The organism is Caulobacter sp. GW821-FHT11A05, from assembly GCF_058809015.1.
This window is the reverse complement of sequence record NZ_JBXASF010000001.1, coordinates 391,419-447,138: the sequence shown is the minus strand read 5'-3', so window position 1 is coordinate 447,138 and position 55,720 is coordinate 391,419. Positions and strand designations below refer to the sequence as shown.

At 69.8% G+C, this 55,720-nt stretch carries 52 protein-coding genes and 1 tRNA gene (1 of these 53 running past the window's edge); 33 read left to right on the top strand and 20 right to left on the bottom strand.

Annotated elements, in window-relative coordinates:
- Positions 1-178: 178 nt before the first annotated feature.
- Positions 179-652: a hypothetical protein gene (locus AC1RSK_RS02030; RefSeq protein WP_492905061.1), complete on the bottom strand. Its 474-nt coding sequence runs from the start codon at positions 650-652 to the stop codon at positions 179-181.
- Positions 653-886: 234 nt separating this feature from the next.
- Positions 887-2,023, bottom strand: coding sequence for a flavodoxin-dependent (E)-4-hydroxy-3-methylbut-2-enyl-diphosphate synthase (ispG, locus tag AC1RSK_RS02025; RefSeq protein WP_492905059.1), 1,137 nt, complete (start codon positions 2,021-2,023; stop codon positions 887-889).
- Positions 2,024-2,152: 129 nt separating this feature from the next.
- Between ispG and AC1RSK_RS02020 the strand changes: the two genes are divergently transcribed.
- The 4 genes from AC1RSK_RS02020 to rnhB all read left to right on the top strand — a co-directional run bounded on the left by AC1RSK_RS02020 (position 2,153) and on the right by rnhB (position 5,046).
- A complete protein-coding gene (locus AC1RSK_RS02020; RefSeq protein ID WP_492905057.1) occupies positions 2,153-2,929 on the top strand; it encodes a sulfite exporter TauE/SafE family protein in 777 nt (258 codons plus the stop codon).
- 56 nt (positions 2,930-2,985) lie between these two features.
- Positions 2,986-3,672 (top strand): TorF family putative porin, encoded by a 687-nt coding sequence (locus AC1RSK_RS02015; protein WP_492905055.1) that lies wholly within the window; start codon positions 2,986-2,988, stop codon positions 3,670-3,672.
- 134 nt (positions 3,673-3,806) lie between these two features.
- Positions 3,807-4,406 (top strand): DNA-3-methyladenine glycosylase I, encoded by a 600-nt coding sequence (locus AC1RSK_RS02010; protein ID WP_492905053.1) that lies wholly within the window; start codon positions 3,807-3,809, stop codon positions 4,404-4,406.
- On the top strand, positions 4,390-5,046 hold the full coding sequence (gene rnhB / locus AC1RSK_RS02005) for a ribonuclease HII (protein WP_492905051.1): 657 nt from the start codon (positions 4,390-4,392) through the stop codon (positions 5,044-5,046). Before AC1RSK_RS02010 ends, rnhB begins: the two co-directional genes overlap by 17 nt.
- Before the next feature lie 218 nt (positions 5,047-5,264).
- On the opposite strand, the gene AC1RSK_RS02000 is transcribed toward rnhB, so the two are convergent.
- Complete coding sequence (locus AC1RSK_RS02000; RefSeq protein WP_492905049.1) at positions 5,265-6,431, bottom strand: acyl-CoA dehydrogenase family protein; 1,167 nt, start codon at positions 6,429-6,431, stop codon at positions 5,265-5,267.
- Between the two features lie 129 nt (positions 6,432-6,560).
- On the opposite strand from AC1RSK_RS02000, the gene AC1RSK_RS01995 reads away from it, so the two are divergent.
- The 3 genes from AC1RSK_RS01995 (at position 6,561) to AC1RSK_RS01985 (ending at position 8,383) form a co-directional block, all read left to right on the top strand.
- Entirely contained in the window at positions 6,561-6,806 is a 246-nt protein-coding gene (locus tag AC1RSK_RS01995; RefSeq protein ID WP_492905047.1) for a type II toxin-antitoxin system VapB family antitoxin, read from the top strand.
- Positions 6,806-7,213: a type II toxin-antitoxin system VapC family toxin gene (locus AC1RSK_RS01990; RefSeq protein ID WP_492905045.1), complete on the top strand. Its 408-nt coding sequence runs from the start codon at positions 6,806-6,808 to the stop codon at positions 7,211-7,213. The genes AC1RSK_RS01995 and AC1RSK_RS01990 overlap by 1 nt, the downstream gene beginning before the upstream one ends.
- A gap of 90 nt (positions 7,214-7,303) precedes the next feature.
- Positions 7,304-8,383: a site-specific DNA-methyltransferase gene (locus AC1RSK_RS01985; protein ID WP_492905043.1), complete on the top strand. Its 1,080-nt coding sequence runs from the start codon at positions 7,304-7,306 to the stop codon at positions 8,381-8,383.
- On the opposite strand, the gene mutY is transcribed toward AC1RSK_RS01985, so the two are convergent.
- Positions 8,380-9,408 (bottom strand): A/G-specific adenine glycosylase, encoded by a 1,029-nt coding sequence (mutY, locus tag AC1RSK_RS01980; protein WP_492905041.1) that lies wholly within the window; start codon positions 9,406-9,408, stop codon positions 8,380-8,382. The two genes, AC1RSK_RS01985 and mutY, sit on opposite strands and share 4 nt — an antisense overlap.
- Before the next feature lie 106 nt (positions 9,409-9,514).
- Between mutY and AC1RSK_RS01975 the strand changes: the two genes are divergently transcribed.
- From AC1RSK_RS01975 to smc, 4 genes are all read left to right on the top strand, one after another.
- A complete protein-coding gene (locus AC1RSK_RS01975) occupies positions 9,515-10,207 on the top strand; it encodes a YceI family protein (protein ID WP_492905040.1) in 693 nt (230 codons plus the stop codon).
- 157 nt (positions 10,208-10,364) lie between these two features.
- Entirely contained in the window at positions 10,365-10,910 is a 546-nt protein-coding gene (locus AC1RSK_RS01970; protein ID WP_492905038.1) for a DUF721 domain-containing protein, read from the top strand.
- Between the two features lie 104 nt (positions 10,911-11,014).
- Positions 11,015-11,638 (top strand): DsbA family protein, encoded by a 624-nt coding sequence (locus tag AC1RSK_RS01965; RefSeq protein WP_492905037.1) that lies wholly within the window; start codon positions 11,015-11,017, stop codon positions 11,636-11,638.
- 21 nt (positions 11,639-11,659) lie between these two features.
- Complete coding sequence (gene smc / locus AC1RSK_RS01960) at positions 11,660-15,103, top strand: chromosome segregation protein SMC (RefSeq protein WP_492905035.1); 3,444 nt, start codon at positions 11,660-11,662, stop codon at positions 15,101-15,103.
- A gap of 152 nt (positions 15,104-15,255) precedes the next feature.
- On the opposite strand, the gene AC1RSK_RS01955 is transcribed toward smc, so the two are convergent.
- A complete protein-coding gene (locus AC1RSK_RS01955; RefSeq protein WP_492905033.1) occupies positions 15,256-16,245 on the bottom strand; it encodes a MerR family transcriptional regulator in 990 nt (329 codons plus the stop codon).
- A 138-nt stretch (positions 16,246-16,383) separates the two neighbouring features.
- Here AC1RSK_RS01955 and AC1RSK_RS01950 point away from each other — a divergent pair, with 138 nt between their 5' ends.
- The 4 genes from AC1RSK_RS01950 (at position 16,384) to AC1RSK_RS01935 (ending at position 20,187) form a co-directional block, all read left to right on the top strand.
- Entirely contained in the window at positions 16,384-16,827 is a 444-nt protein-coding gene (locus AC1RSK_RS01950) for a c-type cytochrome (protein ID WP_492905031.1), read from the top strand.
- Positions 16,828-16,988: 161 nt separating this feature from the next.
- Positions 16,989-17,636 carry a cytochrome b/b6 domain-containing protein gene (locus tag AC1RSK_RS01945; RefSeq protein WP_492905029.1) on the top strand — a complete coding sequence of 216 codons (648 nt, stop codon included), beginning with the start codon at positions 16,989-16,991 and terminating at the stop codon, positions 17,634-17,636.
- Positions 17,637-17,671: 35 nt separating this feature from the next.
- A complete protein-coding gene (locus tag AC1RSK_RS01940) occupies positions 17,672-18,835 on the top strand; it encodes a DUF3089 domain-containing protein (protein ID WP_492905028.1) in 1,164 nt (387 codons plus the stop codon).
- 200 nt (positions 18,836-19,035) lie between these two features.
- The gene (locus tag AC1RSK_RS01935) at positions 19,036-20,187 is read left to right on the top strand and encodes a DUF3089 domain-containing protein (RefSeq protein ID WP_492905026.1); all 1,152 of its coding nucleotides are present in this window, start codon (positions 19,036-19,038) and stop codon (positions 20,185-20,187) included.
- Between the two features lie 354 nt (positions 20,188-20,541).
- Here AC1RSK_RS01935 and AC1RSK_RS01930 read toward each other — a convergent pair whose 3' ends face one another.
- Positions 20,542-20,760, bottom strand: a complete 219-nt coding sequence (locus AC1RSK_RS01930; RefSeq protein WP_492905025.1) for a flagellar basal body rod C-terminal domain-containing protein — start codon at positions 20,758-20,760, stop codon at positions 20,542-20,544.
- A 102-nt stretch (positions 20,761-20,862) separates the two neighbouring features.
- Between AC1RSK_RS01930 and cobT the strand changes: the two genes are divergently transcribed.
- Genes cobT through AC1RSK_RS01915 form a run of 3 tightly spaced genes read left to right on the top strand, consistent with a single transcriptional unit; the run spans position 20,863 to position 24,916 of the window.
- A complete protein-coding gene (gene cobT, locus AC1RSK_RS01925) occupies positions 20,863-22,794 on the top strand; it encodes a cobaltochelatase subunit CobT (RefSeq protein WP_492905023.1) in 1,932 nt (643 codons plus the stop codon).
- Positions 22,791-23,777, top strand: a complete 987-nt coding sequence (locus tag AC1RSK_RS01920; RefSeq protein WP_492905022.1) for an esterase-like activity of phytase family protein — start codon at positions 22,791-22,793, stop codon at positions 23,775-23,777. Before cobT ends, AC1RSK_RS01920 begins: the two co-directional genes overlap by 4 nt.
- Positions 23,774-24,916 (top strand): L-lactate dehydrogenase, encoded by a 1,143-nt coding sequence (locus tag AC1RSK_RS01915; RefSeq protein WP_492905020.1) that lies wholly within the window; start codon positions 23,774-23,776, stop codon positions 24,914-24,916. Before AC1RSK_RS01920 ends, AC1RSK_RS01915 begins: the two co-directional genes overlap by 4 nt.
- A gap of 59 nt (positions 24,917-24,975) precedes the next feature.
- Here AC1RSK_RS01915 and rpmB read toward each other — a convergent pair whose 3' ends face one another.
- Positions 24,976-25,275 carry a 50S ribosomal protein L28 gene (gene rpmB, locus AC1RSK_RS01910; RefSeq protein WP_492905019.1) on the bottom strand — a complete coding sequence of 100 codons (300 nt, stop codon included), beginning with the start codon at positions 25,273-25,275 and terminating at the stop codon, positions 24,976-24,978.
- 207 nt (positions 25,276-25,482) lie between these two features.
- Between rpmB and AC1RSK_RS01905 the strand changes: the two genes are divergently transcribed.
- Together AC1RSK_RS01905 and AC1RSK_RS01900 are read left to right on the top strand one after the other, a co-directional pair.
- Entirely contained in the window at positions 25,483-25,944 is a 462-nt protein-coding gene (locus AC1RSK_RS01905; RefSeq protein WP_492905017.1) for a DUF3617 domain-containing protein, read from the top strand.
- Positions 25,945-26,301: 357 nt separating this feature from the next.
- Positions 26,302-28,014 carry an amidohydrolase gene (locus AC1RSK_RS01900; protein WP_492905015.1) on the top strand — a complete coding sequence of 571 codons (1,713 nt, stop codon included), beginning with the start codon at positions 26,302-26,304 and terminating at the stop codon, positions 28,012-28,014.
- On the opposite strand, the gene AC1RSK_RS01895 is transcribed toward AC1RSK_RS01900, so the two are convergent.
- Complete coding sequence (locus AC1RSK_RS01895; RefSeq protein WP_492905013.1) at positions 28,011-29,855, bottom strand: calcium-binding protein; 1,845 nt, start codon at positions 29,853-29,855, stop codon at positions 28,011-28,013. The genes AC1RSK_RS01900 and AC1RSK_RS01895 overlap by 4 nt on opposite strands.
- A 222-nt stretch (positions 29,856-30,077) precedes the next feature.
- Between AC1RSK_RS01895 and AC1RSK_RS01890 the strand changes: the two genes are divergently transcribed.
- The 6 genes from AC1RSK_RS01890 (at position 30,078) to AC1RSK_RS01865 (ending at position 35,572) form a co-directional block, all read left to right on the top strand.
- Positions 30,078-32,591: a helicase-related protein gene (locus tag AC1RSK_RS01890; RefSeq protein ID WP_492905011.1), complete on the top strand. Its 2,514-nt coding sequence runs from the start codon at positions 30,078-30,080 to the stop codon at positions 32,589-32,591.
- Entirely contained in the window at positions 32,588-32,875 is a 288-nt protein-coding gene (locus tag AC1RSK_RS01885; protein ID WP_492905009.1) for a S4 domain-containing protein, read from the top strand. Before AC1RSK_RS01890 ends, AC1RSK_RS01885 begins: the two co-directional genes overlap by 4 nt.
- A 111-nt stretch (positions 32,876-32,986) precedes the next feature.
- Positions 32,987-33,328, top strand: coding sequence for a ferredoxin FdxA (fdxA, locus tag AC1RSK_RS01880; RefSeq protein ID WP_492905007.1), 342 nt, complete (start codon positions 32,987-32,989; stop codon positions 33,326-33,328).
- Between the two features lie 344 nt (positions 33,329-33,672).
- A complete protein-coding gene (locus AC1RSK_RS01875) occupies positions 33,673-34,176 on the top strand; it encodes a CarD family transcriptional regulator (RefSeq protein WP_271065969.1) in 504 nt (167 codons plus the stop codon).
- 313 nt (positions 34,177-34,489) lie between these two features.
- A complete protein-coding gene (locus AC1RSK_RS01870; protein ID WP_492905005.1) occupies positions 34,490-34,657 on the top strand; it encodes a hypothetical protein in 168 nt (55 codons plus the stop codon).
- 36 nt (positions 34,658-34,693) lie between these two features.
- On the top strand, positions 34,694-35,572 hold the full coding sequence (locus tag AC1RSK_RS01865; RefSeq protein ID WP_492905003.1) for an RNA polymerase factor sigma-32: 879 nt from the start codon (positions 34,694-34,696) through the stop codon (positions 35,570-35,572).
- Here the strand turns inward: AC1RSK_RS01865 and AC1RSK_RS01860 are convergent, their stop codons facing one another.
- The 3 genes from AC1RSK_RS01860 to AC1RSK_RS01850 form a co-directional block, all read right to left on the bottom strand.
- On the bottom strand, positions 35,573-36,316 hold the full coding sequence (locus AC1RSK_RS01860; protein ID WP_492905002.1) for a thermonuclease family protein: 744 nt from the start codon (positions 36,314-36,316) through the stop codon (positions 35,573-35,575).
- The gene (gene dctA / locus AC1RSK_RS01855; RefSeq protein WP_492905000.1) at positions 36,313-37,620 is read right to left on the bottom strand and encodes a C4-dicarboxylate transporter DctA; all 1,308 of its coding nucleotides are present in this window, start codon (positions 37,618-37,620) and stop codon (positions 36,313-36,315) included. Before dctA ends, AC1RSK_RS01860 begins: the two co-directional genes overlap by 4 nt.
- 362 nt (positions 37,621-37,982) lie before the next feature.
- Positions 37,983-38,372, bottom strand: a complete 390-nt coding sequence (locus AC1RSK_RS01850) for a response regulator (protein WP_492904998.1) — start codon at positions 38,370-38,372, stop codon at positions 37,983-37,985.
- Between the two features lie 159 nt (positions 38,373-38,531).
- Here AC1RSK_RS01850 and AC1RSK_RS01845 point away from each other — a divergent pair.
- Positions 38,532-38,608: transfer RNA gene (locus AC1RSK_RS01845), tRNA-Arg, on the top strand.
- Between the two features lie 20 nt (positions 38,609-38,628).
- Entirely contained in the window at positions 38,629-39,852 is a 1,224-nt protein-coding gene (locus AC1RSK_RS01840) for a hypothetical protein (RefSeq protein WP_492904996.1), read from the top strand.
- On the opposite strand, the gene AC1RSK_RS01835 is transcribed toward AC1RSK_RS01840, so the two are convergent.
- The 8 genes from AC1RSK_RS01835 to AC1RSK_RS01800 all read right to left on the bottom strand — a co-directional run bounded on the left by AC1RSK_RS01835 (position 39,809) and on the right by AC1RSK_RS01800 (position 49,847).
- Complete coding sequence (locus tag AC1RSK_RS01835) at positions 39,809-40,411, bottom strand: pyridoxamine 5'-phosphate oxidase family protein (protein ID WP_492904994.1); 603 nt, start codon at positions 40,409-40,411, stop codon at positions 39,809-39,811. The two genes, AC1RSK_RS01840 and AC1RSK_RS01835, sit on opposite strands and share 44 nt — an antisense overlap.
- A gap of 110 nt (positions 40,412-40,521) precedes the next feature.
- Positions 40,522-41,316, bottom strand: coding sequence for a uroporphyrinogen-III C-methyltransferase (gene cobA, locus AC1RSK_RS01830; protein ID WP_492904992.1), 795 nt, complete (start codon positions 41,314-41,316; stop codon positions 40,522-40,524).
- The gene (locus AC1RSK_RS01825; RefSeq protein ID WP_492904990.1) at positions 41,306-43,990 is read right to left on the bottom strand and encodes a nitrate reductase; all 2,685 of its coding nucleotides are present in this window, start codon (positions 43,988-43,990) and stop codon (positions 41,306-41,308) included. Before AC1RSK_RS01825 ends, cobA begins: the two co-directional genes overlap by 11 nt.
- Complete coding sequence (gene nirD / locus AC1RSK_RS01820; protein ID WP_492904989.1) at positions 43,983-44,342, bottom strand: nitrite reductase small subunit NirD; 360 nt, start codon at positions 44,340-44,342, stop codon at positions 43,983-43,985. The genes AC1RSK_RS01825 and nirD overlap by 8 nt, the downstream gene beginning before the upstream one ends.
- Positions 44,339-46,795: a nitrite reductase large subunit NirB gene (gene nirB, locus AC1RSK_RS01815; protein WP_492904987.1), complete on the bottom strand. Its 2,457-nt coding sequence runs from the start codon at positions 46,793-46,795 to the stop codon at positions 44,339-44,341. The genes nirD and nirB overlap by 4 nt, the downstream gene beginning before the upstream one ends.
- Before the next feature lie 11 nt (positions 46,796-46,806).
- Positions 46,807-48,033, bottom strand: coding sequence for a nitrate/nitrite transporter (locus tag AC1RSK_RS01810; protein ID WP_492904986.1), 1,227 nt, complete (start codon positions 48,031-48,033; stop codon positions 46,807-46,809).
- Between the two features lie 231 nt (positions 48,034-48,264).
- Complete coding sequence (locus AC1RSK_RS01805) at positions 48,265-49,242, bottom strand: CmpA/NrtA family ABC transporter substrate-binding protein (RefSeq protein ID WP_492904984.1); 978 nt, start codon at positions 49,240-49,242, stop codon at positions 48,265-48,267.
- Positions 49,239-49,847, bottom strand: coding sequence for an ANTAR domain-containing response regulator (locus tag AC1RSK_RS01800; RefSeq protein WP_492904983.1), 609 nt, complete (start codon positions 49,845-49,847; stop codon positions 49,239-49,241). Before AC1RSK_RS01800 ends, AC1RSK_RS01805 begins: the two co-directional genes overlap by 4 nt.
- 176 nt (positions 49,848-50,023) lie before the next feature.
- Here AC1RSK_RS01800 and AC1RSK_RS01795 point away from each other — a divergent pair, with 176 nt between their 5' ends.
- The 3 genes from AC1RSK_RS01795 to AC1RSK_RS01785 all read left to right on the top strand — a co-directional run bounded on the left by AC1RSK_RS01795 (position 50,024) and on the right by AC1RSK_RS01785 (position 53,899).
- The gene (locus AC1RSK_RS01795; RefSeq protein WP_492904981.1) at positions 50,024-52,126 is read left to right on the top strand and encodes a response regulator; all 2,103 of its coding nucleotides are present in this window, start codon (positions 50,024-50,026) and stop codon (positions 52,124-52,126) included.
- A gap of 87 nt (positions 52,127-52,213) precedes the next feature.
- Positions 52,214-53,434 (top strand): FecR domain-containing protein, encoded by a 1,221-nt coding sequence (locus AC1RSK_RS01790; RefSeq protein ID WP_492904979.1) that lies wholly within the window; start codon positions 52,214-52,216, stop codon positions 53,432-53,434.
- Between the two features lie 69 nt (positions 53,435-53,503).
- Positions 53,504-53,899 carry a hypothetical protein gene (locus tag AC1RSK_RS01785; RefSeq protein ID WP_492904978.1) on the top strand — a complete coding sequence of 132 codons (396 nt, stop codon included), beginning with the start codon at positions 53,504-53,506 and terminating at the stop codon, positions 53,897-53,899.
- 1 nt (position 53,900) lies between these two features.
- Here AC1RSK_RS01785 and AC1RSK_RS01780 read toward each other — a convergent pair whose 3' ends face one another.
- Complete coding sequence (locus AC1RSK_RS01780; protein ID WP_110118570.1) at positions 53,901-54,083, bottom strand: DUF3606 domain-containing protein; 183 nt, start codon at positions 54,081-54,083, stop codon at positions 53,901-53,903.
- A 117-nt stretch (positions 54,084-54,200) separates the two neighbouring features.
- On the opposite strand from AC1RSK_RS01780, the gene AC1RSK_RS01775 reads away from it, so the two are divergent.
- Positions 54,201-54,638: a PaaI family thioesterase gene (locus AC1RSK_RS01775; RefSeq protein ID WP_492904977.1), complete on the top strand. Its 438-nt coding sequence runs from the start codon at positions 54,201-54,203 to the stop codon at positions 54,636-54,638.
- 92 nt (positions 54,639-54,730) lie between these two features.
- Positions 54,731-55,720: the 5' portion of a class I adenylate-forming enzyme family protein gene (locus AC1RSK_RS01770; protein WP_492904975.1), read on the top strand. Its footprint extends 708 nt past the window's final position; the window shows 990 of its 1,698 coding nt (coding positions 1-990); the start codon lies at positions 54,731-54,733; its stop codon lies off the right edge, out of view.

The following is a 55,720-nucleotide window of genomic DNA, read 5'->3' as shown; positions in this document are numbered from 1 at the left end:
TGGGTGGCAACAACCTCGTTCCCTCCCCTTCCGATCTCCCCGGCGAAAGCCGGGGCCCAGTGTCCGCTGTCCCAAAAGGGTCGGCTCTGACTTGAGCCTGCCCGTCATCTGGTTTGCCAGCTGGGTCCCGACTTTCGTCGGGATAATCGGAGTTTGGGGTCAGGCCCCTCCCCGAGGGTCAGGCCACGTCCAGCTCGATGCCGCCGCGGCGCAGCTGGCCGACCAGGCGCAGGGTGTCCTGGTATTGCTGCTCGACCATGCGTTTCTGGACCGGGTCGGCCATCCGTTCGGCGCAGGTGAGGATGCCGCTGCGGCTGACCCGCTTGACGTAGCCCTTGTCGATCAGCCGGCCGACACAGCGGCGGGTGGTCTCGTAGGGCATGTGCAGGGAGCCGGCCAGGGCATGGACGCTGATCGGCCGGCGCAGGTCCTCCGGGGCGATGGTGTCGATGCCGGCGTAGCGGGCCGACAGGGCCGGATCCTCCATCAACGGGGTCAGGTTGGCCTGCAGGATGGCCATGTAGACGACGGCCAGGGCGTAGTCGTGGTCGAGGCCGGCGGCGACGCCGATCATGGTGCGCAGGGTGTAGTCACCCCCGATCCGCGCCACCGCCCGGGCCTGAGTTTTGCGAAGCTCGTCTCGCGACCGCATGGCCGACCCCCCGGCTGGGCGACGCATGACGCCGCCCCGAATTGGGTTGAAATGGACGAACGCTTACTGAAGCGTCCGAACTATACGCCTGAATTCGACTGAAAGCCCGGAATTCCGCTGGCGGGGACTGCCCCCAGACCCGCCGTCGTCAAACCGTCACGCAGTTTAGCCGACTCGTCGGCGGCCGAAAGCGACGGCTGGCTCAAAATGGGTCAGGGAACCGGTGTCGGCGGCCTATTCGGCGGCCTGAAGTTCGGCGTTGGCGGCCTCGATCTCGGCGGCCTTCTTCTCGACCAGCTCGACGATGTGGTCGACCATGGTCTCGTTGGACTGCTTATGGTCGGGCTTGCCGGCCATGTAGACCATGCCCGAGCCGGCCCCGCCGCCGGTGAAGCCCAGATCGGTCATCAGCGCCTCGCCGGGGCCGTTGACCACGCAGCCGATGATGCTGAGCGACAGTGGGGTGGAGATGTGGGCCAGGCGTTCCTCCAGGGTCTCCACCGTCTTGATGACGTTGAAGCCCTGCCGGGCGCAGCTGGGGCAGGCGATGATGTTGACGCCGCGGTGGCGCAGACCCATCGACTTGAGAATGTCGAAGCCGACCTTGATCTCCTCGACCGGATCGGCGGCCAGGCTGACACGTATCGTATCGCCGATGCCGGCCCACAGCAGGTTGCCGATGCCGATCGAGGACTTGACGGTGCCGGTGCGCAGGGCGCCGGCCTCAGTGATGCCCAGATGCAGCGGGCAGTCGATGGCTTCACTGAGCTGCTGGTAGGCGGCGACGGTCATGAAGATGTCGCTGGCCTTCACCGAAATCTTGAAGTCGTGGAAGTCGTGGTCCTGCAGGATGCGGGCGTGGCTGAGGGCGCTCTCGACCATGGCGTCGGGACAGGGCTCGCCGTACTTTTCCAGCAGGTCGCGTTCCAGCGAGCCGGCGTTGACGCCGATGCGCATCGAGCAGCCATGGTCACGGGCGGCCTGGATGACCTCGCGGACGCGGTCGGCGTTGCCGATGTTGCCCGGGTTGATGCGCAGGCAGGCGGCGCCGGCCTTGGCGGCCTCGATGCCGCGTTTGTAGTGGAAGTGGATGTCGGCGACGATCGGCACGGTCGAGGCGCGGACGATCTGCGACAGGGCGGCGGTGGATTCGACATCGGGGCAGCTGACCCGGACGATGTCGGCCCCGGCCTCCTCCAGCGCCCGGACCTGGTCGATGGTCGCCTGGGCGTCGGCCGTCAGGGTGTTGGTCATCGACTGCACGGCAATCGGCGCGTCACCCCCGACCCGCACCTTGCCGACCATGATCTGGCGGGACTTGCGACGATCGATGTGACGCCAGGGGCGGAGGAGAGTGTGGTCTTGAGCCATGGCCTCGTAACTTAAGCCCTGGAGCGGCGTTCCCCAAGCGGTGAAGAGCCTCTATCGGGGGCGATAGATTTATTCCTATTCAGTAGATCGGCTTTGAGACGGTAGTGCGACGCTAGCTTTGGAGCGCCCATGGAAGACTTCCTGCTGTTCTGCCTCGTGGGCTTCGGCGCCCAGATCGTCGATGGCGCCTTGGGCATGGCCTATGGCGTCGTCAGCTCGACCGTGCTGCTGGCCTTCGGCGTGCCGCCGGCCGCGGCTTCGGCCTCGGTGCATGCGGCGGAGGTGTTCACCACCGCCACCTCGGCCGTCAGCCATGTGGCCCACCGCAACGTCAACTGGAAGATGTTCATCCCGCTGACCGTCGCCGGCATCATCGGCGGCGTGCTGGGCGCCTTCGTGCTGACCAGCGTCGATGGCAACACCATCAAACCCTTCATCGTCGCCTACCTGGGGATCATGGGTCTGGTCATCCTGTGGCGGGCCTGGAAGGGTCCGAGCAAGACCCCGACCTCGCCCAAGCTGATCGCGCCGCTGGGCCTGGTCGGCGGCTTCTGCGACGCCACCGGCGGCGGCGGCTGGGGCCCGACGGTGACCAGCGCCCTGGTCGGCACCGGCACCGAGCCGCGCTATTCGATCGGCACGGTCAACACCGCCGAGTTCTTCGTCACCGTCGCCATCTCGGCGACCTTCGTCTGGGCCCTGCTGACCGGCCAGTGGCAGAACACCGGCGGGCTGATGCAGCATGCCGCCGCCGTGGCCGGCCTGGTGGTCGGCGGGGTGCTGGCCGCGCCGCTGGCCGGCTGGGTGGTCAAGCTGATCCCGGTGAAGATCTTTACCTGGCTGGTCGGCTTCCTGGTGCTGTTCCTCTGCGTCTACCAGGGGCTGCGGCTGTTCAAGATCATCTGACCGTCCACGGAGGGATTGTCACAAATCCTTCGCGGAGTCCGTTTATCCGCCCCCGGATGATCCGGACCCTGACGACCTGCGCCGGCGCGAGCCTGCTGCTCGCCGCCCTGCCCTGCACCGTGATGGCGGCGGACGATCCGTGGGCGGTCAAGGCGACCCTGGCCAGCGAGTATATCTCCAAGGGCACGGGCAAGAGCGCCGGCGATCCGGTCGTGCAGGTCGATGCGGCCTACGACTTCAAGCCGGTCTATGTCGGGGTCTGGGGCAGCAGCGCCGACACCTCCCAGGGCGGCGACTCCGAATGGCACGCCTACGTCGGGGCCAGATACAAGGCCGGCGACGCGAAGTTCGATGTGCGGGCCATGCTCAAGACCATGCCCGGCACGGCCGAGGGCGCGCAGAGCGAATGGCTGGAGCTGCGGGCCGACGCCGCGATGCCGGTGGCCGGAACCGACCTGCGCCTGCGGGTCGAGTACAGCCCCGACAACTACGCCGCCACCGAGGCCGCCTGGTGGGTCGAGGCCCAGGCCAGCCGCAAGCTGGCCAAGGACTGGAAGGTTTCCGCCGCCTACGGACTGCGCGAGCAGGACGGCGGCGCCGACTACCGCGCCTGGAACGCCGGGGTGACCTGGAAGGCCAGCAAGCGGCTGGCGCTGGACCTGCGCTGGCACGACACCGACAGTCATGAGCGGGGCGTCAACTACGACGGCCGCCTGTTCGCCTCGGCGACGGTGGCCTTCTAGAGCCAACGATTTGATGGAATCAAATCGCTGGCTCTAGCTTTTTCGTTGTCGCGCGTTTGGTCCGACAACCGGTTCCCACTTATCGGAACGCGCTCTGGCGCCGCAAGCTGCCGGAACATGCTAGCAACATCGGCATGACCGACGGTTTGATTCGCTGCCCCTGGCCCGGCGTGAAGGACCAGATCTACATCGACTACCACGACACCGAGTGGGGCGTGCCGGAGTACGACCCCCGGGCGCTGTGGGAAAAGCTGGTGTTGGACGGGTTCCAGGCCGGGCTGTCGTGGATCACCATCCTCAAGAAGCGCGACGCCTTCCGACTGGCCTTCGACGGCTTCGACCCGGAGAAGGTGGCCCGCTATGGCGACGCCGACCGGGCGCGGCTGATGGCCGACGCCGGCATCGTGCGCTCCAACGCCAAGATCGACATGGCCATCAACGGCGCGCGGCTATGGCTGGACATGCGCGAGCGGGGCGAGGACTTCAGCGCCTTCCTGTGGGACTTCGTGGACGGGGCGCCGATCCAGAACGAATGGACCTCGTTCCGGCAGGCGCCGGTCAAGACGCCGCAGGCCGAGGCCATGGCCAAGGCCTTGAAGGCCAGGGGTTTCAAGTTTACCGGGCCGGTGATCGTCTACGCCTTCATGCAGGCTGTCGGAATGGTCAACGACCACGAGACGACCTGTTTCCGCCACGAAGAGTGCCGACACCTCAGCCATGGCCAGAAAGCCTGACCTTCTGCTCGAACGCGCCTGTCCCGCCCCTGTCTGCGGGGTGGACGAGGCCGGGCGCGGGCCGCTGGCCGGGCCGGTCAGCGCCGGGGCGGTGATCTTCGATCCGCGGAAACGGCTGCCCAAGGGGCTTAACGATTCCAAGAAGCTGACCCACAGGCAGCGGGAAGAACTGGAGTTCGAGATCAAGCTGCGGGCGGTGGCGTTCGCCGTCGGGTTCGCGAGCGTCGAGGAGATCGCGCAGCTCAACATCCTGCACGCGGCCGGCCTGGCGATGCGCCGGGCGGTCGAGGGGCTGTCGGTGACGCCCGTGTACGCGCTGGTCGACGGCAACTACCGGTTCAATCTGCCCTGCGAGGTGAAGACGGTGGTCGGCGGCGACGGGATCAGCGCCTCGATCGCGGCGGCCTCGATCCTGGCCAAGGTGGCGCGCGACCGGGTGATGGTGGCGCTGGACGCGGAACACCCGGGGTATGGGTTCGCGAGCCACAAGGGCTACAGCGCCAAGAGCCACTTCGAGGCGTTGCGGACCCTGGGGCCGTGTCCGCAGCACCGCCTGAGCTGGGGCGCCGTTCGGGAGGTGTGCGGCTTGCCGCCTCTGGTTCCGGAGTTGCCTCTCGAAGTTCCTCCTCCGGGGGCGTAGCCCACGGGGGAGGGGGACCGCGACCGAAGGTCGTGGTGGAGGGGGCAGCGCCGGCGGTTGCGGGCTGATCCTGAACGCCGTCGTCAACGACTGCTTCAGAACGCGTTTCATCCTGACAAGCCGGCGCGGCCCCCTCCACCACCGGCCCTAAGTCGGGCCGGCGGTCCCCCTCCCCCGCCGCTGCGCGCCGGAGGAGGACCTGCAACTCATCCCGCCACTCAGATCCCCATCTGCCGCGCCGCCAGATCGCGCATGATCTCCTCCGAGCCGCCGCCGATCGCATAGACCCGCACCTCGCGGTAGATGCGCTCGACCCGGCCGCCCCGCATGTAACCAGACCCGCCCATCACCTGCATGGCCTCACGGGCGCAGTATTCCATGGTCTCGGTGGCCTGGACCTTGAGCAGGGCGATCTCGGCGATCGGTTTTTCGCCCTGCTGCACCCGCCAGGCCAGGGTCTCCAGCCAGGACTGGGTGGCGTTGATGCGCTTGTACATGTCGGCCAGCTTGTGGCGGATGACCTGGTGGTCGGCGAGCCGTTTGCCGAAGGTCTTGCGCTCCTGGGCCCATGCCAAAGCATCTTCGAGGCAGACCTTGGAGAAGCCGACGGCGCCGGCGGTCATGCCGATCCGTTCGGAGTTGAAGTTGTTCATGATCCCCGCGAAGCCCTGGTTCTCGGCCCCGATCAGGTTCTCGACCGGCACCCGGACGTCGTCGAAATAGAGGGCGGCGGTGTCGGACGCCCACCAGCCCTGCTTCTTCAAGGGCGTGCGGGTGAAGCCCGGCCGGTCGCGCTCGATCAGCAGCAGGGAGACGCCGCCGGCCCCCTCCCCGCCGGTGCGCACCGCGACGGTGTAGTAGTCGGCCCGCATGCCCGAGGTGATGAACATCTTGGAGCCGTTGACGACATACTCGTCGCCCTCGCGCCGGGCCGTGGTCTTGAGGTTGGCGACGTCGGAGCCGCCGGTCGGTTCGGTGATGGCCAGGGCGCTGATCTTCATCCCCGACAGGACCTGCGGAATGATGCGGTCCTTCATCTCCTGACTCCCGAGATGGCGGATCGGCGGCAGGCCGATGCCGTGGCTCATCAAGCTGGCGTTGATGCCGCCGGCCCCGTGGCGGGCCATCTCGGTCGAGGTGACGATGGACATGAAGGGGTCGGTGGGGATGCCGCCGTACTCTTCAGGCCAGCCGAGGCGCAGCAGGCCGATCTCCGAGGCCTTTTTGTAGAGCTCGCGGGGGAATTCACCGGCCTCGTCCCACTGGTCGGCGAAGGGCATGATCTCCTTGGCGACCCATTTGCGCAGGGTGTCGCCCCAGGCGCGGTGGTGGTCCTGGTAGAAGGGGCTGAGGCGGGATTGGTAGAGGTGGTCGAGGGCGGGCATGGCGTCTCCGGGGCCTCTCTGGCGGAGGCGCTCTGGGACAGCATCCAAGCCTTTCCGTTGGGAGAGTCGAGCCCTTCAATCAGACCGGCGGACATGCTATCTAGAAATCCGATCTAGAAAGCTCATCCCATGGCGCTGAGTATCAAGACTGCCGAAGCCGATCAGCTGGCGCGCGAACTGTCCCGACTGACTGGTGAAAGCATGACCGAGGCCGTCACCGTCGCCTTGCGGGAGCGGTTGGCCCGCCAGCGCACCCTGCGCGAGACGAATCTCGCGGACCGGATCATGGCGTTCGCCGAGCGGGTGGCGCCTGAATTCGATCGCAGGCCAGTGACCAAGGAAGAATGGGACTGGGCGTCTGGGGACGAGGACTAGTGCTGGTCATCGACAGTTCGGCCATCGTCGCCATCCTGCTTAAGGAACCTTCCGCGCAAGCGTTGGCAGACCGCATAAACGCGGAGACGGACAGAGACTACCGCCTTTCAGCTCCGAACTATGTTGAAGCAGGAACCGTCCTGGCAGGCAGACATCCGAACGCCTCGGCAGCCCGCGCCATGCTGGACGAATTCCTGACCGATGTCGGCATCAAGGTAGAAGCGACAGACCTCGCCCTGGCCCAGATGGCGCTGGAGGCGCGCATCCGGTTCGGGCGAGGGTTCGGCGCGCCTGCAAAGCTGAATTTCGGCGACAGCTTCGCTTATGCGTTGGCCCGCAAACACGCTGCCCCGCTGCTCTTCATCGGCGACGACTTCAGCAAGACCGACATCCGCAGCGCCCTGTAGCCGGTAACCTCTTGCTAACCACGTCCCCTAACGCGCCCTTCACCATGACCCTTGAGAATGCCCGGACTCACTTTCCTGTCGGGGTATCCTATGGCGTTCGGGTCCGAGACCATCCTTCACGGCGACTGCATCGAACAGCTGCGGGCCCTGCCCGACCGCTCCGTCGACCTGGTCTTTGCCGACCCGCCCTACAATCTGCAGCTCGGCGGCGACCTGCTGCGTCCCGACAATAGCAAGGTCGACGCGGTCGACGACCACTGGGACCAGTTCGAAAGCTTCGCCGCCTACGACAAGTTCACCCGCGAATGGATGAAGGAGTGCCAGCGCGTCCTCAAGGACGACGGCGCCCTGTGGGTGATCGGCAGCTATCACAACATCTTCCGCGTCGGGGTGGCGCTGCAGGACCTGGGATTCTGGATCCTCAACGACGTGGTCTGGCGCAAATCCAACCCGATGCCGAACTTCAAGGGCACCCGGTTCACCAACGCCCATGAGACGCTGATCTGGGCGTCGAAATCCAAGGGCGGCAAGCGGTATACCTTCAACTACGACGCCCTGAAGGTGTTCAACGACGACACCCAGATGCGGTCCGACTGGACCCTGCCGCTGTGCACCGGCGACGAGCGGGTCAAGAAGGCCGACGGCACCAAGGCCCACCCGACCCAGAAGCCCGAAGCCCTGCTGCACCGGGTGCTGCTGGCGACCAGCAAGCCGGGCGACCTGATCCTCGATCCCTTCTTTGGCAGCGGCTCGACCGGGGCGGCGGCCAAGCGGCTGGGCCGGCGGTTCATCGGCATCGAGCGCGAGGCCGAGTACATCGCCGTCGCCAAGGAGCGCATCGCCAAGGTGCAGCCGGTGGCGCCGCAGGACCTGGAAGTCATGGGCAGCCGGCGGTCGGAGCCCCGCGTGCCGTTCGGCCAGCTGGTCGAGGCCGGCCTGCTGCAACCCGGTGACGAGCTGTGGTGCCCCAAGGGCTTGAAGGCGGCGCGGGTGCGGGCCGACGGCAGCCTGGCGGTCGGCGACCTGACCGGTTCGATCCACAAGATGGGCGCGATGATGGAGAACGCCCCCGCCTGCAACGGCTGGACCTACTGGCGCTTCAAGACCGACGCCGGCCTGGCGCCTATCGACGTGCTGCGCAGCAAGGTGCGGGCGGGGATGGCGGCTTAAGCCAGCGCCAGCCGCGCCGCCTTCAGGAAGACGCTGGGCAGGGCGCCGAGACCTTCGCGCGGCGTCCAGGCGACGCCATCGGCATCACCGTCGGCGCGCAGCACCCGCAAGGTCAGCGAGAAGTGGGTGAAGACGTGCTCGATCTCGCCCATGTCGCGCCAGGCGGCGGCGGCCGGAGCGCCCTGTAATGCCTCGGGCGGAGCCGGGGTCCAGTCGCTGGTCGGCAGGCCGAGCATGCCGCCGAGCAGGCCCTTGTCGGGGCGGCGGACCAGGGCGACGTCGTCACCGCGCGTGAGCACATAGGCGACGCCGTACCGCCTCGGCCTCGCCGCCTTTTTCGTCTTGCGGGGAAAGCTCTCCTGGTCGCCCCGGGCATAGGCCGCGCAGTGCATCGACACCGGGCAGCGGTCGCAGAGCGGCGACTTGGGCTTGCAGACGGTGGCGCCGAGATCCATCAGCGCCTGGGCCCAGTCACCGGGGCGGTGGGCGTCGATGAGATCACCGGCCAGGGCCTTGAGGCGCGGCTTGCTGTCCGGCAGGGGTTCCTCGACGGCGAACAGGCGGCTCATCACCCGCTCGACATTGCCGTCGACGACGTTGGCGGCGCGGTCGAAGGCGATGGCCGCGACGGCCGCCGCCGTGTAGGCGCCGACGCCTGGCAGGGCGCGCAGGCCCTCTTCGGTATCGGGAAAGACGCCGCCGTGGTCCTGGGCCACGGCGCGGGCGCAGGCCAGCAGGTTGCGGGCCCGGGCGTAGTAGCCAAGGCCGGCCCAGGCAGCCATCAGATCGCCGTCCTCCACCGCCGCCAGGTCGGAGACCGTGGGCCAACGGCGGGTGAAGCTGAGGAAATACGGCGTCGCATGCGGCACGGTGGTCTGCTGCAGCATCACCTCCGACAGCCATACCCGGTAGGGGTCGGCGCGGACCCCGGCGGCATGGTCGCGCGGGCCGACGCGCCAGGGCAGGTGGCGGGCGTTGTCGTCATACCAGGCCAGGAGGCGGGCGCGCAGGTCGGGGGTGTCCACGAGGGGTGACTAGCACGCGAGGCGGTTTTTTCGAGGGGCGGTGTCGGAACCGGCTTGCCCGCCGCGTCCTCAGTGTCGAAGACCGACCAACCAAGGAAGTCCAGACATGCGCGCCACCCTGATCGCCCTGCCCGTCCTGATCCTGCTGGCCGCCTGCCAGCCGGCCCCAAAGCCCGCCGAGGCTCCCAAAGCCGAAGCCGCGCCGGCCGCCTTCACCGTGCCGGACCTGCTGCCCGGGACCTACAGGATCGACCCCGACCACACGACCATCATCTTCCGCGTCGACCACATCGGCATGTCGAAGTTCACCGGCCAGTTCCGCAAGGTCGAGGCCAGTCTCGTGCTGGACCCCAAGAGCCCCGAGGCCTCTTCCGTCATCGCCGACATCGACACCGCCTCTCTGGACACCAACGTCCGGGTCTGGCCGGGTTTCGACAAGACGCTGGCCGGGCCGGAATGGCTGGACGGCGGGGCGCATCCGAAGATCACCTTCAAGTCGACGAAGGTGACCAAGACCGGACCCGACACCGCCGACATCACCGGCGACTTCACCCTGAAGGGCGTGACCAGGCCGGTGGTTCTGAAGGCGAAGTTCAACGGCGGCTACAAGCCCAACGCTGTGGACGGCGCCCGGGTCGGCTTCTCGGCGACGACCAGCTTCAAGCGGTCCGACTTCGGGGTCAGCTACGGCATCCCGGCCCCGGGGACCAAGATGGGGGTCAGCGACGAGGTCGAGGTGATCATCGAGACCGAGTTCACCCAAGGCAAGCCGACCGGCGAACCGGCGCCGGCGCACTAGCCCTGATCGCCTCCCTCCCCTTTATGGGGAGGGACAGGCGGCGAAGCCGCCAGGGTGGGGTAATCGCGTGACAGAGCGCGCGGCATCCGACTTCCCCACCCGTCACGCTGCGCGTGACACCCTCCCCATGAAGGGGAGGGAGAGCTATAGATTTCCCATGCCGCCCCGCCGTCCCCTCCCGACGCCTGAAGAAACCGCCCAGATCCTGGCGCGGCGGCGCACCAAGCCGATGCGCCGGCCGCCGCCGCCGGCCGGCCGGTCGCTGGCGCCGCTGATCAAGGCGCTGGACGAACGCTTCGGCAAGGGCAGCGCCGGGCTGACCTCCCGCTGGCGCGAGATCGTCGGCGAGACCCTGGCCCGCCACACCGAGCCGGTGCGGGTGGTCAAGGGCCGGGCCGGCCAGCCCTCGATCCTGGAAATCCGCGTCGCCGGCCCGGCCGCCGCCATCGTGCAGCACCAGGCCCCCGACATCCTGTCCCGCGTCGGCATGGTGCTGGGCGATCCGTCGGTCTCGAAACTGCGCATCGTCCAGGGGCCGGTGAAGCCGCAACCGGGCGCCAAGCAGCAGGCCCGCAAGCGGCCGAAAGGCCCGCTGGACGCCGCCACGGAAGCGCAACTGGCGGAGGGGCTTTCGGAGGCGCCGGAGGGTCCTTTGAAGGCTGCGCTGTTGCGTCTCGGCCGCGAGGTGCTGCGGGAGCGTTGACTCTTGCGACTGGCTGCCGCATCGCGCCTCTCAATTGCCGCCTTCGTACGCTCTGCAGAATCGCGTTCTACTGATCCACTGCATTTCGGGGAGCTTGAAAGCCCATGGGCCTGTTCAACCGTCGCGCCGTCCTCGGCGCCACTCTCGCTGTCGCCGCCCTGGCGATGGCCGCCTGCGGCAACAAGGGCGCCGGCGGCGCCGTCGATGGCGACATGACGCTGGGCGATCCGGCGGCCAAGGTGAAGATGATCGAGTACGGCTCGCTGAGCTGCAGCCACTGCGCCAACTGGAACAGGGACGTCTGGCCCGAGTTCAAGAAGAAGTACGTCGACACCGGCAAGATCCACTACACCTTCCGGGCCTTCAAGCTGAACCCCAGCGACAGCTACACCGCCGCCGGCGACCTGCTGGGCCGCTGCGCCGGCAAGGACAAGTACTTCGGCGTCATCGACGCCCTGTTCCACAGCCAGATGGAGGCCCTGGGCCAGGGCGGCGATCCGCGCGCCGTGCTGTTCAACGTCGGCGCCCAGGCCGGGCTGAACGAAGACGCCGTGCGCGCTTGCATCAGCGACGAGAAGGCCCTGGTCGCCCTCGACAAGCGCCTGTCGGAATCGAAGGCCAAGGAGGTTCAGGCCACCCCGACCTTCTTCATCGGCGACCAGAAGTTCGAAAGCGAACTGCCGCTGGCCGAGATCGACAAGGCCTACGCCGCCGCCGGCGGCAAGTAAGGGAGTCCGTAGGGTCCGACCGTGCAGTTCCAGAAGCTCCGCCTTACGGGCTTCAAGTCCTTCGTCGAGCCGACAGAGTTTCGGATCGAGCCTGGACTCACGGGCGTGGTCGGGCCCAACGGCTGCGGCAAGTCCAACCTGCTGGAAGCCCTGCGCTGGGTGATGGGGGCCAATTCCGCCAAGGCCATGCGGGCCGGCGGCATGGACGATGTCATCTTCAACGGGGCCGGGGCGCGGCCCCAGCGCAGCCATGCCGAAGTCGCCCTGACCATCGACAACAGCGACCTGACCGCGCCCGCCCAGTTCAACCAGCACCCGGTCATCGAGGTGGTTCGCCGCATCGACCGGGGCGAGGGCTCGACCTATCGCATCAATGGCCGCGAGGTGCGGGCCCGCGATGTGCAGCTGCTGTTCGCCGACGCCTCGACCGGGGCCAACAGCCCGGCCCTGGTGCGCCAGGGTCAGATCAGCGAGCTGATCGCCGCCAAGCCGCAGAACCGCCGCCGCATCCTGGAAGAGGCCGGCGGGGTGTCGGGGCTGCACACCCGTCGCCATGAGGCGGAACTGCGCCTGAAGGCGGCGGAGGCCAACCTCAACCGCCTCGACGACATCATCCGCGAGCTGGACAGCAACCTTGGCCGGCTGAAACGCGAGGCGCGGGCGGCGGAGAAGTACAGGCGGCTGTCGGCCGAGATCCGCGCCCTGCAGTCGGCGGTGCTCTACAGCCGCTGGAGTGAGGCGCGCGACACCCTGCAGCGGGTCGAGGGCGAGACCCAGACGGCCGGGGCCCTGGTCGAAAACACCGCCCGCGAGGCCGCCGCCGCCAACACCGCCGCCGTCGCCGCCGACGAGGCCATCAAGCCGTTGCGCGAGGAGGCGACGGTCGCCGCCGCCATCCTCGGCCGCCTCGCCATCGAGCGCGACCGGGTCGAACGCGAGGCCGAGGGGGCGCAGGCCGAGGTCGCCCGCCTGACCGCCGAGATCGCCCGCATCGACGCCGACAGCGCCCGCGAGGCCCACATCGTCGAGGACGCCGCCAGCGCCCTGGAACGGCTGGCCGCCGACATCGCCGCCGTCGAGGCCGAGATCGCCGCCGCCCCGTCGCGGATGCCGGAACTGGAAGCCGAGGCGAAAGCCGCCGAGGAGGCCCGCGCCAAGGCCGACGGCGAGGTCGAGCGGCTGGCCGCCAGCGTCGCCGCCGACGAGGCCCGCCGCCGCGCCGCCGAGGCCCGGCTGGACGACGCCCGCTCGCGGCTGAACCGCACGGTGCGGGCGCTGGAGCAGGCCAAGACCGAACGGGCCGCCATCGGCCCGGCCAACGACCCGGAAGCCGCCGCCGCCAAGGCCAAACTGGCGGAGGCCGAGGCGGAGTTGGCGAAGGCCCGCGCCGCCGTCGAGGCCGCCGAAAACGCCCGCGGCGACGCCGCCCGCGCCGAACAGGCGGCCCGCGACGAGATGCGCAAGCTGGAGGACCAGCTGGGCCGGCTGAAGACCGAGGCCCGGGGCCTGGCCCAGCTGTCGGCCCGGCCGGCCAAGAGCTCCTACGCCCCGGCCCTGGATTCGGTGAAGCCGGGCAAGGGCTATGAAGCCGCCCTGGCCGCCGCCCTGGGCGAGGACCTGGACGCGGCGCTCGACGCCCGCGCCGCCGCCTACTGGGGCGAGCGCGACATGGCGGCGCCGACCTGGCCGGCGGGGGCCGAACCGCTGGCGCCGCTGGTCGACGCGCCGAAGGAACTGGCGACGCGCCTGGCCTTCACGGCCCTGGTCACCCGCGCCGATGGGCCCAAGCTGCAGGGCGCGCTGGAGCCGGGCTGCCGGCTGGTCAGCAAGGAAGGCGACCTGTGGCGCTGGGACGGCTTCGTCTCCAAGGCCGACGCCCCCAAGCCGGCCGCCATCCGCCTGGAACAGCGCAACCGCCTGGCCGAGGCCGAGGCCGAGATCGAGCGGCTGACCCCGCTGCACGAGGCGGCGCTGACCACCGCCAAGGACACCCAGGCCGCCTTCAAGGCCGCCGAGGCCCACCTCGGGACCGTCCGCGCTGCGCCGCGCGAGATCGAGCGCACGCTTGCGGCCGCCCGCGACACCGTCGAACGGCTCGACCGCGAAGCCACCCGCCGCGACGCCCGCGCCCAGTCGCTGGACGAGACCATCGCCCGCTTCGAAGCCGAACGGGTCGAGGCCCAGGCCGGCTTCGAGACCGCCGAGGCCGGCATCGACGGCGACGGCGGCGACAGCCTGTCGCCGATGCTGGAGGCCGCCCGCCAGGGCGCGAGCGCCGCCCGCGAGGCCGCTGCGCTGGCCCGCTCGGCGCTGGACGCCGAACGCCGCGAACGCGACGGCCGGGCTCGCCGGCTGGAAGGCCTGACCCGCGACCTGGAGGACTGGACCCGCCGCTCAGCCGCCGCCGCCAAACGCATCGAGGCGCTGGACCAGGACCGCCTCAAGGCCCAGGCCGCCATGGCCCAGGCCAAGGACGCCCCCAGCCTGATCGAGGAACGCCGCGCCAGGCTGATGGACGAGTTCGGCGTCGCCGAGGCCCGCCGCGACAAGGCCAGCGACGCCCTCGACCAGGCCGAGACCAACCGCGCCGCCGCCGAACGGGCCCTGCGCGCCGCCGAGGCCGCCGCCAGCGAGGCCCGCGAGGCCCGCGCCACCCTGACCGCCCGGCTGGACGCCGCCCGCGACCGCTTCGGCGAGATCGCCGGCAACATCCGCGAAGCCGCCAAGATGGAGCCCGAGGAACTGGGCCGCCGCATCGCCGAGGAGGCCGTCGCCGTCCCCAAGGACGCCGAGGGCATCGAGGCCCACCTGTTCTCCCTGGAGCGCGAGCGCGAGGCCATCGGCGCCGTCAACCTGCGGGCCGAGGAAGAGGCCGGCGAACAGTCCGGCCGGCTGCAGACCATGAAGACCGAGCGGGCCGACCTGACCGGCGCGATCGCCAAGCTGCGGGCCGGCATTGAGGAGCTGAACGCCGAGGGCCGCACCCGCCTGCTGGCCGCCTTCGAGGTCATCAACGGCCACTTCAAGACCCTCTTCCAGGCCCTGTTCGGCGGCGGCGAGGCCGAGCTGCGGCTGATCGAGAGCGACGATCCGCTCGAAGCCGGCCTGGAGATCTACGCCTGCCCGCCCGGCAAGCGGCTGTCGACCATGAGCCTGATGAGCGGCGGCGAGCAGGCCCTGACGGCCTCGGCCCTGATCTTCGGCGTCTTCCTGGCCAACCCGGCCCCGATCTGCGTGCTCGACGAGGTCGACGCGCCGCTCGATGACGCCAACGTCGACCGCTACTGCAACATGCTCAACGAGATGCGCCAGCGGACCCAGACCCGCTTCATCGCCATCACCCACAACGCCGTGACCATGAGCCGGATGGACCGCCTGTTCGGGGTGACCATGCCCGAGCGTGGGATTTCGCAGCTGGTCAGCGTCGACCTGCACCAAGCCGAGGCGCTGGTCGCGGCGGAGTAATGGCGCACCCCTCCCCCTTCCGATCACCCCGACGAAAGTCGGGGCCCAGTGTCCACCTGCGTTACAGGGCTGGCGCTAGTCAGAGCCGAACCTTCAACAGCTTGTCAGCTGGGCCCCGACTTGCGTCGGGGTGATCGGACTTTGGGGTGGGCTCAGGCGGCGTCGGGACGGAAGGCGATCACCCCCTCCGTCCGAGCGCGAACCTCCGGCGAGGCGAGGCAGCTGGCCAGGGCCTCGTAACCGGGGGCGCCAGGGTGCGGCGCGACCAGTATCGGGGGCGCGTGGTTGGCGGGGCAGAGGATGAGGGCTTCATCCGGTCCGACGGCGGCGAGGTCGAGCATGGCGCTGGAGCGGGTCATCGCCAGAACCGCGCAGGCCGGCGCGCGGTGGCGCAGCCAGGCGGCGAGCGCCTCCTGGGTGGCGTGGTCGAGGCCCTGTTCGATGAGGTCGATGACCAGGGCGCCCGGGTCGTCGGCGGTCAGGAAGGCCAACAGGGCGACGAGAGCATCCGAGGGGGCGGCGCCTTCCTCGACCAGCCAGGCCAGGGCCTCGTCGGTGCGAGGGGTCGGAGCGGCCGTGCGGTCGAGGCCAAGGAAGACAGCGCCCGGCAGTTCCTCGGCCAGGCGCATGGCCAGGCGCGTCTTGCCGCTGCCGAGCGGGCCGATGATCCAGGTCAGGGGTTTCAGGCCCCGCAGTTCGAAGCGCTCGCCGCCCCAGGGCCAGGGCAGGTCGAAGGCGGCGGCGATCTCGCCGGCCGGCCGGGCCAGGCGGGTCAGGTCGGCGAGGCTGGGGGTGTGGCCCTGGGCCAGTTCGGCGCGGAGGTCGCGGACCTGCTCGACCATGCCGGCGACATCGCGCAGGCGGCTCTCCAAGGCCGCCTGATGCGTCGCCAGCGCCGGCTCCAGGCCGTCTGCCTGGCCGCTCAGCACCCGGGCCACCTGGGCCAGGCTGAAGCCGAGGGCGCGCAAGGAGGCGATCTCGCCGGCCCGGACCATCTGCTCGGGGCCATAGGCGCGCCAGCCGGCTTCGGTGCGGCCCGGGACGACCAGGCCGCGCTGCTCATAGAGGCGCAGGGCCTTGGCGGAGACGCCGAGCCGCAGCGCGGCCTCGGCGGGGCTGAAGTATCGGTTTGGAGCGCTCACGACTCACCTCGCGGGTTGGAAGACCGCCGCAACAGTCGGGGCGGACCCTGGGGCCGGGTCAAGGGCCGATCAGAAGCGGCCTTCCCAGCGCCGCAAAATCGCGGCTAGTCTTCGTCCAACGCCAGTCGGAGCTCCCCTATGAAACGCGCCCTTATCGCCGGTCTCGCCATCGCCCTGACGGCGGGGGCGGCCTTCGCCTACGACGCCGCCTCGCAGATCAAGGAGCGGCAGGCGAACATGAAGCAGATCGGCGGCAGTATGAAAGGCCTGTACGACACCCTCAGCGGCGACAAGGACCCGGCCAAGCTCAAGCAATACGCCGCCGCCATCAACGGCCTGGCCCCCAAGGTTCCGACCTGGTTCCCGGCCGGCAGCGGCCCCTCCAGCGGCGAGAAGACCAAGGCCAAGGCGGAGGTCTGGACCGACCAGGCCGGCTTCAAGGCGGCGGCCGGCGCCTTCGCCGCCCAGGCCGCCAAGCTGAACGCCGCCGCCCAGACCGGCGACGCCGACAAGGTGCAGGCCGAATTCATGGCCATCCGCGGGACCTGCAAGGGCTGTCACGACAAGTTCCAATCGAAGTAGGCAGACTTACATCCTCCCCCGTTTACGGGGGAGGGGGCGAGGGACGGAGTGCGGGTGTTGGCAGGGCTTTCGCGGACCGGACGGCAAGGGCGGCGCACGGCCCTCGCCCCCTCCACCGCTTCGCGGTCCCCCTCCCCCGCTACGCGTGGGAGGATGAGCCGATGCCGACCCTGATCTGGGACCTGCCCACCCGCCTGTTCCACTGGCTGCTGGCGGCCCTGGTCGCCTTCTCCTGGTGGACCCACTACGACCACCTCGACTGGCACAAACTCAGCGGCTTCGCCATCGCCGGCCTGCTGGTGTTCCGGCTGTGGTGGGGGATCGCCGGCAGTTCGACGGCCAGGTTCGCCGGGTTCCTGAAAGGGCCGGCCGGCATCGCCGCCTACCTGAAAGGCGGCGCGGCCGGGGCGCCGGGGCACAATCCGCTCGGCGGCTGGAGCGTGGCGGCCATGCTGCTGGTGCTGATTGGCCAGGTGACCCTCGGCCTGTTCGCCATCAACGAGGACTTCGAGGGCGGCCCCCTGACCAAGTACGTCGACTACGACACCGGCCTGGCCATCGCCGGCTGGCATGAGATTCTGTTCAACGTCCTGCTCGGCCTGATCGTGCTGCACCTGGTCGCCATCGGCTTCTACGCGGCACGGCGGAAGAACCTGATCGGCCCGATGATCACCGGCAAGGGCGTGGTGGCCGAGGGCGTGGAAGCGCCGGTCATGGCGCCGCTGTGGCGGCTGCTGGCCGGGCTGGCGCTCGGCGGGGCGACGTTCGGGATTCTCTATTGGCTCAACCAGCAGGCCTCGGCATTCTAGCGCCAACAGAAAAACCGGTACGGCGGGAGGCGCTCATGAAGTTCCAGATCACAGCCCTGGCGATGTTCGCCAGCCTTGGGCTTTCCGGCCTCGCCGCCGCCCAGACCCCGCCCGCCGCCAACGACTATTCGAAACCCGAGACCTGGCTGTGCCTGCCCGGCCGGGCCAGCGACGCCTGCACGGTCGACCAGGCGACGACCTCGGTGGCGACCGACGGCAAGACGACGGCCGTGCCCTTCACAGCCGCCAAGGACCCTGGGATCGACTGCTTCTACGTCTATCCGACCGTCTCCACCGACCCGGCGCCCAACAGCGACATGGTCATCGACGAGGCGGAGCGGCGGGTGGTGGCCGTGCAGTTCGCCCGCTTCACCTCCGTCTGCCGCCCGTTCGCGCCGATGTACCGGCAGGTGACCTTGACCGCCCTGCGCCAGGTCATGCTGGGCCAGAACCCCGGCGCCGACTGGCCCCTGGCCTACAACGACGTCAAGGCGGCCTGGGACTGGTACCTGGCCCATGAGAACAAGGGCCGCGGCGTCGTCCTGATCGGCCACAGCCAGGGGTCGGGCATGATCACCGCACTGGTCAAGCAGGAGATCGACGGCAAGCCGGTGCAGAAACTGATCGTCGGGGTCATGCCGATCGGGACCAATGTGCCGGTCGACGACAGGGGCATGTTCGGCTCCATCCCCAGCTGTTCGGCCAAGGGCCAGACCGGCTGCCTGGTCTCCTACGTCAGCTTCCGCGACACCGTCCCGCCGCCGGCCACCAGCCGCTTCGGCAAGGTGACGGAGGCGGACGCCGGCAAGCACGCGGCCTGCGTCAACCCGGCGGCCCTCCTTGCGGGAAATGGGGGCGGCGGCAAGGGTCAGCCGGTGTCCTACTTCTGGAACCGGCCGCTGACGGCGAGCGCCGCGCCGCCGGCCTGGGCCAAGGATGTGAAGGTGGATACGCCCTACGTCACCACGCCCGGCCTCCTGACCACCGAATGCGTCCGCAGCGGCGAGTACAGCTATCTGAAGGTGACGACTAACGCCGACCCGGCCGACGCCCGCACCGACGCCATCCCCGGCGACGTGGTCATCCTGGGCAAGGCCGATCCCAACTGGGGCCTGCATCTGATCGACATGAATGTGGCGATGGGCGACCTGGTCGGTATCGTCGGCGAACAGGCCAAGGCCTGGAAGAAGAGCCACTAGCCCTTTTTCTCTACCGCTCATCCCGGCGAACGCCGGGACCCATCCGCGTGATCTCGATGTCGTGGGATTGGCCTGAATGCGGGATTCAGGGTTAGCCTTGAAGCGCTGGCGCCCTACGAAATGGGTCCCGGCATTCGCCGGGATGAGCGGGAGTGGGTAGCGCGAATCCCGATCAAATCAGGTTCCCGGAGGCCCCAACCGTGAAAGCCCACCTCATCGCACTCGGCGCGGCCCTCCTGCTGGCCGGCGGCGCCGGCTGCGCGGCGGCGCAGAACCCGCCGAGCTTCGCGCCCAACGACTACGGCGACGCCAAGGCCTGGCTGTGCCTGCCCGGCCGCGCCGATCCCTGCTCGACTCAGGACCTGACCACCACGGTGATCGCCGCCGATGGCTCCACGACCCTGGAGCCCTTCACGCCGGCGGCCGATCCGGCCATCGACTGCTTCTACGTCTATCCGACCATCTCGACGGACAAGACCCCCAACAGCGACATGACGCCGGACGACGAGCCGCGGGTGGCGGCCGTGCATTTCGCCCGCTTCAGCGGGGTCTGCCGCACCTTCTCGCCCCTCTACCGGCAGATCACCCTGGCGGCGCTGGCCAGGACCATGAGCGGTCAGGACGCCGGCGCCGACCGCGAGCAACCCTACCGGGACGTGAAGGCGGCCTTCGACTGGTACCTGGCCCATGAGAACAAGGGCCGGGGCATCGTGCTGATCGGCCACAGCCAGGGGGCCGGCATCGTCCAGCGGCTGACGCGCGACTACTTCGATGGCAAGCCGCTGGGCAAGCAGCTGGTCGGGACCATGCCGATCGGCTGGAGCGTGCCGGTCGACGACAAGGGCAGGTTCGGGACCATCCCCAGCTGTTCGAAGCTCGGCCAGACCGGCTGCCTGGTCTCCTACGTCAGCTTCCGCGACACGCTCGGGCCCGTGCCGGCGACCATCTTCGGACGGGCGCCGGCCGCGGGCCTGCACGCGGCCTGCGTGAACCCGGCGGCGCTCCTTGCGGGAAATGGCGGCGGCGGCAAGGCCCAGGCCCACAGCTACCTGCGGACCAAGAGCGGCGTCGGCAAACAGCCCTGGGTGCAGGGCAAGACCATCGAGACGGGCTACGTCTCGGTTCCCGGCCTCTTGACCACCGAATGCGTGAGCGAGGGGGCGCATCGCTATCTGAAGGTGACCACCAACGCCGACCCGGCCGACCCGCGCACCGACAGCATCGGCGGCGACCAGAACAACAACGACCCCCTGTGGGGCCTGCACACCCTGGACATGAACATCGGCATGGGCGACCTGATCGCCGTGGTCGAGGCGCAGGCCGAAAGCTGGAAGGAAACGGGGACACATTGAATTGCCGAACACGGCGGCGCCAAGCTCGCCCCGGCGGTGGGCGGCAATTCAATGTGTCCCCTCTGCATCCAAATACCGGCACAGATTCAATCGCTTGCGGAATATGTCTAGACATATTCATCTTTGAAAACTGGTAGAACCACGCGTTTTCGCGGACACTGCGGAGCGCGTTGACCTGGCCGTGTCACAACAGGCCAACATTTCCCGCGCCGGCGCCTACGCCCTGTCAACGCCGGCGCCAACCTTCACAGCCTTCGCATCAACCAAATTGTCACGCCGGATCAAGGGCTTGCCGGACCTGTCACCCCTTCCATCGCGGGAACGGGGTATAATGGTTGACCGCTTCGATAGCCTCTAGACCAGCATATCCAGCAGCTCGCCCATCATCTCGTTGGCCGAGCGGATCACCGCCACGTTGGCCTTGAAGGCGACCTCGGCGCTGACCTGCTCGACGGCTTCCTTGGCCAGGTCGACGTTGGAGTTCAGGCCCCAGGACGCGGTGCGTTCGGCGCTCGCCTGGAGACGCTGGGAGGCGGCCGCGAGGCCGGCGGTGGCTGAGGTGATCGCCTGCATGACCCGGAGATTATCCAGGCGCGGTTAAGTCCTCGCTCGCAAACAAGGTAAATCGCCGCCTTGGCCTTTCCCCCGCCCCAGGCGGGTGTTTAAAACGGACGCATGAGCGGCAAGACCGAAAGCCCGACCGAACCCTTCAAGCGCGCCCTGGCCCATGCCGCGCGGTCGCTGGCCGAGATGCCGGACCTGGAGGTGGTGTTCTCGGGCGACGGGCCGCAGCTGTCGGGCAACCGGGCGGTGCTGCCGCACCCGCCGCGCGACCTGACCATGGCCGAGGCCTCGCGCATCCGCGGCCTGGCCGACCAGATGGCCCTGCGCCTGGCCCACCACGACGCCGTCGCCCATGCGCGAGGCCGGCCGGCCTCGCCTCAGGGCCAGGCGGTGTTCGAGGCCGTCGAGCAGGCGCGGATCGAGGCGATCGGCTCCAACAACCTGGGCGGGGTGCGCAAGAACCTGACGACGGTTCTGGAGCTGGCCGTCGAACGCAAGGGCCTGGCCCGCATCCAGGACCGGGCCAACGCGCCGCTGGCCGACATCGTCAGCCTGATGGTCCGCGAGCGGCTGACCGGGCAGCGGCCGCCGGAGCCAGTCCGGCCGCTGGTCGACATGTTCCGGGCCGAGATCGAGGCCAAGGCCGGCGCTGATCTCGACCGGCTGGCCGGCAGCATCGACAACCAGGCCGCATTTGCGAAAGTCACGCGGGCGATCCTGCGCGACCTGGACATGGGCGACGAGGGCGCCGACCCGACCGAGGGCGAGGAGGACGAGCAGGGCGAGGAGCAGCAGGAGCAGTCGGACGACAGCGAAGGCGATGGCGAGGGCCAGTCGCCCGAAGGCAGCTCCATGCAGGAGACCGAGACCACCGACAGCGACCAGGACGACGGCGAGGAACAGGCGGTCGAGACCGAGGACGACCAGGACGCCGAGATGAGCGACGAGGCCCCGGAGATGGGCGACGGCGCCAAACCGGCCCGGCCGGACCCCAAGGACTCGGGCAGGCCCGAGCCGGCCTACAAGATCTTCACCACCGCCCATGACGAGATCGAGCCGGCCGAGGACCTCTGCGATCCGGAGGAGCTGACGCGGCTGCGCGCCTATCTCGACCAGCAGCTGGCCAGCCTGTCGAGCGTCGTCTCGCGCCTGGCCAACAAGCTGCAGCGGCGGCTGCTGGCGCAACAGAACCGGTCCTGGCAGTTCGACCTCGAGGAGGGGATGCTGGACGTCGCCCGCCTGCCGCGGATCATCATCGACCCGACCGCGCCCCTGAGCTTCAAGCAGGAAAGCGACACCGACTTCCGCGACACGGTCGTCACCCTGCTGATCGACAATTCCGGCTCGATGCGGGGGCGGCCGATCATGGTGGCGGCGGTCTGCGCCGACATTCTGGCCCGGACGCTGGAGCGTTGCGCGGTCAAGGTCGAGATCCTCGGCTTCACGACGCGGGCCTGGAAGGGCGGCATCAGCCGCGACGACTGGATCAAGGCCGGCAAGCCGCCCTCCCCCGGCCGCCTGAACGACCTGCGCCACATCATCTACAAGGCGGCCGACAGCCCCTGGCGGCGGGCCCGCAAGAACCTCGGGCTGATGATGCGCGAGGGGCTCCTCAAGGAGAATATCGACGGCGAGGCGCTGATGTGGGCCCACCAGCGGATGATGGCGCGGCCCGAGCAGCGGCGCATCATGATGGTGATCAGCGACGGGGCGCCGGTCGACGATTCGACCCTGTCGGTGAACAGCGGCCACTATCTGGAACGCCACCTGCGGCAGGTGATCGGCGAGATCGAGAACCGCAGCCCGGTCGAACTCCTGGCCATCGGCATCGGCCATGACGTCACCCGCTACTACCGGCGGGCGGTGACCATCGTCGATGTCGAGCAGCTGGGCGGGGTGCTGGTCGAACAGCTGGCGTCGCTGTTCGAGGAGGAGCCCAAGCGGGTGGCCAAGGCGCGCGGCCTGCTCGGCGCCCTGCCGACCGTGGTCCCGACCCCGATGAAGGCGACGACCTTCGCGGCGGTGAAGGAAGCGCTGTCGTGAGGCGACTGGCGGGCTTTGCGGCGCTGGCTGCATTGCTGGCCTCCTGCGCCACGCCGGCCCCGCCCCTGCCGCCCGCGCCGCAGCCAGCCGGGCCGGACATCCAGATCGTCGCCACGCCCGTGCCGCTCGACGCATTGAATCCAGCGCGGACCAATGTCGGCGGGTTCACCTACATGGGCGGGCTGTCGATCACCGATCCGGTGACTAATCGGGTGCATGGCCTGTCGGACCTCAGGGTGACGCCGGACGGCCGCATGGTCGCCGTCAGCGACTTTGGCGACCTGTTCGAGGCCCGGCTGCAGTTCGGGGCCGACACCCGGCTTTCCGGCCTGACCGAGGCCAAGCTGTGGACGCTCAAGCGGCCCGACGGCCAGCCCGTGCAGGGCAAGGCCGAAGGCGACGCCGAGGGCCTGGCCATCCTGCCGAACGGCGACCGGCTGGTCAGCTTCGAGGGCGACCACCGCATCTGGCGCTATCCGGCCGCCGGCGGGCCGCCCGCTCCCGCGCCCAAGCCCGGCAACCTGTTCTCCGAGAACGAGGGCATGGAGGGGCTGACCGGATACCCCTTCGCCGGGCCAGACGCCTATCTGGTCGGCTCCGAGGAGGGCGAGGTCTGGCTGTGCCGGCTGTCGGCGCCCTGCCAGACGTTCAGCGTGCTGGGTGGCCCTGACCTGGAGTTCGGCCTCACCGCCCTGGCGCCGTTCCAGGACGGCAGCATCGTCGCCGTCCATCGCGCCTTTGACCCGGTGCGGGGGGCCCGGATCACCGTCTCGGTCTATGCCGCCGCCGCCCTCAAGGGCCGTCAGCCGCAGCCGATGGCGCGGCTGACCCTGCAGGCCCCGCTGACCCGCGACAACATCGAGGGCGTCGCCCTGGTCACCTCGCCGACCGGCGCGACCCGCATCCTCCTGCTCAGCGACGACAACGCCAGCGCCTCGCAGAAAACCCTGCTGCTGGTCTTTGACTGGACCGGCCGAAAATGACCCCAGCCTGCGTCACCGACTACCGGGAACTGGCCAAACGCCGCATCCCGGGCGTGCTGTTCGACTACATCGACGGCGGCTCCTACGCCGAGGAGACCCTGCGGCGGAACACCGCCGACTTCCAGGACCTGGCCCTGCGCCAGCGGGTGCTGAAGGACGTCTCGTCGATCTCGCTGTCGACGCAGCTGTTCGGCCAGGACCTGTCGATGCCGGTGGTGCTGTCGCCGATCGGCATGGCCGGCATGTACGCCCGCCGCGGCGAGGTGCAGGCCATGAAGGCGGCCCGGGCGGCGGGGGTGCCGATGTGCCTGTCGTCGCTGTCGATCTGCGACGTCGCCGAGGTGGCCCGCGATGCCGGGGCGCCGCCCTGGTACCAGCTCTACATGATCAAGGACCGGGGCTACATGCAGGCCCTGCTGGAGCGGGTGACCGAACTGGGCAGTCCGGTCGTCGCCTTCACTGTCGACCTGCCGGTGCCGGGGGCCCGGTACCGCGACGTTCGTTCCGGCCTGTTCGGGGCGCAGTCGCCGTTCGTCGGGCTGCAGCGGGCCTGGGACGGGATCACCCATCCCGACTGGCTGTTCGATGTGATGCTGAACGGCGGTCCCCACACCTTCGGCAACATTGCGCCGGCGATTCCCGAGGCCAAGGGGGTGATGGAGTTCTGGCCCTGGGTGACCCGGAACTTCGACGCGACCCTGACCTGGAAGGACCTCGACTGGATCCGCCAGCACTGGAAGGGGCCGCTGGTCATCAAGGGCGTGCTCGATCCGGAGGACGCCAAGGAGGCCGCCCGCTGCGGGGCCGACGGCATCGTCGTCTCCAACCATGGCGGCCGGCAGCTTGACGGGGTGCTGAGCGGCATCCGCGCCCTGCCGCCGGTCGCCGAGGCGGTGGGCGACCAGCTGACCGTGCTGATGGACGGCGGCGTGCGCTCGGGCCTGGACGTGGTCAAGGCGCTGGCCAGCGGGGCCAAGGGCTGTTTCCTCGGCCGCGCCTGGGCCTATGCCCTGGCGGCGCGCGGCGAAGCCGGCGTCGCCCATGTGCTGTCGATTCTCCGCCAGGAGATGCTGATGGCCATGGCCCTGACCGGCTGCACCGATGTGCGGGACGCGGACAGGAGCCTGCTGGCGCAATAGAAAACGGCCCGCGAGTCGCCTCGCGGGCCGTCTCAGAACTTTCGGCGAATGCCGGGCGCTTAGGCGGCCGCGGCGGTCTCGGCCAGCTTGGCCTTCACCTGGCGCTTGATCTTCAGGGCGCGGGGCGAGAGGTTCTCGTCCTTCAGCTTGACGATCACGGCGTCGAGGCCGCCCTTGAAGTCCAGGGTGCGCAGCGCGGCGTTGGTGATCCGCAGCTTGAACGACTGACCCAGCACGTCGGAGACCAGGGTGGCGGGAGCCAGGGCCGGCAGGAAGCGGCGCTTGGTCTTGATGTTCGAGTGGCTCACATTGTGGCCGACCATGGGGCCGACACCGGTGAGTTCGCAGCGACGCGACATGTTAGGAACCTTCGCAATAGAATTTCGGGCGCGCGAGGGATGGCCCGCGCACGAGAGGTGGGGTCTATAGGGGAAGCGGCGGGGAAACGTCAACCCTTTGACGGACTCTTGGGCAGACTCGCTACGCGTGCGGCGAGAGACCGCTTCAGCCGCCATTCATGCGCCGCCATTATGGAACAAGACCGCAAGACCGACGCTCTGGAGCCCATGCCTAAGATGATCCGCCCGGCCGCCACCATCGTCGCCATCGCCCTGCTGGCCATCCCGGCCGTCGCCTCCAGCCAGGCGACGGACACCATCCTGCCAGGCTACTGGGAATACCGCAGCAAGGTCTCTTACGGCGTCTCGTCCAAGAGCGTTGAAAAGAAGTGCGTCCAGCCCAAGGACATCGACAAGTTCTTCAGTGGCCCCAGCAACCGCCACTACAAATGCACCTACCCGACCCGCAACGTCGCGAACGGCCGGGCCGAGTTCCAGGGCACGTGCGTCGACAAGCGCGGCCGGACCGCGCAGGTCACCGCTTCGGGAACCTACAGCCCCAAACACTTCACGCTGAACGCCAAGATCCGGACCAGCATCATCGGCCTGCCGATCACCCCGACCGGCTCGATCGACGCCACCTGGATCGGCCCCACCTGCCCGCCCAAGCCGCCAAAGAAGGCCAGGTAGGAGTCTGTGGGTTGTGGTTAATCCGCTTTAAGATACAATAGCTTGTAGGGAACAAATGCCGAATCGGACGAGGTCGCTGATTCGGTCCTGATTCGTTTCGCGCCTGTTCGCGTGGACCTCCTCCCCGCGTTAACCCTCTCGTCCGATCACCCCGACGAAAGTCGGGGCCCAGCTGGCAAGCCGCGTATGGGCTCAGCGCTGAAGAGCGCCAGAGTTTGTTCCGCCGGTGGACACTGGGTCCCGACTTTCGTCGGGATGATCGGAGTTTGGGGGTCAGAGCGCTCCTGTAGCGGGCCGCGTGTCCACGCCCTCGCCCCATGCTACGCTCCCTGAAACAACGACTCTCGGGGCCATCCCTTGCACAAGCTCATCCGGCCGCTGGCCGCCCTTGCCGGGCCGATTCTGGGCGCCCTGATCCTTGCCGGCTGCGCGGCCCAGGCCGGCACGGCCGACGGCGACGACTTCCTGCTGTTCGGCGGCCCGATCTTCAGCGACGGCGGCGCCGCCCAGGCTGACGGCTCGACCCAGGTGATCCCGGCCGAGGCGCTGGTGGTGCGCGACGGCAAGGTGGTGTTCGCCGGCGACCTGGCCGCCGCCCGGGCCCAGGCCAGGGGCCTGCCGCTGGTCGACCTGAAGGGCGCCGCCGCCTACCCCGGCTTCGTCGACAGCCATGTGCACCTGACCTACGTCGGCCTGCGCGAGATGACCCTCAACCTCGACCAGGTGAAATCGGTCGCCGAACTGACGGCGGCGGTGAAGACCTGGAACACCGCCCACCCCGGCGCCGAACCACTGGTCGGGCGCGGCTGGATCGAGACCCACTGGCCGGAGAAGCGATTCCCCAACCGCGCCGACCTCGACGCCGTGGTCCCGGGCCGCGCCGTGGTGCTGTCGCGGGCCGACGGCCATGCCGTGGTGCTCAACAGCGCCGCCCTGAAACTGGCCGGCATCACTCGAGAGTCGAAGGATCCCAGCGGCGGCCGCATCGAGCGCGACGCCGCCGGCGAGCCGACCGGCATGCTGATCGACAACGCCCAGGGCCTGATCGACGCCAGGCTGCCGCCATTGAGCGAGGCCAGCCGGCGCGAGGCGCTGGAGAAGGCCGTCGCCCTCTACGCCGCCCGCGGCTGGACCGGCGCGGCCAACATGAGCACCGACGCCGACGACGTGAAGGTGCTCTTCGCCCTGGCCGCCGAGAAGAAGCTGCCGATCACGGTCGATGTCTTCATGACGCCGGAGGATACCGGCGAGGTGCTCCGGCGCGGTCCCTACAGCGATCCCACCGGCATGGTGCGGGTGCGCGGGGTGAAGCTGTACATGGACGGCGCCCTGGGCTCGCGCGGGGCCCTGCTGCTGGCTCCCTACAGCGACCAGCCGGCGACCAGCGGCCTGCAGATCGCCCAGCATGACGAGACGCTGGCGATGATGAAACAGGCCCTGAAGGTCAAGGCCGACGTCGCCTTCCACGCCATCGGCGATGCGGGCAACCGCCAGGCCCTGGACTGGATGGCTGAGGCCTTCGCCGCTGACCCCGCCGCCGCCAAACAGGTGCGCTGGCGCATCGAGCACAGCCAGATCGTCAACCCGGCCGATATTCCCCGCTTCAGGCAACTGGGCGTGATCGCCTCCATGCAGCCCTCGCACGCGATCGGCGACCTCTACTTCGCGCCGGCCCGCCTCGGCCCTGAGCGGCTGAAAGGCGCCTACGCCTGGCGCAGCCTGACGGCCAGCGGGGCGCTGGTCATCGGCGGCACCGACGCCCCGGTCGAGGTCGGCGATCCGAGGATCGAGTACTACGCCGCCGCCGTCCGCAAGGACCTGAAGGGCGCTTCGGGCCCTGACTGGCATCCGGAAGAGGCGCTGAACCGCGTCCAGGCCCTGGCCCTGTTCACCTTGAACCCGGCCCAGGCCGACCATCGCCCCGAAGGCTGGGGCCGGCTGGTGGTCGGCAGCCCGGCCAACATCACCGTCTTCTCGCGCGAGCTGCTGACCGCGGTCGATGCCGACATCCCGACGGCCAAGCCGGTGCTGACCGTGGTCAAGGGCCGGATCGTCTTCGACGCTCGCTAGAGGCCGATGAAGTCGGCGGCGCTCAGGCTCGAACTCTGGACGCCGGTCAGGATGGCGTAGCCGCCGTCGGCGAAGATGATCTTCGCCCCGCCCGCCATCTGGACGATCGAGCTGTAGCCGCCGTAGGCGGTGACATCGATCAGGTCCACGCCGTCCTGGAAGTCGGCGATGGTGTTGGCCCCGTCGCCGGGTCCGAAGGCGAAGATGTCGGCCCCCGCCCCGCCGTTGAGGGTGTCCTGGCCCGCGCCGCCGAGCAGGAAGTCGTCGCCGTCGCCGCCGAACAGCTTGTCGCCGCCGTCACCGCCCTCCAGCCGGTCGTTGCCGCCCAGACCGTTGAGCGTGTCGTTGCCGCCCAGGCCCTGGATCAGCTCGTTCTGGCCGTCGCCGGTGATGGTGTTGGCCCCGATCGTGCCAACCAGGGTGCGGTCGTAGGTTGGCGGTGGGGGAGGCGGAGGCGGAGGTGGTGGCGGGGGAGGAGGAGGTGGCGGTGGGGGCGGCGGGGGAGAAGCTGTCGCCACAGTCGTGATGAAGCGGCTCTCGGTCAGGTCGCCGGCCTGGACGCCCGTGAGGGTGACGTAGCCGCCGTCGGCGAACATCACCCGCACGCCGCCGCCGGTCTGCACCAGCGAGGCGTAGTCGCCCCAGGCGCTGACGTCGAGGTAGTCCTCGGTGACCGAGAAGTCGCTGATGGCGTTGTTCCCGTCGCCGGAACCGAAGACGAAGATGTCCGAGCCGGCCCCGCCAGTCATGTTGTCGGTGCCGGCCCCACCGACGATGACGTCGTCGCCATCGCCGCCGTAGAGCTTGTCGCCGCCGTCGCCGCCCTCAAGCCGGTCGGTTCCGCCCAGGCCGTACAGGGTGTCGTTGCCGCCCAGGCCCTGCAGGATCTCGGCCCGGCCATCGCCGGTCAGGGTGTTGGCGCCGATGGTCCCGGCCAGGGTCCGCTCGTAGGCCGGCGGCGCGGGCAGGATGGCGTTGGCGCCGGTCAGGCTGTTCCGGTCGACGTTCTGGAGGCGCAGGGTTCCGCCGCCGGCCAGGGTGAACAAGGTGTCGGCGCCGTCGGCGGTCCGCGACTGCCAGTCGGCCAGTGACAGCATAAGCCTGTCCTCGGCGACGTCGAAGTCGGTGACCACGTCCGTCCCGCCGCCGGTATCGACGACGACGGTGTCGGCCCCGCCGCCGAGCGTCAGCAGATCATCGCCGTCATAGCCCTGCAGCAGGTTGGCGCCGCCGTCGCCGGTCAGGGTGTCGTTGAAGGCCGAGCCGTAGATGTTCTCCACGCTGACCAGGCTGTCGCCCTGGGCGTGGCCGCCGTTGGCGGGGCCGCCGAGCATCACGTTGATGGCCGCGTTGGACAGTCGGTAGTCGACGGTGTCGATGCCGCCGCCGCCGTTCATCTGGTCGGCGCCGAGCGAGCCGGTCATCACATCGTCGCCGCCCAGCCCGATGAGATCGTTGTCGTCGGCGTCGCCGTACAGCACGTCGGCGCCAGCGGTCCCGACATCGTCGAGTGCGTAGGCGGCGTTCTGGGTTACTATAATAGGGCCGAAATCGACGCTCTGATGGTAGAACCCTGATCTATATAGAGTAAGAGATCCTTCTGAAATTGCGGTATAATTGTCATTGTACGCCGGAGAAAATCCTATCGATATGAAGAAATTCAAACCGCTGTAATAGTACACATCCGACTCTACTATCGTATCCAGCAATTCACCGGGGTACCATTCGACGTACACCGTCTCGCCTGCCGAGAGCAGGATGGCGACGATGCCTTCATCGCCCCGGCCGCTGTCGTCCTCGATAGAGATTCCCCAGCTCGAGCCAAACTGGACGTTGGTCATGGCGCACTCCCCTGTCCGGTGACGTGCTGCCGTCGCCGGCCCATTTCGGGCAAATTTACCACAGGTTGAATTTCCGCCAAGCGCCCTTTGAACACGGTTTTGCGATCTGTTCTCGGGCGCCGCAGGAACATTTCAGCCCGGCCCGCGGTTGATTGCCGCCCCTTGGCGCGGAGGACCGTGTCGATGCTTGCCCGACTCGAAGCCGCGCCCCACCTATAGGTCATGAGTGATCGCTCGACCGGCCAGGCGCCGGCCCGGCTTACGGCCGTTCTGGGGCCAACCAACACCGGCAAGACGCATCTGGCCGTCGAGCGGATGTGCGGCCACGCCAGCGGCATGATCGGCCTGCCCCTGCGCCTGCTGGCGCGGGAGATCTACGACAGGGTGGTGGCGTTGAAAGGCGTGCGCGAGGTGGCGCTGATCACCGGCGAGGAAAAGATCGTCCCGCCGCGCGCCAACTATTTCGTCTGCACGGTCGAGGCCATGCCGCTGGGCCGCGAGGTCGAGTTCATGGCCATCGACGAGATCCAGCTGTGCACCGATCCCGAGCGCGGCCACGTCTTCACCCATCGGCTGCTGCATGCGCGCGGCAAGCACGAGACCATGCTGCTGGGCTCTGGCGCCATGGTCAATCTGGTCCGCCGGCTGCTGCCCAAGGCCGAGATCGTCACGCGGGAGCGGTTCAGTTCGCTGACCTACGCCGGTCCGAAAAAGATCACCCGCCTGCCCCGCCGCAGCGCCATCGTCGCCTTCAGCGCCGACCAGGTCTACGGCATCGCCGAACTGATCCGGCGTCAAAGGGGTGGCGCGGCGGTGGTCATGGGGTCCTTGAGCCCCCGCACCCGCAACGCCCAGGTCGCCCTCTACCAGTCGGGCGAGGTCGATTTCCTGGTGGCCACCGACGCCATCGGCATGGGCCTGAACATGGACGTCGACCATGTCGCCTTCGCCGGTCTGCGCAAGTTCGACGGCAAGCGGAGCCGTTGGCTGCACGCCAGCGAGATCGCCCAGATCGCCGGCCGCGCCGGCCGCTATCGCCGCGACGGCACTTTCGGGGTGACCGGCGAGGCCGACGACATCGACGAGGACCTGGTCGAGCGGGTCGAGAACCACCAGTTCGAGCCGATCACCACGGCCGAGTGGCGCAACAGCCGCCTGGACTTCACCAGCCTGACGACCCTCATCAAGACGCTGGACGAGGCCCCGCAACGCGAAGGGCTGAAGCTGTCGGCCGAGGCGCTGGACGAGCTGACCCTCAAGCGGCTGGCCGAAGACCCGGACATCGCCCACCGCGCCAAGGCCCGGCCGCAGCTGGAGAAGCTGTGGGAGGTCTGCCAGACGCCGGACTTCCGCAAGATCGCCAGCGACGACCACCTCAACCTCCTGCGCCGCATCTTCAACGACCTGACCAGCGGCCGGCGACGCATCCCCGACGACTGGATGGCCGGGCAGTTCGCGACGCTCGACCGCACCGATGGCGAGATCGACGGACTTGCCGCCAGGCTGGCGGCGGTGCGCACCCTGTCCTACGTCGCCAACCGGCCAGACTGGCTGCACGATCCGGCCTTCTGGCAGGCGACCATGCGCCAGCTGGAAGACCGGCTCAGCGACACCCTGCATGAGAAGCTGATGGCCCGCTTCGTCGACCGGCGGACGAGTGTCCTGATGCGCCAGCTGGGCGACCGCGAGACCATGCTGGCCGGCATCGCCGACGACGGTGCGGTGACCGTCGAGGGCCACTATGTCGGCAAGCTGAGCGGCGTCGTCTTCGACCAGCCCAGGGCCATCACCAGCCTGGAGGAAAGGGCTCTGCGCGGCGCCGCCCAGCGGGCCGTGGCGCCGGAGGTGGCGCGGCGCCTGGGCGCCCTGGCGGCCGAGGAGGACGAGGCCTTCAGCCTGACCCCCGACGGCCTGGTGCTGTGGCGCGGCCAGGCGGCCGGGCGGCTGGACGCCGGGGCCAGGGTGCGGCTGCTCGGCGAACTGGGTCCCGCCCCGGCCCGCGAGCGCGCCCAGCGCCGGCTGGAGGCCTGGCTGGCCCATGAGCGGGCCCGCAAGCTGAGCCCCCTGGCGGCGCTGGAGACGGCGATGAGCGAGGGCGGCCTGCGCGGCCTGGCCCGGGGTCTGGCCCACCGGCTGCTGGAAAACGGCGGCGTCCTGCCGCGCCGGCAGGTCGAGGCGGAGATGCGGGTGCTCAGCCAGGCCGAACGCCGGGCCCTGCGTAGCCTTGGCGTGCGCATCGGCGCCTTCAGCCTGCATCTGCCCGGCCTGCTCACCGACGACGCCCAGGCCTTCGCCCAGTCGCTGGCCGCCGATCCATCCGCGCCGGCCGCCGGCAAGGTCAGCCGCCTGCAACCGGGGCCGGTCGACGCCAAGGGCCTGTCGGCGCGCGGCCTGATGGCGGTCGGCGGCCTGGCCGTGCCGGTCGAGGCGCTGGAGCGGCTGGACGCGGCCCTGCGGGCGGCGCCGCAGAAGGGCGGCGGTTCGGTGGTGTCCGACACCCTGATTGAAAACCTCGGCTGGACCGCCAGGGACGCCGCCGACATCCTGCGCGGCTTGGGCTATGCCCCCGTCAACCGCGATCAGCCCGTCGCCTGGCGCCGGCGCGGCGCCGCCAAGGCCGCCCCGACCCCGGTCAGCCCGCCGCCCGGATCGCCGTTCGCGGCCCTGGCCCAATTGCAGGTCCCGGCTCGCAAGCCAAAAATCCGCCGGCCGCGCCGCAAGGCCGCCAAGCCGTGACCGAAGCGGCCGAAACCTGCCGGGCGGACGTCTGGCTGTGGCGCGCCCGCTTCTTCAAGAGCCGCACCATCGCCGCCAAATTCGTCGAGGACGGCCGGGTCCGCATGACCCGCGGCGGCGTCGAGAGCCGCCTCGACAAGGCCAGCCGCACCCTGCACGCCGGCGACGAACTGGTCTTTGCGCTAGGCGGCCGCCTGATCGCGGTGCGCATGGAACAGGCCGGGATGCGGCGCGGTCCGCCGCCCGAGGCCCGCGCGCTCTATACCACCTTGGAGAATAACTGAGCGGCCGGGCGGCCTCGCCGCATTGACAAGGCGCCCTCCCCCATCGGATGACGCCACCCCACGATCCGATCCCGCGCGCGCGATCCCAAGGGCGCGCTTTTAGAGCCTCTGATGACCTACATCGTCACCGACCCCTGCATCAAATGTAAGTTCATGGACTGCGTCGAGGTGTGCCCCGTCGACTGCTTCTATGAGGGCGAGAACTTCCTGGTCATCAATCCGGACGAATGCATCGACTGCGGCGTCTGCGAACCGGAATGCCCGGTCGACGCCATCAAGCCGGACACCGAGGACGATCCCGACAGCAAGTGGCTGAAGATCAACACCGACTACGCCAAGGTCTGGCCGAACATCACCCTCAAGGGCGAACCGCCGGCCGACGCGGAGGCGTTCGAGCGTGAAGAGGGCAAGTTCGAGAAATACTTCAGCGAAAAGCCCGGCAAGGGCAGCTAGGCCCTTTTTCAGCGTTTGCAGCCTGTCCGAGCGGGGGAACCGGAGTCACTTCCGCCCGACGGGCTCCTGGCCCGCGACACGCGCGTGTCGCAAACCTTTCATTCGACTGAATTTTGTGCTATTACACCCTCGACGCGGAGGTATTTCGCCCCCGCGCCTCGGTTCAAGAACAGCCGCTCCCGATCGGCGCGCCCGGACGAAGGCGAAGGGTGTCCTAGAAGACTTTTGAACATGAACGATGAGCCCGCGCCTCTCCGGCGACTGGGGCTTTTTCGCGTCGTGATCAGGAGAAAGTGGGAGCGGCGCTCCGCGAGATCCGCGGAGGTGCAGGAGAAGGACGAGATATGAGCAAGACCGGACTGGCGTTTTCCGTGGGCGACCACGTTGTGTACCCCGCCCATGGCGTTGGCTCGATCCAGGCGGTCGAGACCCAGGAAGTCGCCGGCATGTCTCTGGAAGTCTACGTGATCACCTTCGACCACGAGAAGATGACCCTGCGCGTCCCGACCAAGAAGGCGGCCACCTCGGGCCTGCGTTCGCTGGCCGAGGAAGGCGTGATGAGCAAGGCCCTGACCACCCTCAAGGGCCGCGCCCGGGTCAAGCGCACCATGTGGTCGCGCCGCGCCCAGGAATATGAAGCCAAGATCAACTCGGGCGACCTGGTGTCGATCGCCGAGGTGGTCCGCGACCTGCACCGCGCCGAGAACCAGCCGGAGCAGTCCTACTCCGAGCGCCAGCTGTACGAATCGGCCCTGGACCGCATGGCCCGGGAAGTCGCCGCCGTCGAACGCATCGACCGCGACGCCGCCGTCAACCTGCTGACCAAGTCGCTGCAGAAGGCCGCTTAGGCGGTTCTTCTTCGGAAGACGAGTTGAACGCCCGGTCGAAAGGCCGGGCGTTTTTCTTTGTGAGTTCGCCTCGGGGCTCCCTTCTCCCCTTGTGGGAGAAGGTGTCGGCGAAGCCGACGGATGAGGGGTCCCCCCGGCCTCCGACACAGCCTGTCGCCGCCACCTCATCGCGGTTGAACCAATCATCGACCCCTCATCCGGCCCTTCGGGCCACCTTCTCCCACAAGGGGAGAAGGGACACTCACGGCAGCCGAACCGCTTTTGATCATCCGAAACTCATGAGAAGATGGCCACATCGGAACGGAGAGCCGGCGTGGATAGCTACGACGTCGAAGAGCTGATCAGGCAGGCCAAGATCGCCGCCATGGAGCAGTTGGTCGCGGAAGCTCTTGCCAGCGGGGTCAGCACACGATCCTTCCCTGAAATCCTGCAGGCCGCACGCGACCGCCTCCCGGCCGAAGGCAAATTTCCCACCGAGTGATGTGATCCACCCCGCGCCCTGCCCCGTATCTCGCCCATGGCGAGAGAGGCAGTCACGGCTGAGACGGCGGAGCGGCGGTATATCCGGCGCGCCATGCGCACGCCCATGCTGGAGGCCGATCACGAGCATCAGCTTGCCGTCCGCTGGAAGGACGCCCAGGACGAGGAAGCCCTGCATGAACTGACCGGGGCCTATATGCGCCTCGTCATCGCCATGGCCGGGCGGTTCAAGGCCTACGGCCTGCCGTTCGGCGACCTGATCCAGGAAGGCAGCGTCGGGCTGATGCAGGCGGCGGCGCGGTTCGAGCCGGACCGGGCCGTGCGGTTCTCGACCTATGCCGGCTGGTGGGTGCGGGCGGCGATGCAGGACTATGTGCTGCGCAACTGGTCGATCGTGCGGACCGGCACCACGGCCGCCGGCAAGAGCCTGTTCTTCAACCTGCGCCGGCTGCGGGCCCGTCTGGGCGACATGGAGGGCCGGCTGACGCCTGAGAGCCGGGCGGCCATCGCCATCGAGCTGGCCGTCGAGGAGGAGGACGTCGAGGCCATGGCCGCGCGGCTGTCGGCCGCCGACCGTTCGCTGAACGCCCCGGTCACGGCCGGGACCGACGACGCCTGGCAGGACTTCCTGCTCGACGAACGGCCCGACCCGGAGGAGGCCGCCAGCGAGTCGCTGGACGGCGAGGCCCGCGACCGGGCGGTGGCCAAGGCGCTGACCGTGCTGTCGCCGCGCGAGCTGGCCATCGTCCGGGCGCGGCGCCTGTGCGAGGAGCCGCGCACTTTGGAGGCGCTGGGCGAGGAACTGGGCGTCTCCAAGGAGCGGGTGCGGCAGATCGAGCATGCCGCCCTGGAGAAGCTGCGCCGGGCCCTGCAGACCGAGTTCAGCCCCGCCGCCCTGGCCGGCCTGGTCGGCTGACTATTGGGGATTGAGGATCTCGAGCCCTTCCGGGTGATCGAGTCTCAGCTGCCCGTCCCGCACATAGCCGCGCAGCCGCACCAGCCGCCCCTCCAGCGAGGCCGGCGAGCGGCCGGCGCTGTCGAAGTCCTGGATGGCCCGGGCCGGGATGACCGCCGAGAAGCCGTGGCCGAGGTCGAGCACGCGGGAATCGCTGCCGGTATGCACCTGGCCGACCTGGGCCTCGACCAGGGTGAAGCCGGGCGGGGCGACGGCCGCCTCGCTGGCGATCTTCACCTGATAGGCCGGCAGGGCCCAGAGGCCGCGTTTGGCGTTGCGGGCCTCGCCCTCGCGGCGCAGCATCTCCCGGGCCAGCGCCCGGCTTTCGGGGAAGGTGCGCACCCGCACCGCCCCCTCGCGCAGCATCCGGCCCTGCACCCAGCGCCGGCCCTTGGCCAGCCGCAGCTGCGCCACCTTGCGGCCGAACGGATCGCGGGCGGCGCCGGCCGACAGCAGTTCGACGTCATGGCCCAGCACCATCCTGGCCAGCCGCTCGCGCGACGCCTCGCCATAGGGGGCGTCCAGCCGGGGGGCGGTGACGCCGGCCAGCTTCAGGTCGCTGCCGTCCGACAGCCGGACCAGGTCGCCGGTGACCACCTCGACCACCGTGGCCCGCCCTTGCGTGGCCAGGGCGTCGAGCCGGGCGGCGTCGCCGCATCCCGCTAGCAGAAGCGCGGCGGCGAAAACGGCGAACAGTCGGATCAAGGGGCCGGCTCCAGCAGGGGTTCCTCGAGGGCCTGGATCGGGCCGCGGTCCAGTTCTGCCCGCAGGTGGGCGACGTCCAGCTCGCCCTCCCAGCGGGCGATGACCAGGGTGGCGACGCCGTTGCCGACCAGGTTGGTCAGGGCCCGGCACTCGCTCATGAAGCGGTCGATGCCGACAATGGCGGCCAGGGCGATGGCCGGAATGGTGTGGACCTCGGAGATGGTGGCGGCCAGGGCGATGAAGCCGGCCCCTGTCACCCCGCTGGCCCCCTTCGAGGTCAGCATGGCCACCCCCAGCAGGGTGGCGATCTGCCAGCCGTCGAGGTGGGTGTTGGTCGCCTGGGCCAGGAACAGGATGGCCAGGGTCATATAGATGTTGGTGCCGTCGAGGTTGAAGCTGTAGCCGGTCGGGATGACCAGGCCGGTCACCGATTTGGACGCCCCAAGCCGCTGCAGCTTTTCCATGATCTGTGGCAGCACCGATTCCGAACTCGAGGTGCCGAGCACGATCAGCAGCTCCTCGCGGATGTAGCGCAGGAACTTGAAGATCGAGAATCCGGCCCAGGCGGCGATGGCCCCCAGCACCAGCAGCACGAACAGCAGCGAGGTGGCGTAGAAGGTCAGGATCAGCTTGCCCAGCTGGACCAGGCTGCCCAGGCCATGCTCGCCGATGGTGTAGGCCATGGCCCCGAAGGCGCCGATGGGGGCGAAGCGCACGACGATGTGGATGATCGAGAAGAACACCTTGGCGATGTCCTCCAGCACGTGGCTGACCCTGTCCCCGAACTCGCCCAGCCGCGCGCAGGCGAAGCCGGTCAGAACGGCGATGACCAGCACCGGCAGGATGGCCCCCTCGGTGAAGGCGCCGATAAAGGTGTCGGGGATCAGATGCAGCAGGTATTCGGCCAGGCCGGGCGCGTGGGCGGCCTTGTCGGCGTAGCCGGCGACGGCCTTGGCCGCCTTGCTGGCCGGGTCGATGGCGGCCGGGTCGATGTTCATGCCGACGCCGGGCTGCACGATCAGGCCGACGACCAGGCCGATCAGCAGGGCGACGCTGGAGACCACCAGGAAGTAGAGCAGGGTCCGCGCCCCGACCCGGCCGAACTTGGCCATGTCGCTCATATGGCCGATGCCGGCGGCGACGGTGCAGAAGATGACCGGGGCGATGACCAGCTTGATCAGCTTGATGAAGCCGTCGGCCAACGGCTTCAGTTCGGTCCCCAGGCCCGGCGCGAGCGCGCCCAGCGCGATGCCGGCGGCGATGGCCAACAGGACCTGAACGTACAGCAGGCGCAGATAGCGCATGATCCCTCCCCGGGGTGTTGCGGCGATCAGGATAGAGCAGGCGCTGGCCGATGCGAAGGCGGCCGGTTCCGGCGGCCGGCCTTATCGAAGCGGGTCAACATTATACCGCGCCACCGGCGCGCCAAACTGGTCCCTCGGAAGAATCCCTATGAATTTCCATGACTTCCCGGTTGCGCCAGGCGCGGCGAATGTAGACCTGGCGTTGACATCCGCGTAGCGCGAGCGGCGGGGAATGTTGGCAGGCTGGCCGCAACAGTTGAGACGCCGCCTGGGAGAACCGGCCAGGGAGGCCCGGAAGGTCGATGAATATGTCTAGACATATTCATCGACGGCCGAACGGCTGCCGGAAAATCGTCCCTTCGCTAGGCGGCCTGGCTCTGCAGCTGCAGAAGGCGGTCGACCAGCGGCAGCAGGATCTCGGTGCGCAGCGGTTTCTGGAGCACCTCGTCGGCCTCCAGGCTGGCGGCCAGGCGCAGCAGGCTCTGGGCGCTGATGGTGCGGGCCCCCGCCGACATCACCACCACGGGCAGGTCCGGCCAGCCGCGCTTGAGGTGGCCGAGGACCTCGACCCCGTCCATCACCGGCATGATCATGTCGAGCAGCACCAGATCGACCGGCCGGCCCAGCAGCACGGCCAGCCCCTGCCGGCCATCCTCGGCGACGACGCAGTCGTGGCCGGCGTCGGACAGCATCTCGACCGCCATCTCCCGCAGCAGCGGGTCGTCATCGATAATCAGGATACGCTTGGCCATTCTGCCTTGGTCTCTCTTCCAGGTGACCACGTTCGGCGGAAAGCGCTTAAGAAAACGGTGACGATCGCCCTTGAGCCGGCCCGTGCGGTGTTCCGCCGCAGCCGCCCGTTCAAGCGGGCTTGTGAGCGGGGCGGCTTGGAGGGTATCACCGCCCCGCGTGGCCCCGTAGCTCAGCCGGATAGAGCAGGGCTTTCCTAAAGCCAAGGTCGGGGGTTCGAGTCCCTCCGGGGCCGCCACCACCATCACCGGGGCAACCATGCGTCTCTTGGCTTTCCTGTTGGCCGGCGCGCTTCTCGCCAGCCCCGTCGCGGCCGCGCCCGCCAATCTCGTCAAGGCGACCGAAGGCTACCTCTACTTCAACCGCGTCGGAGCCGATCTGGCCACCCACGATTCGGAGCTGAACAACTGCATCCAGACGTGGCAGGGGGGCTTTGTCCGCGCGCCGACCGACAATCTGGCGAACCGCTTTCCGAACGGAGTCACCGGTGGCGGGCTGGTGGACCAGGCGATCGGATCGGTCGTGCTGGAGAGCATGATGAAGGGCTGGGAAAAGGCCCGTTTTGCCGTCAACGTTGAGCATTGCATGGTCGTGCGGGGATGGCGCGTCATGCGGCTGGCCCCGCGGGAAGGCGAGCGGCTCGCCGGACTGGGCAAGCAGGCGCTACGCACCGAACTGGCCGCCTGGGTCGGCTCCGCAACCCCGCCTGGCGAGGTTGCGCGGGTTTTCAGGAACGAGGCGGGCCGGGCCGACAGCACCATTGTCCGCAGCCCGGAAGGCGCGCGTCGGACATTGCTGAGCATCGCGGCCGCTGATCCCCGCGCGCCGCCGCCGGCCGTGACCGTCGCCGCGCGGCCCTATCCTTGGGCCGTGCGGGTCCACCCCGGCCTTGCGCCCATGGCCAGGGGCGCCACGTTGGTTCCGCCGGATGGATCGGCGATCCTCGTCCTGAGGATACGGGGCGCGGCGAAGTTCCGGCGCTTCACGCTGAGCTTCGACCGTGAAGGCGGAACCGGCGGCCCCGACAACACCGAAGAATACTTCCATGCCAGCTTGTGGAAGGGGCAGAAGGTCGGGGCGGAGGTTGAGGAAACAGTAGCCTATGTGGCGCCGGCCGGGACCTGGCGGCTCTATGGCTTCGGCGCCCTCTTTGACTACTGCCTGGGCGCGCCGAGCTTTGAGGCCAGGGCAGGCGAGATCGTTTGGCTCGGAACCTTTGCGCTTGGCCCAAATCCGCTCAGACCCGACATGGACATGGCCCCGTTGGCCTCCTTTTCGGCCGGCCAGCGGGTGGCGGCGACAGCTCGGCCAGCGGAATGGACGAACGGATCAACCTGGGCATGCCGCCTATGGCATCCTTACGCCCTGACGTTCGACGGCTTCCCGACCCGACCCGGATACGGCTGGGCCAATACCCTGACGCAGCCCGTCGCCGCGCCTACCCCTTCCACGTCGGCTGGCGCGGGTGGACGTCGTCCTTGAAGATGTCGAAGCTTTTCCAGGCCGGTTCGACCGGGTCCTGGCCCGGACGGGGGGTGTAGGGCGACTCCTCGGCCAGCTGCATCGACGGGATGTAGCGCGGACAGTTGGGGAAGATGGCGTGGGCCTCGACGCGCACCATCTGCTGGGCGCCGACCGTGCTGCCCATCAGCGGGTCCTGGCGGTCGATACGCGCCGTCCCGTTGACGCGCAGCCGCCGCGGGGCTCCGTGCAGGGCGATGAACAGCAGGGCGACGTTGGGATTGACCGTGACGTTGCCGAGGCTCTTGAACATGCCGTTGCCGTCGTAGTCCGGAAAGGCCAGTTCCGACGGGCCGGTGACGCGCACGAAGCCGGCCGGGCCGCCCTTGAACGAGCAGTCGGGACGGCCCTCGGCGTCGGCGGTGGCCAGGAAGAAGTAGACGGCGCTCTCGATGAAGGCCCTGTCGTCGTCGGTGAAGGCGGTGCGCTTCAGCTGCTCGAGGCGATCGGCGATGGCCCGGCTCTCGAACTGGTCCTGCAGGGCGCGGTTGCCATCGTGGTAGAAGGGCTGGTCGGTCATGGGGCGTCTCCCGCGGGCTGGAACCCGAGGCCGCTCCCATACCAAGACGCCTGGCGCGGCCAAGTCGGCGGTCAGGATAGCCCAGCGCCGTCCTGAAACGAAGGCCGCCCTCAGCCGGCCCGCCGACCCAGCATTTCCACGTCCGGCGCCTCACCCTCGACCGTCCCTGTCTGGGCCAGAGCGGCGACCTCGCCGATCAGCAGCACGACCGGGCCGTCGAAGCCTTCGCTGGCCAGGACGGCCGGTAGGGTTTCCAGGGTGGCGCGGCGGATGCGGGCGGTGGGGGCTCCGGCGTTTTCGATGGCGGCGGCGGGGGTGGTGGAGCTCATGCCCTCGGTGATCAGGCGCCGGGTGAGGGCGGCGGCGCTGTCGCGGGCCATGTAGAGGGCCAGGGTGGTCTCGCCGTCGGCGACGCCGCGCCATTCGCTGGCGGCCAGGGCGCCGCCCTCGGTGCGGGCGGTGGCGAAGACCACCCGACGGGCCAGGCCCCGGTGGGTCAGGGGGATGTCGAACTGGGCGGCGGCGGCGCAGGCGGCGGTGACGCCCGGCACGATCTGCGTCTCGATCCCGTGGCCGCGCAGGAAGGCGACCTCCTCCCCTACCCGGCCGAACACCGAGGGGTCGCCGCCCTTGAGGCGGACCACGGTCAGGCCCTTGCGGGCCAGGCGCAGCATCAGGCGGTTGATGGTCGACTGGTCCATGCTGGTCCGGCCCGAGCGCTTGCCTGTCTGGATGCGGACGCAGGCGGCGGGGGCGAGGGCGAGGACCTCGTCGCTGACCAGGGCGTCGTAGAGCAGCGCCTGGGCGCCCTGCACGGCCCGCTGGGCGCGGACGGTCATCAGGTCGGCGGGGCCGGGACCGGCCCCGACCAGCAGCACGCGGCCGGGTTCGGGATCATGCGGCATGGGCGGTCTCCTCCGGTGCGCCGGCCGGCGCCAGCGTCTGGATCATGCGGGCCAGTTCGGGGCGGCAGGAGCCGCAGTTGGTCCCGGCCCCGGTGGCCGCGCCGACCGCCTCGACGCTGCAGGCGCCGGCGGCGATGGCGGTCTCGATGGCCCTCGTGCCGACCTTCAGGCAGGCGCAGACCATCGGGCCGGCGTCGACCACCGGGCCGGGCGGGCGGCCGATCAGCAGGGCGGCGCGGGCGGTGGCGGAGAGTTCCGGTTCCTCGAACAGGTCGACCAGCCAGTCGCGGCTCGGCAGGCGGCCGGAGACGGTGAAGAACAGCACGCGGGTGAGGCGACCGTTCTCGACCCAGGCCAGGCGCAGGCTGCCGGCCCGGGCATCCTCGTAGGTCAGCAGTTCGCCGACGGCGCCGCGCCCGGCCGCCTTGCGGATCACCTCCCGCTGGGCCTCGTCACCACGGCCGGCGAATTCGAACTGCTGGCAGGCGGTCTGCGGCAGGCGGCGCCAGACGATGTCCTTCGGGAAGGCGACGTCGGCGGCGTCCAGGGTCAGCAGGAAGCCGCGCCAGGTCTCGCGATAGGGGCGCAGTTGGGCCGGGGTGTGTTTGAACTCCGGCTGGCCGGAGGTGGGGTCGATGTTGGGGGCGATCAGGCCATTGCTGCGGCCCGACGGGGCGAAGGCGTCAGTCCAGTGCATCGGCATGAACAGGCCGCCGCGCCGCTGGCGGTCGGTCAGCCTGGCGAGGACGACGGCCTCGCCGCGCGCCGTGCGGACCCGGGCCAGGTCGCCCTCGGCGATGCCGGCGGCGGCGGCGTCTTCCGGGTGAACCTCGACATAGGGCTCGGGGGCATGACGGCAGAGGTCGGGGGCCAGGCCCGTGCGGGTCATGGTGTGCCAGTGGTCGCGGATGCGGCCGGTGTTCAGCGACAGAGGGAAGGCGCCGTCGAGGGCGCTGGCCGGCGGGGCGGGGCGGACGGGGATCAGGCGGGCGCGGCCGTCGGGGGTCTGGAAGCGACCGTCGGCGAACAGCCGCGGCGTGCTGCCGGCGGCGGTGACCGGCCATTGCACGGGGGCCATGGCCTCGTAGCCGGCGCCGTCGAGGCCGACGAGGCCCGACAGGTTGAGCAGTCGGTCCTGGTTCTCGTAGGCGGTCAGGCGGGTCCACTCGCGGAACACGGCGGCCGGGCTGGTCCAGGAGAAGCCGTCGGCGTGGCCCATGGCGCAGGCGACGTCGGCGATGATCCGCCAGTCGGCGCGGGCCTCGCCGGGCGCGGCCATCAGGGGGCGCTGGCGGGAGATGCAGCGCTCGGAATTGGTCACCGTGCCGTCCTTCTCGCCCCAGGCCAGGGCGGGGAGGCGGACGTGGGCCAGGTCGACGGTGTCGGTGCTGGCCATCACGTCGGAGGCGACGACGAAGGGGCAGCGGGCCAGGGCCTCGCGCACCTTGGCGGTGTTGGGCAGGCTGACGGCCGGGTTGGTGGCCATGATCCAGACGGCCTTGATGCGGCCGTCGTGGATGGCGTCGAACATGTCGACGGCTTTCAGGCCCGGGGCGCGGGCGGTCTGGGGCGCGCCCCAGAAGCGGGCGACGCGGTCACGGTCGGCCGGGGCGAAGTCCATGTGGCCGGCCAGGGTGTTGGCCATGCCGCCGGTCTCGCGCCCGCCCATGGCGTTGGGCTGGCCGGTGATCGAGAAGGGGCAGGCGCCGGGCTTGCCGATGCGGCCCGTGGCCAGGTGGGTGTTGAGGATGGCCAGGCCCTTGGCGACGCCCTGGGCCGACTGGTTGGCGCCCATGGAGAACAGGCTGACCGTGCGCTCATGGCGGGCGAAGAGGTCGAAGAAGGCGGTCAGGTCGGCGAGCTCGACGCCGCAGTCGGCGGCGACGGCGGCGGGCGACTGGTCGGCCTCGGCCAGGGCCAGCAGCAGCTCGGGCCAGCCGTTCACATGGGCGGCGATGTAGGCCTGGTCGACGGCGCCGCGCCGGATGAGGTCGGCCAGCAGACCGTTCCACAGGCGCACGTCGGTCTGCGGGGCGATGGCCAGGTGGATGTCGGCGCCCTGGGCGGTGTCGGTGCGGCGCGGGTCGATGACGACGTGACGCTGGCCCCGGGCCCGGGCGGCCTCCATGCGGCGGTAGAGCACCGGATGGGTCCAGGCGGCGTTGTGGCCGCTGAACACCACGAGGTCGGCCAGTTCGAGGTCTTCGTAGCAGCCGGGCACCAGGTCGGCCCCGAAGGCCTGCTTGTGGGCCGCGACGGCCGAGGCCATGCAGAGGCGCGAGTTGGTGTCGATGTTGCCCGAGCCGATGAAGCCCTTCATCAGCTTGTTGGCGACGTAGTAGTCCTCGGTCAGCAGCTGGCCGGAGACGTAGAAGGCCACCGAGTCGGGGCCGTGGCGGGCGATGGTCTCGGCGAAGCGCTTGGCGACCAGGCTCGTCGCCTGTTTCCAGGGAACGCGCCGGTCGCCGATCATCGGATGCAGCAACCGGCCCTCGAGGCCGACCGTGGCGCCGAGCGCCGCGCCCTTGGAACAGAGCCGCCCCTCGTTGGCCGGATGCAGGCGGTCGCCGGCCACCGAGAGCGCGCGGCCCTCGGCCAGGCCCGAAACCCCGCACCCCACCCCGCAGTAGGGGCAGGTGGTCCGTACCGCTGAAGGCGCGCCGCCATCAGCCATCGCGCGGCGTCACATAGAGGCCGATGAACAGTCGGCCCTCGCGCACTTCCACGGGCACGGTCGGGGCGCAGCCCTTGCCCTTGTCGGCGCCGGTCGGCTCGCCGGTGGCCAGGTCGATGACCCAGTTGTGCAGCGGGCAGGTCACCGAACTGCCGTGGACGATGCCCTGGCTGAGCGGCCCGCCCTTGTGCGGACAGGCGTCCATCAGGGCGAAGATTTCGCCGTCTCCGGTGCGGAAGACGGCGATGTCGCCCTGGGGGCTGGGCAGGCGGCGGGCGCCGCGGCGCGGCACGTCGGTGACGGCCCCGACGTCGGTCCAGTGCAGCACGGGGGGGACGGCGATCGCGTTCATGCCGGGGCGAACTCCATGCGGCGGCTGAGCGGGTTGAACTCGTCGGAGTGGCGGCCGGCCACCCGCTCGGCCCAGGGGTCGATGCGGGCGGTGCGCTGGGAGACGACGAAGCGGTCGTAGAGGGCGCGGCGCTGGTCGGGATCGTTGACCACCGCCTGGATGCTCTCAAGGCCGACGCGGGCCATCCATTTGTAGACCCGCTCCAGGTACCAGCCGTCCTCGCGGTACAGCTGCATGGCGGCGGCGATGGTCCACACCGTCTCCTCCTCGGTGGCGACGCGGGTCAGGACCTGGGTGCCCTGGATGTGCAGGCCGGCGGCGCCGCCGATGTGGATCTCGTAGCCGCTGTCGACGCAGACCACCCCGAAGTCCTTGCAGGTCGCCTCGGCGCAGTTGCGCGGGCAGCCGCTGACCGCCAGCTTGACCTTGGCCGGCGTCCAGCTGCCCCAGAGGAACTTCTCCAGACGGATGCCGAGGCCCGTGGAGTCCTGGGTCCCGAACCGGCACCAGTCGCTGCCGACGCAGGTCTTCACCGTGCGCAGGCCCTTGGCGTAGGCGTGGCCCGAGACCATGCCGGCGGCGTTGAGATCGGCCCAGACGGCGGGCAGGTCGTCCTTCTTGACGCCCAGCAGGTCGATGCGCTGGCCGCCGGTGACTTTCACGGCCGGGATGGCGAACTTGTCGGCGACGTCGGCGATGGCGCGCAGTTCGTCGGGGGTGGTCATGCCGCCCCACATGCGCGGGACGACCGAATAGGTGCCGTCCTTCTGGATGTTGGCGTGGACCCGCTCGTTGATGAAGCGCGACTGCTTGTCGTCGCGGTATTCGCCGGGCCAGGCGCAGATCAGGTAGTAGTTGAGGGCCGGGCGGCAGCTGGCGCAGCCGTCGGGGGTGGTCCATTCGAGGGCCTGGAAGACGGCCGGCAGGGATTTCAGCCCCTCGGCGACGATGCGCCGGCGGGTCTCGCCATGATCACGATGGGTGCATTTGCAGACCGGCTTGGGGCCGGTCTGGGCCTGGAAGCCGTCGCCGAGGGTCAGCTTCAACAGCTGCTCGACCAGCGGCGTGCAGCTGCCGCAACTGGCCGAGGCCTTGGTCACCGCCTTGACGTCGTCCAGGGTGGTGAGGCCCTGCGCGGTGATCGCGCCCGTGATCTGGCCCTTGCAGACGCCGTTGCAGCCGCAGATTTCCTGCTCATCGGCCATGGCCGCAACGGCCGCGCTAGGGTCCAGGCCGGCCAGCCCTTCGGTGATGGCCTGGCCGAAGATCAGACTCTCGCGGATGTCGCCGACATCGCGGCCCGACCGCATCAGGTCGAAGTACCAGTTGCCGTCGATGGCGTCGCCGAACAGCACCGCCCCGGCCACCTTGCCGTCCTCGATGACCACCCGCTTGTAGACGCCCCTCGCGGCGTCGCGGAAGACGATGTCCTCGCAGCCCTCGCCGCCGGCGAAGCGGCCGGCCGAGAAGACGTCGACGCCGGAAACCTTCAGCCGGGTCGAGAGGACCGAGCCCTCGTAGACGGTTGAGCCGTCGGTCATGGCGTCGGCCAGGGCCCGGCACATCTCCCAGATCGGGGCGACCAGGCCGTAGCATTCACCGCGATGCTCGGCGCATTCGCCGACCGCGAAGACGGCCGGGTGGCTGGTGCGCATGGCGTCGTCGACGACCACGCCGCGGCCGACCGCCAGGCCGGCCTCGCGGGCCAGGGCGGCGTTGGGGCGGATGCCGACGGCCATGACCAGCAGGTCACAGTCGAGGGTTCGGCCATCCTTCAGCTTGAGGCCGGCGACCTGGCCGTCCTGGCCGACGATCTCCTGCGACTGGGCCCCCATCACCGTCTCGACGCCGCGTTCGGCCAGGGCCTCGCGCAGCAGGAAGCCGGCCGACTCGTCGAGCTGGCGTTCCATCAAGACGTCCATCAGGTGGACGACGGTGGCCTGCATGCCCCGGCGAGCCAGGCCATAGGCGGCTTCGAGGCCCAGCAGGCCGCCGCCGATGACCACCGCCTTGGCGCCGGGCTTGGCCGAGGCGGCGACCATGGCCTCGACGTCGTCCAGGTCGCGGAAGGTGACCACGCCCTTCAGATCGATGCCGGGCAGCGGCAGCCGCACGGGGTCCGAACCTGTGGCCAGGATCAGCTTGTCGAAGGGAACCTCCAGCCCGCCCTCGGCCAGCACCTTGCGGCGGGCCAGGTCGAGACCGGTGACGGCCCGGCCGGCGTGCAGGGTGATGCCGTTGTCGCGGTACCAGGCCTCGTCGTTGATGACGATGTCATCGAAGGCCTTCTCCCCGGCCAGCACCGGCGAGAGCATGATGCGGTTGTAGTTGACCCGCGGCTCGGCGCCGAAGATGGCGATCTCGTAGCGGCCGGGGTCGCGCTTGAGGATCTCCTCGACCGCCCGACACCCCGCCATGCCGTTGCCGACAACGACCAGTCTTTCCTTGGACATGCCGCTTGCTCCTAGAGCCGGACCGGAACGGCGGCGGCGTCGCCGTGGAGGGTCGGCCAGACCGCCCGCCAGTGGTTCTTCAGGCCCAGCAGGGCGACCAGGGCCAGCAGGGACAGGGCGGCGAAGCCCAGGAAGCCGAGCTGGTAGGATCCGGTCAGCTTGCGGGCCATGCCGAGGCTGGCGGCCAGGTAGAAGCCGCCAAGGCCGCCGGTCATGCCGATCAGGCCAGTGACCACGCCGATCTCCTTGCGGAACCGCTGCGGGGCGAGCTGGAAGACCGCGCCGTTGCCGGCGCCGAGGGCCAGCATGGCGAACATCAGCACCGCCAGGGCCAGCCAGGGGCTGGGCATGTGGAAGCTGGCGCCGGCCAGACCGACGGCGGCCAGGACATAGACGGTGCTCAGCGTCTTCACCCCGCCGATGCGGTCGGCCAGGGCGCCGCCGACCGGGCGGATAAAGGAGCCGGCGAAGACGCAGGCGGCGGTGAAGAAGCCGGCGACCACCGGGTCCAGGCCGTATTCAGCGTTGAAGTAGATGGTCAGCGACGAGGACAGGCCGACGAAGCCGCCGAAGGTCACCGAATAGAGCAGCATCAGCCACCAGGCGTCCGGGACCTTCAGAACGTCGAGGTACTCGGTCAGCTTCTTGGGGGCGGGCTGTTCAGGGGCGTCCTTGGCCATCATCAGATAGACCACGAAGGCCACGGCCAGCGGGATGGCGGCCAGGCCGATGACGTTGCTCCAGCCGAACATCTTGGCCAGGGCGGGGGCGAACAGGGCGGCCAGGGCGGTGCCCGAGTTGCCGGCCCCGGCGATGCCGAGCGCCAGGCCCTGGTGCTCCGGCGGATACCAGCGCGAGGCCAGCGGCAGGGCGACGGCGAAGGAGGCCCCGGCGACGCCGAGCAGCAGGCCGAGGATCAGCACCTGCGAATAGCTGTGGACGCCCAGGAACCAGGCGCCGAGCAGGCCGGCCAGGACGATGAGCTGGCCGATCAGGCCGGTCTTCTTGGGGCCGATGCGGTCGACGAGCACCCCGGCGACCAGTCGCAGCAGGGCGCCCGACAGCACCGGCACGGCGACCATGAAGCCTTTCTGGGCCGGGTCGAGGCCGAAGTCCTTGGCGATGTAGACGCCCAACGGACCAAGCAGGACCCAGACCATGAAGCTGAGGTCGAAATAGAGGAAGGAGGCGAAGAGGGTCGGCGTATGGCCAGACTTCAGGAACGAACGGGGCGTCATGAGGCAGCCTTCGGAATGCGGGTGAGCGAGAACGGCGGCGTCGCCGGGCGGGGTGACCGCATCCGAGCGGTCGTCTCGATCAGCCGCGAACTTCGTTGTCCGTTGCCTGTCGCCATGGAGCGCCGCCCTGGCCGCCAGCGCCATGCCGGGATGGCCTCGCGGGCGCAAACAGGGCCGTTCGCACGATTTTGCGGCGCCGCAGCATGGCGGCTGACCGAAATCGCGGCGCCCTCAGCCTGCCGCCAAAGCCTGCTGCAGCAAGTCGGGGCGGTAGACCAGGCCGGCCGGGGCGGCGAGTCTGGGGTCCGGTCCCAGCTGCCCCCACCGCCGCATCTGCGAAAGGATCCAGTGGGTGTCCTCGGGCCGGGGCGCGGCCGCGCCGTCGGCCTGGAAGACGATTTCGCCATCCAGGGCGGGGGCGATGACCGACGCCGCGACGCCGACCACCTCGGGCCTGGCCAGCAGGGCGATCAGCTCCTCGCGGTTGCCGACCTGGTCGGCCCAGGCCCCGGCCCGCGACAGGGCCCGCAGCAGGGCGGCGAGGGCCGGCGGATCGCGTCCGGCTCGCCGCTCGGCCAGGCCCAGCACCTTGTCGGGGGCGCCCGGGTGCAGCGCCGCGGTGGTGGCCACCGTCTCGCCGGCCCCGGCCGCCGCGGCGACGGCGTTCCAGGGGGCGCCGGCGCAAAAGCCGTCGATGACGCCTGCGGCCAGCTGCTGGGCCATGCGGGCGGGCGGCACGACGATGATGCGGACATCGCGGTCCGGATCGACGCCCGCGCCGGCCAGCCAGCCGCGCAGGGCGTAGTTGTGGATCGAATAGGGAAAGACGACGGCGAAGGTCGGGATGCCCGCCTGGTCGGCCAGCGCCTGGGCCAGCGGCTGCTCACGGCCGGCCGCCTCGAGGTCGCGCACCGCCGCCGCCAGGCTGCGGGACAGGCTGATGGCCCCGCCGCCCCGGCTGAGCGCCATGGGGGCGACCATGGCCGCGGCGTCGCCGCCGATGCCAAGCGGCGAGGCGATGGCCATCGGGGCCAGGAGTTGCGCCGCGTCGAGGGTCCCGAAGGCCAGCTTGTCGCGGATCGTCGCCCAGGAGGCCTCGCGGCTGAGCGTCACCTCCAGCCCCTCCTCGGCGTAGAATCCCTTGTCGCGGGCGACGACCAGCGGCGCGCAATCGGTCAGGGGCATGAAGCCCAGTGTCAGAGCCGTCACCTGCCATCCCCCTTTTGATCTGGCCCCTTTTGATCTGGCCCCTTCAGAATGCCGGCGAAGGCCAGCAGATCGGCCGCCACCGCCCCGATCGGCCGGCCCTTGTCCATGGCCAGCTTGCGCAGCACGCCGTAGGCGGCCGTCTCGTCCAGGCCGCGCTCCTTCATCAGCAGGGTCTTGGCGCGATCGACGGCCTTGTGCGATTCCAGGTCGGCCTTGGCCCGGGCCAGGTCGCCGCGCAGCTGCTGCATCAGCGAGAACCGGCTCATCGCCACGTCGAGGATCGACCGCACCCGGTCCGGCGCCAGGCCGTTAACGACATAGGCCGCCACTCCGGCCCGCACCGCCTGTTCGGCCAGGCCCGCCTCACTGCGGTCGGCGAACATCACCACCGGGCGGGGGTTGGAGCGGGTCGACTCGCGCAGGCTCTCGAGGATGTCACGGTCGGGGCTGTCGCAGGCGACGACGATGACGTCCGGTTCGAAGGCCGCCGCCTCGGCCACCTCGAAGATGGCCGACTGCCGCACCTCCAACGGATCGACCCCGGCCAGGCCCTCGGCGACGAGGGCGGCCCGGGCGGGATCGGGATCGATGAGCAGGACGCGCATGGGTCAGACGCCTAGCGGTCCTCCCCTTGGGAAGCGAAGCGCAATCGCTCCCGCATATGCGATGGGCGGCGGGCGCCCAAAGTTTGCGCAGTCGCCCTCCGGTGGAGAAGACCCGCTTTCACCGCTTCAAAACACTTCCGTGCTGTCCTGCCGATCCGGGGGGACAGGTCAAGGCCATGAAACTGTTCGCAATCCGCTGGCGCTTCTTCCGCCAGGCCCAGCCACAGCGGGGCTGGAAGGACGCCGGTATCCTGCTGGCGGTCTACGCCCTGGCGGTGCTGAGCGCCGTCCTGTGGTTCCGCAGCGTCGAGAATTCGACCGCCTTCTGGGCCGCCAACGGGGTGATGGCGGCCGGCCTGCTGCTGCTGCGACCGAAGGTCGCCATCCCCTTCGCGGTCCTCTGCATCGCCATGAACCTGGGGCTGAACGTCATCGGCGGCCTGCCGCTGACGCTGAACCTCTCCTTCACGGCCCTGAACCTCGGCTACACCCTGGTCGTCGTCCTCCTGACCCGCACCTTCTGCGGCGCGGCGCTGGACCTTGGCCGCCTGCGGCGCTTCGTCCCCTTCCTGATCATCGTCGGCGTCACGGGCGTCGCCGAGGGCCTGATCGGCGGGGCGACGACCGCCGAGACCCTGGTCAACTACGGCGTCGTCTGGCGCCGCTGGGCGGCCTGCGACGCCACCGGTATGGTGCTGGCCCTGCCCGCCACCCTGATGATGATGCGCGGCATCAACCCGCTGTACGCCGGCCCGGCCAAACTGGTCGAGCGGGTGGCCCTGCTGGCCCTGCTCGGCCTCGGCACCTGGGTCGTGTTCGGCATCTCCCAGGCCCCGATCTTCCTGCTGATCTTCCCGGCTCTGCTGTTCGCCGCCTTCCGCCTGGGCGCGGCCTGGGCCTTCCCGGCCGTCTACATCTGCGCCATGGCCGCCACCGTGCAGACCCTGGCCAACAAGGGCCCGCTGGCCGTGTTCGACGGCAAGCCGCCCTTCATCGAGCTTGGCCTGCTGCAGGTCTTCCTGATCAGCCTGCTGCTCACCGCCTCCCTGGCCACCAGCGCCCTGGCCGAACGCATGCGGGCCGAGCTGCGCCTGCGCCGCAAGGCCGCCGCCACCGCCGCCGCCCACGCCCGGGTCGAACAGGTGACCGCCACCCGCGAACGCTTCCTGGCCGTCGTCGGCCATGAGATCCGCACCCCGCTGAACGGCATTCTCGGCTTCGGCGAGGCCCTGTCCAAGCGCGACGACCTGGACCCCGAGGCCCGCCGGCAGGTGGAGATGATCGGCCGCTCGACCCAGGACCTGATGGCCATCGTCGAGGACATCCTCGACTTCTCGCGCATCGAATCCGGCCAGCTGGAGATCCAGCCGGCCCCCGCCGACCTGGCCGCCGCCCTGGTCCGCGCCGTCGAGGCGGCCGGCTGCAAGGCCGCCGCCAAGGGCGTCACCCTGAGCCTCGACTGCGGGGCCCTGGGGGAGGCCCGCCACCTGGTCGACGTCCGCCGCGCCCAGCAGGTGCTCGGCCACCTGATCGACAACGCCATCAAGTTCACCGACGCCGGCGACGTCGCCATCAGCGTCGAGCGCCACCCCCTGGAGGGCGCCGACCGCCTGGTCTTCACCGTTTCCGACACCGGCGCGGGCGTCGCGCCGGCCCAGCGCGGCGACCTCTTCAAGCCCTTCGCCCAGCATGACGCCTCCCTGTCGCGCCGCCATGCCGGGGCGGGCCTGGGCCTCTCCATCTGCAGTTCGATCGTCCAGCTGATGGGCGGCGAGATCGGCTATCGGCCACGCGAGGTCGGCGGCTCCCACTTCTGGTTCGCCCTCACTCTGCCCCGGCTTGAGGCCGAGGGGCCCCAGGAGGACGAGCTGGCGGAACGCGCGCCCCGCATCCTGGTCGTCGACGACCACCCGATGAACCGCGAGGTCGCCCGCCTGTTCCTCGACGCCTTCGGCTGCGAGGTGGCCGAGGCCGAGGACGGCGCCGCCGCCGTCGAGGCGGCCAGGACCGGGGCCTTCGACCTGATCCTGATGGACCTGCGCATGCCGGGCGTCGACGGCCTGGCCGCCACCCGCATGATCCGGGCGCTGGGCGGTCCGGTGTCGCTGACCCCGATCCTGGCGGTCACCGCCGACGTCATGCGCGACGACGTCGAGCGCTGCCGCGCCGCCGGCATGAACGGCCACATCCCCAAGCCGATCAACCAGGAACGGCTGCTGGGCGCCCTCAGCGCCGCCCTGCAGGGCCGCGACGCCTTCCCGGAACCGGCCGCCGCCTGACCGCTCGACAAGCCTCTTCCATAGGCGGACAGTGATCTGGACGACCGGCGTTCAGCGTATTCACTCCGTCCGTCCGGGAGATGGCCGATGAAGTCCCTGCCTCTTTGCCTAGCCGCCGCTCTGCTGCTGACCGTCGCCGCCTGTGATCAGAAGACGAAGGCGCCGCCGGCCGCGCCGGCCGCCGCCACCACCGAGACGGTCGGCCTCAACGCCGAGATCGACAACGACGTCCAGCAGAAGAGCGTCACCGATCCGGGGTTCCGCGGCGCCCAGCTGCAGGGGCCGGTGCGCTACGCCGACGACATCCTCACCGCCGTCGACAGCCGCCTGCTGGTCCGCCTCAAGGACAACTCCGGCCTGACCGTCGGCCCCAACGCCCGCGTCAGCATCGACAAGTTCGTCATCGACACCGACGCCAGCGCGCCCGGCGCGGCGGTGTCGGTGGCCAAGGGCGCCTTCCGCTTCGCCTCCAGCGGCAAGGGCTCGCGCCCCGACGGCGTGCGTTTCAACACCCCGCTGGCGGCCATCGGCATCCGCGGCACCATCCTTGAAGGCGTGGTCGGCCCCGACGCCCTGAACGTCATCGGCGCCGGCCCCTGGCTGGCCATCCTGTCGCTCGACCCGGAGACCGCCACCCTCATCGTCCTGCGCGAGGGGATCATCGAGGTCCGCTTCGGCGACGAGACCATCGTGCTGGACCAGCCGGGCGAGGCCATCGTGCTGGGCGGCACGCGCCGCTCGACGGTGTTCCAGATCTCCGCCCCCGCCACGGGCCGGCTCGACGCCCTGCTGGCCCCACGCGGCGCCGGCCCGCGTCCGCCGGCGACGCCCGTGGTCGACACGCCGCCGCCAACCGACGGCGGCAGGCCCGACCGCGGGAGCAAGCCGCCGCCCCGGCGCAATCCGGCGGCCGGAACCTCCGACGCCGATTATTCGCATGACAACGAAGGCGTGGTCCGTCCGGGCGACTCCGGCGATGGCCGTCCGGGCCTGCGCCGCAGCGACGGCAGCGTCATCGAACCCCGCCAGCCGCCGCCGCGTGAGCGGCCGACCTACGGCGCCCCCCTGCCCCGGCGCGGTGAGAGCGGGCCGGGGACGCCGTCCTTCGATATCCCCATCCCCAAGGTGACGCCGCCCACCCGCGATCGGCAACCGGCGCCGCAGCCGAAGACCCAGTCGCCGGCCGCCCGCGATCCCGCCCCGACGCCGCCCCCGCAGCCGGCGCTTCAGAAGCCGACCAGCCTGAAGCAGCCGTCGCCGCAGCCGGCCAAGGACCAGCCGCCGCAGCCCCAGGAGCCGCCGCGCTAAACAACCCGTTAACGCGGCCCGCCTTACCTTCGTCGCGAAGCCCGAGCCCAACGGCCCGAGGAGTCCGCCATGTCCGTTACCCGCACCGGCAGTTTCCGCCGCACCTACGACCATTTCGAGCCGGAGAGCGACAGCGATCCGCACGCCCAGCGCCGCACGCGCGGCCTGCTGGAGCAGATCGACTACACCGCCTACGCCGCCAACAAGGAGCTGATCGGCCAGGCCCTCGGCCAGGGCGACATCCGCAAGTTCCAGCGGCTGGCCGTCGCCGCCGCCCAGGCCCGCGCCGTCTGGATCGCCCAGGCCCTGGCCGCCTCGGCCAGCGGCGGCAAGCTCTCCAGCGCCGACCTGGCCCAGCTGACCCACCTGCGCGCTACCTTCGAGGAACTGACCGACGCCTACGAGGCCATGCGCCGGCTGGTCGAGCGCGGCTACCTGACGATGCCGGCCGCGCCCGCGGGCTAGGTTACCGCTTCTTCCCCAGCTCCGCCGCGATGTCCTTGGTCATCTTGCCGACCTTGCGGTGGGCGGCGGTGAGCTGGTCGCGGGTCACGCCCCAGCGCTTCATCCAGTATTCGACGGCCTGACGCTCGGAGAGGTCGAGGCGCTCCTTGTCGATGAACCCCCGCTTATCCTTGAGGCCGGCCATGGAAGGTCTCTCCGCGTGAGGGGTCAGGATCGGCTGTTCCGGCCCGCCGATCAATCACCCTGTTGCGGCGACGCTGGGTCAGCCGGCTATGCTGGCCCTCCGATGACAGAGAGTCCCATGACCGACACCCCCCGCCCCGAGCACGACCTGCAAACCACCTTCGGCCTGGTGCGCCGGGTCGAGATGAACCCCGAGGGCCGGGCCATCCTCGAATACGAGGCCGGCCTGCATATGTGCCATTCGGGCGGCGTGGTGCAGGGCGGGTTCGTGACTGGCTGGATCGACGCGGCCATGGCCCACGCCCTGATCGCCAAGCATGGCGAGGGCTTTGTCCCCATGAGCCTGGAGCTGAAGGTCAGCTTCTTCGCCTCGGCCCGGCCGGGACGGGTGTTCGCCGAGGCCTGGATCGAGGGCGGCGGCAAGTCGACGGTGTTCATGGAGGGGCGGCTGACCGACCCGGCCGGCAAGGTGCTGGCCAAGGCCACCTCCACCGTGCGGATGATGGACCGCGCCCGCGTCGAAGAGGCTTCGAAGGCTGCCGTATCCGGCGGATAGGGACTGGCGCCCCGAGGGGAGCCTCGTCTATCCTGATCGCTGATAACCAACGGCCATCAAGAGCCGTCGCCCCCAGGAAACGGATACCCCAGATGCACTATGCGGAGCTGAACCAGGCTTGGGCCGCGCTGACCGGCCCCGGCGGCGCCTTCGAGATTGTCGAGATGGACGTCGGCGGCCACTGGATTCGCGGCTTCAAGAACGCCCCGCCCAGCGTCCGCGAGGTCTGGCTCTCGACCCTGCAGTTCGCCGAGCGCGACTACCTGGTCTATCAGGACGAACGGCTGACCTACGGCCAGTCCCACCAGCTGACCGCCTCCATCGCCGGCTGGCTGATGGCCCAGGGCGTCGAGCCCGGCGACCGCATCGCCATCGCCATGCGCAACTATCCCGAATGGATGCTGATCTACTGGGCCGCCTGCAGCATCGGCGTCGCCGTGGTCGGCATGAACGCCTGGTGGACCGCCCCGGAGATGGCCTTCGGCTTCAGCGACTCGCGGCCGAAAGTGGTGTTCGCCGACGCCGAGCGCCTGGCCCGCATCGCCGAGCAGCCGGACATGCTGGCCGGGGCGAAAGTCGTCGCCGTGCGCACCGAGACGCCGGCCGGCGGCGCGGCCTGGAGCGAGGTGATCGGCCACGGCGGGACCATGCCCGACGTCACCGTCGATCCCGACGCCGACGCCTGCATCTTCTACACCAGCGGCACCACGGGCTTTCCCAAGGGCGCCCAGCTGACCCACCGGGGCTGCGTCAGCAACCTGATGAACATGCTGTTCTCCGGCCAGGCCGGGGCCATGGTGCTGGCCCAGGTCACCGGCGTCATCCCCGACCCCAACGTCCCGCCGCCGCCGCCGGCGGTGCTGGTCACCACCCCGCTGTTCCACGTCACCGCCAACAACTGCGGGGCCTACGCGGCCACCGCCCTGGGCGGCAAGATGGTGCTGATGTACCGCTGGGACGCCACCCTGGCCCTGGAGCTGATCCAGGAAGAGAAGATCAGCTCGGTCAGCGGCGTGCCGGTCATGGCCCGCGAGCTGGTCACCCACCCCGACTTCGCCAAATACGACACCTCCAGCCTGCTT

Coding starts and splice junctions, on each gene's coding strand:
- AC1RSK_RS02030 (WP_492905061.1), bottom strand. CDS start 652: ATGCGGTCGCGAGACGAGCTTCGCAAAACTCAGGCCCGGGCGGTGGCG.
- ispG (WP_492905059.1), bottom strand. CDS start 2,023: ATGGCTCAAGACCACACTCTCCTCCGCCCCTGGCGTCACATCGATCGT.
- AC1RSK_RS02020 (WP_492905057.1), top strand. CDS start 2,153: ATGGAAGACTTCCTGCTGTTCTGCCTCGTGGGCTTCGGCGCCCAGATC.
- AC1RSK_RS02015 (WP_492905055.1), top strand. CDS start 2,986: ATGATCCGGACCCTGACGACCTGCGCCGGCGCGAGCCTGCTGCTCGCC.
- AC1RSK_RS02010 (WP_492905053.1), top strand. CDS start 3,807: ATGACCGACGGTTTGATTCGCTGCCCCTGGCCCGGCGTGAAGGACCAG.
- rnhB (WP_492905051.1), top strand. CDS start 4,390: ATGGCCAGAAAGCCTGACCTTCTGCTCGAACGCGCCTGTCCCGCCCCT.
- AC1RSK_RS02000 (WP_492905049.1), bottom strand. CDS start 6,431: ATGCCCGCCCTCGACCACCTCTACCAATCCCGCCTCAGCCCCTTCTAC.
- AC1RSK_RS01995 (WP_492905047.1), top strand. CDS start 6,561: ATGGCGCTGAGTATCAAGACTGCCGAAGCCGATCAGCTGGCGCGCGAA.
- AC1RSK_RS01985 (WP_492905043.1), top strand. CDS start 7,304: ATGGCGTTCGGGTCCGAGACCATCCTTCACGGCGACTGCATCGAACAG.
- AC1RSK_RS01975 (WP_492905040.1), top strand. CDS start 9,515: ATGCGCGCCACCCTGATCGCCCTGCCCGTCCTGATCCTGCTGGCCGCC.
- AC1RSK_RS01970 (WP_492905038.1), top strand. CDS start 10,365: ATGCCGCCCCGCCGTCCCCTCCCGACGCCTGAAGAAACCGCCCAGATC.
- AC1RSK_RS01965 (WP_492905037.1), top strand. CDS start 11,015: ATGGGCCTGTTCAACCGTCGCGCCGTCCTCGGCGCCACTCTCGCTGTC.
- AC1RSK_RS01950 (WP_492905031.1), top strand. CDS start 16,384: ATGAAACGCGCCCTTATCGCCGGTCTCGCCATCGCCCTGACGGCGGGG.
- AC1RSK_RS01945 (WP_492905029.1), top strand. CDS start 16,989: ATGCCGACCCTGATCTGGGACCTGCCCACCCGCCTGTTCCACTGGCTG.
- AC1RSK_RS01940 (WP_492905028.1), top strand. CDS start 17,672: ATGAAGTTCCAGATCACAGCCCTGGCGATGTTCGCCAGCCTTGGGCTT.
- AC1RSK_RS01930 (WP_492905025.1), bottom strand. CDS start 20,760: ATGCAGGCGATCACCTCAGCCACCGCCGGCCTCGCGGCCGCCTCCCAG.
- cobT (WP_492905023.1), top strand. CDS start 20,863: ATGAGCGGCAAGACCGAAAGCCCGACCGAACCCTTCAAGCGCGCCCTG.
- AC1RSK_RS01915 (WP_492905020.1), top strand. CDS start 23,774: ATGACCCCAGCCTGCGTCACCGACTACCGGGAACTGGCCAAACGCCGC.
- rpmB (WP_492905019.1), bottom strand. CDS start 25,275: ATGTCGCGTCGCTGCGAACTCACCGGTGTCGGCCCCATGGTCGGCCAC.
- AC1RSK_RS01905 (WP_492905017.1), top strand. CDS start 25,483: ATGCCTAAGATGATCCGCCCGGCCGCCACCATCGTCGCCATCGCCCTG.
- AC1RSK_RS01895 (WP_492905013.1), bottom strand. CDS start 29,855: ATGACCAACGTCCAGTTTGGCTCGAGCTGGGGAATCTCTATCGAGGAC.
- AC1RSK_RS01890 (WP_492905011.1), top strand. CDS start 30,078: ATGAGTGATCGCTCGACCGGCCAGGCGCCGGCCCGGCTTACGGCCGTT.
- fdxA (WP_492905007.1), top strand. CDS start 32,987: ATGACCTACATCGTCACCGACCCCTGCATCAAATGTAAGTTCATGGAC.
- AC1RSK_RS01875 (WP_271065969.1), top strand. CDS start 33,673: ATGAGCAAGACCGGACTGGCGTTTTCCGTGGGCGACCACGTTGTGTAC.
- AC1RSK_RS01865 (WP_492905003.1), top strand. CDS start 34,694: ATGGCGAGAGAGGCAGTCACGGCTGAGACGGCGGAGCGGCGGTATATC.
- dctA (WP_492905000.1), bottom strand. CDS start 37,620: ATGCGCTATCTGCGCCTGCTGTACGTTCAGGTCCTGTTGGCCATCGCC.
- AC1RSK_RS01850 (WP_492904998.1), bottom strand. CDS start 38,372: ATGGCCAAGCGTATCCTGATTATCGATGACGACCCGCTGCTGCGGGAG.
- AC1RSK_RS01840 (WP_492904996.1), top strand. CDS start 38,629: ATGCGTCTCTTGGCTTTCCTGTTGGCCGGCGCGCTTCTCGCCAGCCCC.
- AC1RSK_RS01835 (WP_492904994.1), bottom strand. CDS start 40,411: ATGACCGACCAGCCCTTCTACCACGATGGCAACCGCGCCCTGCAGGAC.
- cobA (WP_492904992.1), bottom strand. CDS start 41,316: ATGCCGCATGATCCCGAACCCGGCCGCGTGCTGCTGGTCGGGGCCGGT.
- AC1RSK_RS01825 (WP_492904990.1), bottom strand. CDS start 43,990: ATGGCTGATGGCGGCGCGCCTTCAGCGGTACGGACCACCTGCCCCTAC.
- nirD (WP_492904989.1), bottom strand. CDS start 44,342: ATGAACGCGATCGCCGTCCCCCCCGTGCTGCACTGGACCGACGTCGGG.
- nirB (WP_492904987.1), bottom strand. CDS start 46,795: ATGTCCAAGGAAAGACTGGTCGTTGTCGGCAACGGCATGGCGGGGTGT.
- AC1RSK_RS01810 (WP_492904986.1), bottom strand. CDS start 48,033: ATGACGCCCCGTTCGTTCCTGAAGTCTGGCCATACGCCGACCCTCTTC.
- AC1RSK_RS01800 (WP_492904983.1), bottom strand. CDS start 49,847: ATGCGCGTCCTGCTCATCGATCCCGATCCCGCCCGGGCCGCCCTCGTC.
- AC1RSK_RS01795 (WP_492904981.1), top strand. CDS start 50,024: ATGAAACTGTTCGCAATCCGCTGGCGCTTCTTCCGCCAGGCCCAGCCA.
- AC1RSK_RS01790 (WP_492904979.1), top strand. CDS start 52,214: ATGAAGTCCCTGCCTCTTTGCCTAGCCGCCGCTCTGCTGCTGACCGTC.
- AC1RSK_RS01785 (WP_492904978.1), top strand. CDS start 53,504: ATGTCCGTTACCCGCACCGGCAGTTTCCGCCGCACCTACGACCATTTC.
- AC1RSK_RS01780 (WP_110118570.1), bottom strand. CDS start 54,083: ATGGCCGGCCTCAAGGATAAGCGGGGGTTCATCGACAAGGAGCGCCTC.
- AC1RSK_RS01775 (WP_492904977.1), top strand. CDS start 54,201: ATGACCGACACCCCCCGCCCCGAGCACGACCTGCAAACCACCTTCGGC.